Source organism: Luteimonas sp. 8-5 (assembly GCF_029763755.1).
Lineage (GTDB): Bacteria > Pseudomonadota > Gammaproteobacteria > Xanthomonadales > Xanthomonadaceae > Cognatiluteimonas.
In genome coordinates this window covers 1-52,568 of record NZ_JARUVM010000025.1, presented here as the reverse complement: position 1 = coordinate 52,568, position 52,568 = coordinate 1, and the positions used below count along the sequence as shown (strand labels likewise).

At 68.9% G+C, this 52,568-nt stretch carries 46 protein-coding genes; 13 read left to right on the top strand and 33 right to left on the bottom strand.

Annotated elements, in window-relative coordinates:
• From QAA18_RS04565 to ald, 10 genes are all read right to left on the bottom strand, one after another.
• Window positions 1-1,068, bottom strand: a 1,068-nt coding sequence (locus tag QAA18_RS04565; RefSeq protein ID WP_279411376.1) for a c-type cytochrome, incomplete at its 3' end; no start/stop codon positions are given.
• Window positions 1,065-1,709, bottom strand: a complete 645-nt coding sequence (locus tag QAA18_RS04560; protein WP_279411373.1) for a cytochrome c oxidase assembly protein — start codon at window positions 1,707-1,709, stop codon at window positions 1,065-1,067. The genes QAA18_RS04565 and QAA18_RS04560, both read right to left, overlap by 4 nt.
• Window positions 1,706-2,059, bottom strand: coding sequence for a hypothetical protein (locus tag QAA18_RS04555; protein WP_279411370.1), 354 nt, complete (start codon window positions 2,057-2,059; stop codon window positions 1,706-1,708). Before QAA18_RS04555 ends, QAA18_RS04560 begins: the two co-directional genes overlap by 4 nt.
• A complete protein-coding gene (ctaD, locus tag QAA18_RS04550) occupies window positions 2,056-4,542 on the bottom strand; it encodes a cytochrome c oxidase subunit I (protein ID WP_279411368.1) in 2,487 nt (828 codons plus the stop codon). Before ctaD ends, QAA18_RS04555 begins: the two co-directional genes overlap by 4 nt.
• The gene (coxB, locus tag QAA18_RS04545; RefSeq protein WP_279411366.1) at window positions 4,539-5,480 is read right to left on the bottom strand and encodes a cytochrome c oxidase subunit II; all 942 of its coding nucleotides are present in this window, start codon (window positions 5,478-5,480) and stop codon (window positions 4,539-4,541) included. Before coxB ends, ctaD begins: the two co-directional genes overlap by 4 nt.
• Before the next feature lie 50 nt (window positions 5,481-5,530).
• The gene (locus QAA18_RS04540; RefSeq protein ID WP_279411364.1) at window positions 5,531-6,892 is read right to left on the bottom strand and encodes a replication-associated recombination protein A; all 1,362 of its coding nucleotides are present in this window, start codon (window positions 6,890-6,892) and stop codon (window positions 5,531-5,533) included.
• A 33-nt stretch (window positions 6,893-6,925) separates the two neighbouring features.
• Entirely contained in the window at window positions 6,926-7,579 is a 654-nt protein-coding gene (locus QAA18_RS04535) for a hypothetical protein (RefSeq protein WP_279411362.1), read from the bottom strand.
• A gap of 67 nt (window positions 7,580-7,646) precedes the next feature.
• Window positions 7,647-8,267, bottom strand: a complete 621-nt coding sequence (gene lolA / locus QAA18_RS04530; RefSeq protein WP_279411359.1) for an outer membrane lipoprotein chaperone LolA — start codon at window positions 8,265-8,267, stop codon at window positions 7,647-7,649.
• A gap of 85 nt (window positions 8,268-8,352) precedes the next feature.
• Window positions 8,353-10,653 (bottom strand): DNA translocase FtsK, encoded by a 2,301-nt coding sequence (locus tag QAA18_RS04525; RefSeq protein WP_279411356.1) that lies wholly within the window; start codon window positions 10,651-10,653, stop codon window positions 8,353-8,355.
• Between the two features lie 65 nt (window positions 10,654-10,718).
• On the bottom strand, window positions 10,719-11,789 hold the full coding sequence (gene ald / locus QAA18_RS04520; protein WP_279411354.1) for an alanine dehydrogenase: 1,071 nt from the start codon (window positions 11,787-11,789) through the stop codon (window positions 10,719-10,721).
• A 77-nt stretch (window positions 11,790-11,866) separates the two neighbouring features.
• Here ald and trxB point away from each other — a divergent pair, with 77 nt between their 5' ends.
• The 4 genes from trxB to infA all read left to right on the top strand — a co-directional run bounded on the left by trxB (window position 11,867) and on the right by infA (window position 15,346).
• The gene (trxB, locus tag QAA18_RS04515; protein ID WP_279411352.1) at window positions 11,867-12,820 is read left to right on the top strand and encodes a thioredoxin-disulfide reductase; all 954 of its coding nucleotides are present in this window, start codon (window positions 11,867-11,869) and stop codon (window positions 12,818-12,820) included.
• On the top strand, window positions 12,820-13,953 hold the full coding sequence (locus QAA18_RS04510; RefSeq protein WP_279411350.1) for a GNAT family N-acetyltransferase: 1,134 nt from the start codon (window positions 12,820-12,822) through the stop codon (window positions 13,951-13,953). Before trxB ends, QAA18_RS04510 begins: the two co-directional genes overlap by 1 nt.
• A 360-nt stretch (window positions 13,954-14,313) precedes the next feature.
• The gene (gene aat, locus QAA18_RS04505) at window positions 14,314-15,036 is read left to right on the top strand and encodes a leucyl/phenylalanyl-tRNA--protein transferase (protein WP_279411349.1); all 723 of its coding nucleotides are present in this window, start codon (window positions 14,314-14,316) and stop codon (window positions 15,034-15,036) included.
• A 91-nt stretch (window positions 15,037-15,127) separates the two neighbouring features.
• Complete coding sequence (gene infA, locus QAA18_RS04500) at window positions 15,128-15,346, top strand: translation initiation factor IF-1 (protein WP_117202246.1); 219 nt, start codon at window positions 15,128-15,130, stop codon at window positions 15,344-15,346.
• A gap of 48 nt (window positions 15,347-15,394) precedes the next feature.
• Here the strand turns inward: infA and clpA are convergent, their stop codons facing one another.
• On the bottom strand, window positions 15,395-17,671 hold the full coding sequence (gene clpA / locus QAA18_RS04495) for an ATP-dependent Clp protease ATP-binding subunit ClpA (RefSeq protein WP_279411343.1): 2,277 nt from the start codon (window positions 17,669-17,671) through the stop codon (window positions 15,395-15,397).
• An 85-nt stretch (window positions 17,672-17,756) separates the two neighbouring features.
• Window positions 17,757-18,077: an ATP-dependent Clp protease adapter ClpS gene (gene clpS, locus QAA18_RS04490; RefSeq protein WP_279411340.1), complete on the bottom strand. Its 321-nt coding sequence runs from the start codon at window positions 18,075-18,077 to the stop codon at window positions 17,757-17,759.
• A gap of 23 nt (window positions 18,078-18,100) precedes the next feature.
• Here clpS and QAA18_RS04485 point away from each other — a divergent pair, with 23 nt between their 5' ends.
• Genes QAA18_RS04485 through hflD form a run of 3 tightly spaced genes read left to right on the top strand, consistent with a single transcriptional unit; the run spans window position 18,101 to window position 20,303 of the window.
• The gene (locus QAA18_RS04485) at window positions 18,101-18,571 is read left to right on the top strand and encodes an NUDIX hydrolase (protein WP_279411337.1); all 471 of its coding nucleotides are present in this window, start codon (window positions 18,101-18,103) and stop codon (window positions 18,569-18,571) included.
• A complete protein-coding gene (gene mnmA / locus QAA18_RS04480) occupies window positions 18,568-19,698 on the top strand; it encodes a tRNA 2-thiouridine(34) synthase MnmA (protein WP_279411336.1) in 1,131 nt (376 codons plus the stop codon). Before QAA18_RS04485 ends, mnmA begins: the two co-directional genes overlap by 4 nt.
• Window positions 19,695-20,303 (top strand): high frequency lysogenization protein HflD, encoded by a 609-nt coding sequence (gene hflD, locus QAA18_RS04475; RefSeq protein ID WP_279411333.1) that lies wholly within the window; start codon window positions 19,695-19,697, stop codon window positions 20,301-20,303. The genes mnmA and hflD overlap by 4 nt, the downstream gene beginning before the upstream one ends.
• A gap of 1 nt (window position 20,304) precedes the next feature.
• Here hflD and QAA18_RS04470 read toward each other — a convergent pair whose 3' ends face one another.
• On the bottom strand, window positions 20,305-20,721 hold the full coding sequence (locus tag QAA18_RS04470) for a type II toxin-antitoxin system VapC family toxin (protein WP_279411331.1): 417 nt from the start codon (window positions 20,719-20,721) through the stop codon (window positions 20,305-20,307).
• A gap of 12 nt (window positions 20,722-20,733) precedes the next feature.
• The gene (locus QAA18_RS04465) at window positions 20,734-20,979 is read right to left on the bottom strand and encodes an AbrB/MazE/SpoVT family DNA-binding domain-containing protein (RefSeq protein WP_279411329.1); all 246 of its coding nucleotides are present in this window, start codon (window positions 20,977-20,979) and stop codon (window positions 20,734-20,736) included.
• Between the two features lie 98 nt (window positions 20,980-21,077).
• Here QAA18_RS04465 and acnA point away from each other — a divergent pair, with 98 nt between their 5' ends.
• The gene (gene acnA / locus QAA18_RS04460) at window positions 21,078-23,837 is read left to right on the top strand and encodes an aconitate hydratase AcnA (RefSeq protein WP_279411328.1); all 2,760 of its coding nucleotides are present in this window, start codon (window positions 21,078-21,080) and stop codon (window positions 23,835-23,837) included.
• Here the strand turns inward: acnA and QAA18_RS04455 are convergent, their stop codons facing one another.
• Window positions 23,838-24,275: a nuclear transport factor 2 family protein gene (locus QAA18_RS04455; RefSeq protein WP_279411327.1), complete on the bottom strand. Its 438-nt coding sequence runs from the start codon at window positions 24,273-24,275 to the stop codon at window positions 23,838-23,840. It lies immediately after the preceding gene.
• Between the two features lie 62 nt (window positions 24,276-24,337).
• On the opposite strand from QAA18_RS04455, the gene QAA18_RS04450 reads away from it, so the two are divergent.
• Entirely contained in the window at window positions 24,338-26,017 is a 1,680-nt protein-coding gene (locus QAA18_RS04450; RefSeq protein WP_279411325.1) for a long-chain fatty acid--CoA ligase, read from the top strand.
• 13 nt (window positions 26,018-26,030) lie between these two features.
• On the opposite strand, the gene QAA18_RS04445 is transcribed toward QAA18_RS04450, so the two are convergent.
• On the bottom strand, window positions 26,031-26,285 hold the full coding sequence (locus tag QAA18_RS04445; RefSeq protein ID WP_279411324.1) for an acyl carrier protein: 255 nt from the start codon (window positions 26,283-26,285) through the stop codon (window positions 26,031-26,033).
• 112 nt (window positions 26,286-26,397) lie between these two features.
• On the opposite strand from QAA18_RS04445, the gene QAA18_RS04440 reads away from it, so the two are divergent.
• Window positions 26,398-28,491: an ATP-binding protein gene (locus QAA18_RS04440; RefSeq protein WP_279411322.1), complete on the top strand. Its 2,094-nt coding sequence runs from the start codon at window positions 26,398-26,400 to the stop codon at window positions 28,489-28,491.
• Between the two features lie 9 nt (window positions 28,492-28,500).
• On the opposite strand, the gene QAA18_RS04435 is transcribed toward QAA18_RS04440, so the two are convergent.
• From QAA18_RS04435 to QAA18_RS04410, 6 genes are all read right to left on the bottom strand, one after another.
• Window positions 28,501-29,391, bottom strand: a complete 891-nt coding sequence (locus QAA18_RS04435) for a crotonase/enoyl-CoA hydratase family protein (protein ID WP_279411319.1) — start codon at window positions 29,389-29,391, stop codon at window positions 28,501-28,503.
• A 19-nt stretch (window positions 29,392-29,410) separates the two neighbouring features.
• Entirely contained in the window at window positions 29,411-30,658 is a 1,248-nt protein-coding gene (locus QAA18_RS04430) for a beta-ketoacyl-[acyl-carrier-protein] synthase family protein (protein WP_279411317.1), read from the bottom strand.
• A gap of 108 nt (window positions 30,659-30,766) precedes the next feature.
• Window positions 30,767-31,837 carry a two-component system response regulator gene (locus QAA18_RS04425; RefSeq protein WP_279411315.1) on the bottom strand — a complete coding sequence of 357 codons (1,071 nt, stop codon included), beginning with the start codon at window positions 31,835-31,837 and terminating at the stop codon, window positions 30,767-30,769.
• Between the two features lie 89 nt (window positions 31,838-31,926).
• A complete protein-coding gene (lysS, locus tag QAA18_RS04420; protein ID WP_279411314.1) occupies window positions 31,927-33,417 on the bottom strand; it encodes a lysine--tRNA ligase in 1,491 nt (496 codons plus the stop codon).
• A 1-nt stretch (window position 33,418) separates the two neighbouring features.
• A protein-coding gene (prfB, locus tag QAA18_RS04415) for a peptide chain release factor 2 (protein ID WP_279411312.1) occupies window positions 33,419-34,544 on the bottom strand; the annotation gives its coding sequence in 2 pieces (ribosomal slippage) (window positions 33,419-34,468 and window positions 34,470-34,544; 1,125 coding nt in all).
• Window positions 34,545-34,578: 34 nt separating this feature from the next.
• On the bottom strand, window positions 34,579-35,460 hold the full coding sequence (locus tag QAA18_RS04410; RefSeq protein ID WP_279411310.1) for a LytTR family DNA-binding domain-containing protein: 882 nt from the start codon (window positions 35,458-35,460) through the stop codon (window positions 34,579-34,581).
• Between the two features lie 158 nt (window positions 35,461-35,618).
• Here QAA18_RS04410 and QAA18_RS04405 point away from each other — a divergent pair, with 158 nt between their 5' ends.
• Both QAA18_RS04405 and QAA18_RS04400 read left to right on the top strand, forming a co-directional pair.
• Window positions 35,619-36,842 (top strand): acyltransferase family protein, encoded by a 1,224-nt coding sequence (locus QAA18_RS04405; RefSeq protein ID WP_279411309.1) that lies wholly within the window; start codon window positions 35,619-35,621, stop codon window positions 36,840-36,842.
• A complete protein-coding gene (locus QAA18_RS04400) occupies window positions 36,830-37,774 on the top strand; it encodes a phosphatase PAP2 family protein (RefSeq protein ID WP_279411308.1) in 945 nt (314 codons plus the stop codon). Before QAA18_RS04405 ends, QAA18_RS04400 begins: the two co-directional genes overlap by 13 nt.
• Here QAA18_RS04400 and recJ read toward each other — a convergent pair.
• The 11 genes from recJ to hrcA all read right to left on the bottom strand — a co-directional run bounded on the left by recJ (window position 37,771) and on the right by hrcA (window position 51,423).
• Entirely contained in the window at window positions 37,771-39,411 is a 1,641-nt protein-coding gene (recJ, locus tag QAA18_RS04395) for a single-stranded-DNA-specific exonuclease RecJ (protein WP_279411378.1), read from the bottom strand. The genes QAA18_RS04400 and recJ overlap by 4 nt on opposite strands.
• 56 nt (window positions 39,412-39,467) lie before the next feature.
• The gene (locus QAA18_RS04390) at window positions 39,468-40,406 is read right to left on the bottom strand and encodes a phosphoglycerate mutase (RefSeq protein WP_279411306.1); all 939 of its coding nucleotides are present in this window, start codon (window positions 40,404-40,406) and stop codon (window positions 39,468-39,470) included.
• A gap of 13 nt (window positions 40,407-40,419) precedes the next feature.
• On the bottom strand, window positions 40,420-40,884 hold the full coding sequence (greA, locus tag QAA18_RS04385) for a transcription elongation factor GreA (protein ID WP_279411304.1): 465 nt from the start codon (window positions 40,882-40,884) through the stop codon (window positions 40,420-40,422).
• A gap of 21 nt (window positions 40,885-40,905) precedes the next feature.
• On the bottom strand, window positions 40,906-44,148 hold the full coding sequence (carB, locus tag QAA18_RS04380; RefSeq protein WP_279411301.1) for a carbamoyl-phosphate synthase large subunit: 3,243 nt from the start codon (window positions 44,146-44,148) through the stop codon (window positions 40,906-40,908).
• Window positions 44,148-44,576, bottom strand: a complete 429-nt coding sequence (locus QAA18_RS04375) for a four helix bundle protein (protein ID WP_279411299.1) — start codon at window positions 44,574-44,576, stop codon at window positions 44,148-44,150. Before QAA18_RS04375 ends, carB begins: the two co-directional genes overlap by 1 nt.
• The gene (gene carA / locus QAA18_RS04370) at window positions 44,573-45,727 is read right to left on the bottom strand and encodes a glutamine-hydrolyzing carbamoyl-phosphate synthase small subunit (RefSeq protein WP_279411297.1); all 1,155 of its coding nucleotides are present in this window, start codon (window positions 45,725-45,727) and stop codon (window positions 44,573-44,575) included. Before carA ends, QAA18_RS04375 begins: the two co-directional genes overlap by 4 nt.
• Before the next feature lie 94 nt (window positions 45,728-45,821).
• Window positions 45,822-46,532 carry a dihydrodipicolinate reductase C-terminal domain-containing protein gene (locus QAA18_RS04365; protein ID WP_279411296.1) on the bottom strand — a complete coding sequence of 237 codons (711 nt, stop codon included), beginning with the start codon at window positions 46,530-46,532 and terminating at the stop codon, window positions 45,822-45,824.
• Window positions 46,533-46,545: 13 nt separating this feature from the next.
• Window positions 46,546-47,676 carry a molecular chaperone DnaJ gene (gene dnaJ / locus QAA18_RS04360; protein ID WP_279411294.1) on the bottom strand — a complete coding sequence of 377 codons (1,131 nt, stop codon included), beginning with the start codon at window positions 47,674-47,676 and terminating at the stop codon, window positions 46,546-46,548.
• A gap of 76 nt (window positions 47,677-47,752) precedes the next feature.
• Complete coding sequence (gene dnaK, locus QAA18_RS04355; protein WP_279411292.1) at window positions 47,753-49,678, bottom strand: molecular chaperone DnaK; 1,926 nt, start codon at window positions 49,676-49,678, stop codon at window positions 47,753-47,755.
• 85 nt (window positions 49,679-49,763) lie between these two features.
• Window positions 49,764-50,276, bottom strand: coding sequence for a nucleotide exchange factor GrpE (gene grpE, locus QAA18_RS04350; protein ID WP_279411291.1), 513 nt, complete (start codon window positions 50,274-50,276; stop codon window positions 49,764-49,766).
• Window positions 50,277-50,349: 73 nt separating this feature from the next.
• Window positions 50,350-51,423 (bottom strand): heat-inducible transcriptional repressor HrcA, encoded by a 1,074-nt coding sequence (gene hrcA / locus QAA18_RS04345; protein ID WP_279411290.1) that lies wholly within the window; start codon window positions 51,421-51,423, stop codon window positions 50,350-50,352.
• 123 nt (window positions 51,424-51,546) lie between these two features.
• On the opposite strand from hrcA, the gene QAA18_RS04340 reads away from it, so the two are divergent.
• Window positions 51,547-52,568, top strand: a 1,022-nt coding sequence (locus QAA18_RS04340; RefSeq protein WP_279411288.1) for an AAA family ATPase, incomplete at its 3' end; no start/stop codon positions are given.

The following is a 52,568-nucleotide window of genomic DNA, read 5'->3' as shown; positions in this document are numbered from 1 at the left end:
AATGTCGCGATCGCTCAGCCCGGCTGCGGCGCGCTCCATGATCGGCGCATAACGCGTGCCGCCGCGCCCGCCATCGCGGAACAGGCGCAGCTGCAGCGCGAGATAGCCGGCGTACTGGCCGTCCAGCCGTGGATACATCCGGTTGCGCTCGCCAGGACCAGCCCCGGGTCCATGGCAGGCGGCGCAGGCCGGAATCCGGCGCATGCCGTTGCCCCGTTCGGCCAGGCGGCGGCCGCGGGCAACGGCCTCCGCCGCTGCCGGGGCCCGCACCGGGACCGAAGCCGCCTTCGCCGGCTGCTTCGCATAATGTTCCGCCATCGCCCGTCGCTCGTGTTCGTCCAGATCGGCAGCCACCGGCTGCATGATCCCGCTGCGCCGCTTGCCGCTCGCGTAGGCCTCGAGGCTGGCCAACAGGTACGCGCCTTCCTGCCCGGCAAGCCTGGGGAACGCATCGGTGCCCCGCCCGCTGCCGTCGCGCCCGTGGCAACGCGCGCAGTCGCCCAGGACGCTGTCGTCGTCGCCATCCACCCCGTAGGCCAGCTGGCGGAAGCGCTGCGGCGACATGCCCTCGATCTGCTCCAGGAACGCCACCATCGCCCAGACTTCGTCGCCGCGCCCACGCGTGCCCCAAGCCGGCATCGCGGTGTACTTGATGCCGTGGTCGACCACCCAGAACAGTTCCTCCGGCGTCATCCGGCCCAGTTTCTCCGGCAGGAATGGCGGCGTCGGCGTCATCTGCCGAACCACGTGCCGCCGCGGAACCCCGGGGGCGCCGTGGCAATCCATGCAGGCGGTGGCGTAATGCCCTGCCCCCTTCTGCAGCAAGGCAAGATCGTCCAGCGGCGGCGCCCGCAGTTTCATCGCGCGCACTTCGACCGCGCGCGACATGGCCGAGTGCAGCAGCACGCGGGTCACCGGCCAATGGCCTGCGTCGGCTGCCACCGGCGCCATGCCGGCGGCAACGAACATCAGGGCACCGGCAGCGAGCAGCACCACGACCAGCACCGCATGGCGCAACAACAAGCGGAACCGCAGGCGCCGCCGGCGCCTGGAGCGCACGCGTTTCATCCGTGCGCCTCCTGCCGTGGATGCAGCAACCGCTGCAGCAGCACCAGGGCGCCGACCATGTACGACAGGCCACCGATGACAAGCATCAGGACCCCGCCGACATGCTGGTCGTGCAAGGCGTCGGCGGGAGCACCGTGGCCCGCGTGCACGTAGAGCACGCGGCTGGACATCGCCAGCAGCACGCCCAGCAAGGTCATGTGCGTTGCCGTCAGCAACAGCGCCAGCGTGCCGGCGGCAGCGCGCTCGCGCGAAGGCACGCGTCCCTGGCCGAGTGCCGCAAGCCACAACAGCATGCCCGCGCCGAGGAAGCTGGCCTGCTCGAGCACCATCGCCACGGCACTGGTGCGCCCGAGCGTGTGCAAAACCGGCGCGTGCCAGGCCCACACGAGCAGGAACTCGATCACCGAAGCGAACAGCACCCACCACGGTGCCGCCATCCACCCGCGCGGCCAGCGCCGTGCAGGATCGAAACGGGTATCCGCGATCGCGGCCGCCAGCAGCGGCGCCGCCAGCGCGACCACGCCCATGTGCATGGCCATGTGCGCAGCGAACGAATGGCGGGACAGTGCCGGCAGCGGCCCGAACCAGAGCAGCGCCAGCAGCGCGACGCCGGAAATCGCCTGGGCGTGGCGCAGGCTCATCGGCAATCCCCGATGATCGCGATCGCCAGCGCCGAGTACAGCACGGCGACGGCACTCAATCCGCACAGCAGCAGGCTGGCCAGGCCGAGGAACCGGCTGCGGTCGCCCGTACCGGGCCCGTCGTGCGGCACTGCCGCCCTGCCCCGGCGATGCGCGCGCCAGCCGCGCCAGCCGAATCCCGCGATCACTACCAGGGCGACCGCAGTCAGTACCCAGAGCGCGATCCGTGCCTCGCCCAGCGCGGCCACGCGCGACATCTTCGCGCACCACACCGCGGCCAGCACATAGCAGGCCAGGAAATGCAGTGCCCATGTCGCCGGGCCCGCGACCAATGTCCATGGACTCTTCATGCGAGCAACGGGAATCCGGCGATCGCCGCTACCGTCACCAGCAGCGTGATCGCGGTGAAGTGCCAGTACAGCACGACGTTGTGGATGTCGATGTCGTAACGCGCGGTCAGCCGCCCGGCGACACGGCGCGCGATGCAGTACAGCAGCATCAGCACGCCTGCCGCGACGTGCACGATGGTCCAGGCCGACAGCAGCCACACCGTGGCCGGATACACATGCGTGGCCGGATCCATCGCGTGCGTCATCGGGCCGGCGAACAACGCCGCGATCGAGGCCAGCGCCATCAGTACCGCCGCCGCGCCGCATGCGTGGAACGCCGTTGCCTTGTCGCGCCGGTTGCAGGCCCGCGCGGCCAGCGTCGCCAGCCAGGCCCCGAGGCCCGCGGCCAGAGCAATGGACGGCCATGCGACGCCTGGCCCGACGGCCGATGCAGTAGCGAAGTCGTCGTGGATGGTCCAGAAGTACAGGTAGCCGAAGACCAGGCTGGCGAACGCGGTCATGTCGCCGATCATGGTGATGAACATCGCCCACCAGCCGACCGACTTCGGCCCCGAGGCATACAGCGGGAGCACCAGGTCGCGACCGACGTCCTTTTTCGCCTTCTCCGGAATCCTGGCGGTCCCAGTCCACAGCCAGGCGACGATCACGGCGATCGCCAGCAGCCCGCTGATCGCCGCCGGCACGTACAGGTGGAACACCGGGAAGACGAAGGCGCCACCGGTGAACACGGCAGCCCACAGGGTCAGGAAGGTCGGGCCGGGAACGCGCAGGCACTGTTCCGGTTGCGCGTCGGATACCGAGGTCACCAGGGTTTCACGCTCCAGTTCCGGCGCGTCGCCCAGGTAGTAGCGGCCCGCCTCCGTGTCGGTGGCCAGGCCCGGCTGGTCCCAGAGCGGATAGCGCGACTGCACGATGGGAATCGAACGCAGGTTCCAGGGCGGCGGCGGCAGTTCGCCCAGCCATTCCAGGGTGCCGCCCCGCCACGGATCGCGCCCGTCGTTGCCGCGCCGCCTGGCCGTGCGCAGCGCATCGAACAGGAGCAATGCGAAGGAGGCGGCAAGCACGAGCGCGCCGATCGTCGACACCAGGTTCGGCAGGTCCAGCCCCTGCCCTGCGTGGTAGGTGTAGACCCGGCGCGGCATGCCCATCAGCCCGCTCAGGTGCATCGGCAGGAAGGCGATGTTGAAGCCGGCGAACATCAGCCAGAAAACCCACTTGCCGAGTGCATCGGAAAGCTTCCGGCCGAACACCAGCGGGAAGTAGTAGTAGGTGCCGGCCACCACCGGGAACACCATCCCGCCGATCAGCACATAGTGCAGGTGCGCGACCACGAAATGGGTGTCGTGCGCCTGGAAGTCGAACGGCGCCAGCGCCACCATCACGCCGGTCAGGCCGCCGAGGACGAAGATCACCAGCGCACCGAGCACGAACAGCATCGGCACCGAACGCGCCAGGCGGCCGGCCAGTACCGTCGCCAGCAGTGCGAAGATCTGGATGCCGGTGGGCAGTGCGACGGCCTGCGAGGCCGCCGAGAAGAACGCCAGCGAGATGTTGGGCATGCCCGTGGTGAACATGTGGTGTACCCACAGACCGAAGCTGAGGAACCCGGTACCGACGGCCGCAAGCACGATCCAGCTGTAACCGACGACCGGGCGCCGGGCGAAGGTCGGCACGATCATCGCCACGAGCGCAATCGCCGGCAGGAAGATGATGTAGACCTCCGGGTGGCCGAAGATCCAGAACAGGTGCTGCCACAGCAGCGGATCGCCGCCGCGCGCCGGGTCGAAGAACGGCCACCCGGCCATGCGCTGCAGCTCGAACATCAGGTCGCCGGCGATCAGCGGCGGGAACGCGAAAAGGATCATCGCGCCGACCACCAGGATGTACCACGCATACAGCGGCATCAGGTGGATGCGCATGCCCGGCGGGCGCATCTTCAACACGCCCACGATCAGTTCCACCGCCGCGGCGATCGAGGCGATCTCGATGAAGCTGAGTCCCAGCAGCCACACGTCGGGGCCGTAACCGCCTTCGAACTCGGTGCTCAGCGGCGGATACATGAACCAGCCGCTGCGCGGCGCCGCGTCGAACAGGATCGAGCCGGCCACGAACACGCCGCCAATGAGGAAGCACCAGAAGCCGAACGCCGACAGCCGCGGAAACGGCAGGTCGCGCGCCCCCAGTAACGACGGCAGCACCAGGATCGCGAAGGCCTCGAAGATCGGCACCGCGAACAGGAACATCATCACCGAGCCATGCAGCGTGAACAGCTGGCTGTAGGTGTCCGCATCCACCAGGTCGTTGTCGGGCACGGCCAACTGCAACCGGATGAGCACCCCGAGCAACCCGGCGAACAGGAAGAACCCGATCGCCGTGGCCGTGTACCAGCGCCCGACCACGGTGTTGTTGACCGAAGACCAGTAACGCCAGCCTTGTGGCGTCTTCCAGGCGGTGCGCAGGCGGTCGAGCGCGGAATCGTTCATTGCAGCGACTCCAGCCATGCGGCGATGGCGCGCACGTCCTGCGCCGGCAACATGTCGAACGCGGGCATCAGTGCCTCTGGCTTGGCGTGGTGCGGCGCGTTGATCCAGCGTCGCAGGGATTCCCCGTCGTTGGGCAAGGTGCCGGCCGCCAGTTCCAGGCGCGAACCGAGATGGGTGAGGTCCGGTCCCACCTCGCCAACGGCTGCAGTACCGCGGACAGTGTGGCAGCCGCCGCAGCCGTTGCCGAGGAAAGCCGCCCTGCCCCGCTGCGCCAGCGCGCCTGGCGGCTCCGCCGCTGGCGCGGCCTGGGCTTGCAGCCATCGGTCGAAGTCGCCGCGCGGCATCGCCACGGCCAGGAAACGCATGTGCGCGTGCGAGGCGCCGCAGAACTCCGCGCAGACGCCGCGGAACACGCCTGCGCGTTCGGCGCGCAGGACCAGGTGCGTGTCGCGCCCCGGGATCATGTCGACCTTGCCGGCCAGCGCGGGGATCCACAGCGAGTGGATCACGTCGGGACTGGACAGCGTCAGCACGACCGCTTCGCCCACCGGCAGCCGCAACTCGTTGGCGCTCGGGACCACGCCGCCATCCGGCGACTCATAGGCGACGCGCCACCACCACTGCTCGCCGGAGACCCGGACGCGCAATGCATCGGGCGGCACCTCGGCGCGCAGCGGCGGCATCAGCAGCAAGCCGTATGTCAGCAAGGCGCCCAGGACGACGGTCGGCACCATTGCGCCGCCGACAATGATCAGCCAGCGCGCCTTGCGTTCGGCTGCTGGTGCCCGCCGCCTCATCGCATGCCAGGCGATGAGGCAGACCACGGCCCACGCCAGTACCGCGCCGATCGCCATGATCCAGAACAGGTGCAGGATCGTGCCGGCCTCGGCGCCACCGGGAACAAGCGCCGACAGCGCGGGTTCGGAAGGATCTCCCACAGGCTCCTCGTCGCACGGGTGCGCGAACGCCAGCCTGCAGGGGTCCCGCGTTAGGGCTCGTGAAGGCCGCGTGCTTCCCTGCGCGCCTTGCGCAACGCGTCGAGCTTGTCCTTGAGCTTGATCTCGAGGCCGCGTTCCACCGGCTCGTAGTACACGCGTTCGCCCATCGCGTCCGGGAACCCGGTCTGGCCCAGGGCGACGCCGCCTTCGGCGTCGTGGTCGTACTGGTAGCCCTTGCCGTGGCCGAGCTGTTTCATCAGTTTCGTCGGCGCATTGCGGATGTGCATCGGTACCGGTTGCGAGCCGTGCTGCTCGACATCGCGACGGGCGGCGTTGAACGCGGCATAGGCTGCGTTGGACTTCGCGGTGCTGGCCAGGTAGATCACCACCTGGGCCAGGGCCAGGTCGCCTTCCGGACTGCCCAGGCGTTCGTAGGCGTCCCAGGCGTCGATCGCCATCGGCAGTGCGCGCGGGTCGGCCAGGCCGATGTCCTCCACTGCCATGCGGGTCAGGCGCCGCGCCATGTAGGCGGGATCGGCGCCGCCGTCGAGCATGCGCGCGAACCAGTACAGCGCGGCGTCGGGATTGGAGCTGCGCACGGACTTGTGCATCGCCGAGATCTGGTCGTAGAACTGGTCGCCGCCCTTGTCGAAGCGACGGGTGCGGTCGGCCAGCACCTGGGCGAGCGTGGCGTCGGTGACGGTGCCGCCCTCCTCCACCACCTCGGCGGCGATCTCCAGCAGCGTGAGTGCCCGGCGCACGTCGCCGTCGGCGGCCTGGGCGATCAGTTGCAGCTGTTCGTCGCCCACATGAAGGTCGCGGTCGCCGAGTCCGCGCTCCGCATCGGCCAGGGCCTGGCGCAGCGCCACGGTGATGTCCTCGACCGACAGCGCTTCCATCACGTGCACGCGGCAGCGCGACAGCAGCGCCGAGTTCAATTCGAAGGAGGGGTTCTCGGTGGTCGCGCCGACGAACAGGATGCTGCCGCGCTCGATGTGCGGCAGGAACGCGTCCTGCTGCGCCTTGTTGAAGCGGTGGACCTCGTCCACGAACAGCACGGTGCGCCGCCCCTGGTCGAAGCGGGCGCCGGCTTCGGCCAGCACCTGGCGGACCTCGGGAAGTCCCGACAGGACTGCCGAGATCGCGCGGAACTCCGCGTCCGCGTACTGCGCCAGAAGCAGCGCAAGCGTGGTCTTGCCGCAACCCGGCGGGCCCCACAGGATCATCGAATGCACGCGGCCGGACTCGATCGCGCGGCGCAGGGCCGAACCCGGCGCGAGCAACCGCCGCTGCCCGACCATCTCGTCGAGGCTGCGCGGGCGCATGCGCTCCGCCAGGGGTTTGAGCGCGGCGTTGTCCGCGGCGAGGAGGTCGTCGTTGCCGATCGTCGGTGGGGCGCTACGTCGTGGCATGCGCCAAAGATACCCGTTGCGCCCGCCGGCGGGTCAGCCGCCGTTGTCCTGTCCGTCGTAGCCCAGTTCGTAATCCAGGCGCAGCCACTGGCCGTTGCGGGGGTCGTACAGCGCCCGCACCGTGGCCTGCGTGCTGCCTTCGGCGCCGAAGTGCGCACTGCCGTCGGCCACCAGCGCCATCAGGTCGCCGGCGCTGCGCGACTCCACGTCCGCCAGTTCGATGCTGGCCGGCTGGCTGGCGAACTCGGCGCGCAGGCGACGCGTGGCCTCGGCTTTCAGTTCAGCCGCCAGTTTCGCGTCGACTTCGAAGGCGATGTCCCGGGGCGCCTGCATCTGCAGGGCGGTGGTCGTCGCACGCCCCGTTTCCAGGTCGTACAGGGCCACGGCATCGAAGTCGATCCAGTCGCCGGCATCGTCCAGCAGGATGCGGCCGCGTGCATGGACCTCGCGTTGCGCTGGGCCGGCGGGATCGATGTCCAGGCCGGCCAGGCGGATGCGCACGTCGCGCTGCGGAAAGCCTTCGCGGATCGCGGTGCGTAGTGCAGCCGACAGCTGCGTGCGGTCCGGTGCGACCTCGACTGCCGGCCGGTCGATGCGCACGGTATCCGCACCTTGCGCCTGCACGTAATCCTGCCCCGGCAACAATCCGGTGGCGACCAATGCGGCGATGGCGAGGAACTGGCGCATGGCGACAATCTGCCGCGCAAGCCGTGCAGGGTCCGTGAGTCGCGCTCGCGGAATCCTGCAGGTTTCGTCACCCCTCGATCACGTCCAGGCCCGGAGGCGGATCGAAGCTGAACGTGGACTTGGTGAACGCGGGATTGCGGTTCCATTGGCCGAAGTCGATCACGCTCTTCTGCCCGAGTGCGTCGGTGAACTGCATCTTCTCCAGGCCGTGGGCGCCGAAGCCCAGGCGCGCGGATTCGAACGCCGCGCCTTCGCCGTTGCGCGGCTTCAGGCTCAGCCACTCGAGGCCGTCGGCCTTTCCGGCTTCGGCGACGATGTAGTCGCTGTCCAGGCGCTCGGGATCGATCAGCGCCGCGAGCGGGCTACCCTGTTCGGCCGCTCCTTGTGCCCGGCGCGTGGCCTGTTCGAGGTCCGGGTCGTACACCCAGACATGCTTTCCGTCGGCAACGATCAGCTGCGTGTAGGGCTTGCGGTACTCCCAGCGGAACAGGCGCGGCGCCGACAGGGCGACCTCGCCGCTGGAGGACTCGCGCAGCTTGCCGTTCGGGTCGAAGACCTGCTGGGTGAACGGGGCTTGCAGACCCTTGACGTCCCTGGTGAACGCGGCCAGGTCGTCGCGCGCGCCGGCGAAGGCGGTCGAGGCGAACATGGCGCCGATGGCGATGGCAGCTCGTGCGATACGTTTCATGTCCCGAAGTCTGCCGGTGGAAACCTGAACCGGGCATTGCAGTAGCGGCGGAAGATGCGCCGGGGCATCGCGGCTTCCGCCGCTCCTACGACGCCGGCGGTGGTGGCGCCAGCACGGTGCGGTCGCCGTTGTGCTCGGGCGGCGACACCACTCCCGCGGCCTCCATGGCCTCGACCAGGCGCGCGGCGCGGTTGTATCCGATCTTCAGCCGCCGTTGCACGCCGGAGATCGAGGCGCGCCGGGTCTCGGTGACGATGCGCACGGCCTCGTCGTACAGCGGGTCCGATTCGTCCCCCGCCCCGCCGCCGCTCTCGGGCAGCCCGGTCGCGCCGACCACGGTCCCGTCGCCCAGCGACTGCACTTCCTCGAGCACGCCTTCCATGTACTGCGGGCCGTCGCTGCTCTGCTTCAGGTGCTCGACCACGCGATGCACCTCGTCGTCGCTGACGAAGGCGCCGTGGATGCGCTCGGGCATCGCCGTGCCCGGCGGCAGGTACAGCATGTCGCCGTGGCCCAGCAGGGTTTCGGCGCCGCTCTGGTCGAGGATGGTGCGCGAGTCGATCTTGCTCGAGACCTGGAACGCGATGCGCGTCGGGATGTTCGCCTTGATCAGCCCGGTGATGACGTCGACCGACGGCCGCTGCGTCGCCAGGATCAGGTGGATGCCGGCGGCGCGCGACTTCTGCGCCAGGCGCGCGATGAGCTCCTCGACCTTCTTGCCGACGATCATCATCATGTCGGCGAACTCGTCGATGATGATGACGATGAACGGCAGCGTCTCCAGCGGACGCGGCGCCTCGTTCAATTCGGCGTTGGGCTTGAACAGCGGATCCATCAGCGGCTGGCCGCTGTCGATGGCGTCCTTGACCTTCTTGTTGAAGCCGCCCAGGTTGCGCACGCCCACCGAGGACATCAGCTTGTAGCGCCGCTCCATCTCGGCCACGCACCAGCGCAGGCCATTGGCGGCCTCCTTCATGTCGGTGACCACGGGCGCGAGCAGGTGCGGGATCCCCTGGTAGACGCTGAGCTCCAGCATCTTCGGGTCGATCATCAACATCCGCACGTCCTGCGGGCTGGCCTTGTACAGCAGCGACAGCACCATCGCGTTGACCGCCACCGACTTGCCCGAGCCGGTGGTACCGGCGACCAGCAGGTGCGGCATGCGCGCCAGGTCGGCCACCGTCGGCCGGCCGGCGATGTCCTTGCCCAGCGCCAGGGTCAGCGGGCTGGGCGACTTGTCGTACTCGCGGGACCTCAACAGCTCGCTGAGGAAGATCATCTCGCGGTGCGAGTTGGGGATCTCCAGGCCGATCACCGACTTGCCCGGGATCACGTCCACCACGCGCACCGACTTCACCGACAGGCCGCGCGCGATGTCCTTGTCCAGCGAGGAGATCTGGCTGACCTTGACCCCCGGCGCCGGCTCGATCTCGAAGCGCGTGATCACCGGTCCCGGGTACGCACCGACCACCTGCGCGTCGATGCGGAAATCCTTGAGCTTGAACTCGATCTGCCGCGACAGCGTTTCCAGGGTCTGCTCGTCGTAGCCCTTGGCCTGCGGCTTGGGGTCGTCGAGCATCGCCAGCGGCGGAATGCCCGAGCCGTCGCCGACATGGAACAGCGGGATCTGCTGTTCGCGCTTGGCCCGGTCGCTCTTCTCGACCACGGTCGGGGCCGGCGGCTCGATCTTCACTGGGGCGCGTTTCGCCCGCAGTTCGGTGTCGTAGCGCCGCACCTCCTCGCGTTCCTCGCGCAGCTCGCGGGTCTGCTGCCACTTGTCCGCCTCGCGGCTGGACACCCGCGCCAGCTTCGCCACCAGGTCCGGGATGGCCAGGGTCCACTTGCCGATGCGGTCCATCACCGCCAGCCATGACAGGCCGGTGGCCAGGGTGACCGAGACCAGGAGCAACGCGAGCAGGAAAAGGTTGCTGCCCATCGGGCCGAAGCCGCGGTACAGCGAGGGGCCGACCAGCTGCCCGAGGATGCCGCCGGCACCGCCGGAAAAGTCCTCCACCGCCCCGATGCGCAGCTCGAGCAGGCCCGCAGCCGACACCAGGAAACCGATGATGCCGACCAGGCGCAGGGCCGGGCCGAGGTCGGCGTCGCCATCGCCGTCGGTGTCCATGCCAGACAGCGCGATCCAGGCGATCAACCCGAGCACGAACGGCAGCAGGAAGGCGACGAAACCGGTGAGGTACAGCAGGACATCGGCCAGCCAGGCGCCGACGCGGCCGCCGACGTTGTGCAGTGGCGCGGTGACGCTGCCCGAGTGCGACCAGGCCGGATCGGTCGGCGAATAGGTGACCAGGCTGGCCAGCAGGTACAGCAGCAGCGGTGCGACCAGGATCAGCGCGATGTCGCGCCACAACCGCTGGCGACGCGTCATGGGCGCGCCACGCCTGGCCTCCGCCGCGGCGGAGGCCGGTTTCCTGCGGTTGGCCGTTGCCGACGTCAGAGCTTCATGTCCATCAGGGCCGGGTGCACGAGCTTGCCGCCTTCGACGTTGATGCCGCGCACCAGCGCGTCGTTGTCGCGCCAGGCCGAGCCGGAGGCCAGCTTGTTCACCCACGGCAGGATGGCCGCGCAGATCGCCTGCGAGGACGTCTGCGGCACCGCGCCGGGCATGTTGGTCACGCAGAAGTGGGTCACGCCCTCTTCCACGTAGGTCGGTTCCTTCCAGGTGGTCGGGCGCGACGTTTCGAAGCAGCCGCCCTGGTCGATGGCGATGTCGACGACCACGCTGCCGTCCTCCATGCCGCGCAGCATCTCGCGGGTCAGCACCTTGGGCGCCTTGGCGCCGGTGACCAGCACCGCGCCGACGACCAGGTCGGCGGCGGCCACCTTGCTGGCAACCACGTCGTGGTACGGGTACAGCGCAGTGACGTTGTTGCCCAGGCGCATCATCTCGTCCATGCGGTCCTGGCGCATCTCGAACACGGTGACGTTGGCGCCGGCGGCGGCGGCCAGCGCGGCGGAAGCGCCACCGGCCTTGCCCGCACCGAACACCACCACGTTGCCGCGCTCGGTCGACGGCAGGCCACCGAGCAGCTTGCCCTTGCCGCCCATCGGCTGGTGCAGCAGGTGGGTGCCGACCTGGACGCCGATCTTGCCGGCGATCACCGACATCGGCGCCAGCAGCGGCAGGTCGCCGTTGGGCAGCTCGACGGTCTCGAACGCGACGCCGGTCAGGCCGATGTCGAGCAGCTTGCGGGTCAGCTCCGGTTCGGCCGCCAGGTGCAGGTAGCAGAACAGCAGGTGGTCGCGACGCAGGTGCTGCAGGTCGCCGGCGATCGGCTCCTTGACCTTGACGATCATTTCGCCCTTCTCGTACAGCGACGCCGCGTCCGGCGCGATCTTCACCCCGAGGCGCGTGTATTGCTCGTCCGAAAAACCGCTCTTGATGCCGGCGCCCTGCTCCAGCCACACCTCGTGGCCACGCTTGACCAGGTCACCCGCCGCGGCGGGAACGAGCGCAACGCGCCCTTCGAGGGTCTTGGTTTCCTTGGGGACGCCGATACGCATGTCTTTCTTGGGCCTCGGATTCGGGGGAGGATTAAGGGGATAATGGCCGGACGATTATACCCACGGCCCCCTCTTACATGACTGCATCCAAGCACTGCCGACTTCTCATCCTGGGTTCCGGCCCCGCCGGCTGGACCGCCGCCGTCTACGCGGCCCGCGCCAACCTCAAGCCCGTCGTCGTGACCGGCCTGCAAATGGGCGGCCAGCTCATGACTACCACCGAAGTCGACAACTGGCCGGGCGATGCGCACGGACTCATGGGGCCGGACCTGATGGCACGGATGCAGGCCCACGCCGAGCGCTTCGACACCGAGGTCGTGTTCGACCACATCCATACCGCCGACCTGTCGCAGCGGCCTTTCCGCCTGACCGGCGACAACGGCACCTACACCGCCGACGCCCTGGTCATCGCCACCGGCGCCACCGCCAAGTACCTGGGCCTGGAGTCGGAGGAGAAATTCAAGGGCCGCGGCGTTTCCGCCTGCGCCACCTGCGACGGCTTCTTCTACAAGGACCAGGACGTGGCCGTGGTCGGCGGCGGCAACACCGCGGTCGAGGAAGCGCTGTACCTGTCCAACATCGCGCGCAAGGTCTACCTGGTCCACCGCCGCGACACCCTGCGCGCGGAAAAGATCATGCAGGACAAGCTGCAGGCGAAGATCGACACGGGCAAGATCGTGCCGGTCTGGCACCACGTGGTCGACGAGGTGCTGGGCAACGATGCCGGCGTCACCGGGTTGCGCCTGAAGTCCGTGCAGGACGGCAGCACCCGCGAGATCGACGTGCACGGTTTCTTCGTCGCCATCGGCCATACCCCGAACACCTCCCTGTTCGAGGGCCAGCTGGCGATGAACAACGGCTACCTGGAGATCCGTTCCGGCCTGGCCGGCGGCGCCACCGAAACCTCGGTCAAGGGCGTTTTCGCTGCCGGCGACGTGGCCGACCAGGTCTACCGCCAGGCGATCACCTCGGCCGGCTTCGGCTGCATGGCCGCGCTGGACGCGGAGCGCTTCCTCGACAAGAACGACTGATGGCGACGGCGCGCATCCACGGCGCGCTGTCCGACATCCCCGCCGCGCAATGGGATGCCTTGCACGACGGCAGCAACCCGTTCGTCGCCCATGCCTTCCTCGCCGGCATGGAAGCCCATGGCGTGGTCGCGGCACACCATGGGTGGGAGCCGCGACACCTTGCCCTGTGGGAAGGCAATGATCTGGTCGCCGCAGCCCCGGCCTACCTGAAGCACAACTCGCACGGCGAATTCGTGTTCGACCATGCCTGGGCGCACGCCTACGCCCGGCATGGCCGCGACTACTTCCCGAAATGGCTGTGCGCCGTGCCCTACAGCCCCGTCAGCGGGCCGCGCCTGCTGGCCCGCGACGAGGCGAGCCGGCAGGTCCTGGCCGAAGCCTTCCGCGCGATCGCGGCCGAGGCCGCGCTTTCGTCCGTGCACGTCAATTTCCATCCGGCTGCCGAAGCGCCTGCCTTCGGCGCGGACTGGATCGCGCGCACCGACGTGCAGTACCACTGGCACGACCGCGACGGCTGGCGCGACTTCGACGCCTTCCTCGCGGCGATGGACCACAAGCACCGCAAGAACATCCGCCAGGAGCGCGCGAAGGTGGCGCGCGCCGGGATCCGCTTCCGCGTGGTCCACGGCGACGAAGCCAGCGCCGAAGACCTTGCCGCGATGCACGACTTCTACCTGCAGACCTTCGCCTGGCACGGCAACCGCCCGACCCTGACGCTGGAGTTCCTGCAGCACCTGGCCGCAGCCATGCCGCGGCAACTGGTGCTGTTCCTGGCCATGCGCGACGACGCGCCCGTGGCCGGCGCCCTGTGCCTGCGCGGCGGCGACACGCTGTTCGGCCGCTACTGGGGCACGTTGCTGGCCGATCCGGTGTCCGGGCTGCACTTCGAAACCTGTTATTACCAGGGCATCGAATACTGCCTGCGCGAAGGCCTCACCCGATTCGAACCCGGCGCCCAAGGCGAGCACAAGCTGGCCCGCGGCTTCCTGCCCGCCTTCGTGCACAGCCGGCACTGGATCGCCGATCCGGCGTTCGCGGCGGCGCTGGCGCCGTGGTGCGCGCAGGAACGCGAAGCCGTCCACCGTTACGCCGCCACCCTCGCCACCCACTCCCCCTTCCGCCCCGCCTCCTAGGAGCGCGCCTCGCGCGCGTACCTCGCGTGCTTACGCGGGAAAGGCGGTCCGCTTTGGCGAATGTCCCCCGGCCGGGCCTGCGGCCCGGCCTCCTCCTTGATTTCGCCAAAGCGCACCACCTTTCCCGCGACGCCCGGAGCACCGTCGCGGCCGAAGCATCGATCCACCCGCTTGGCTCAGCGTCGTGGAATGGGTTTGCCCAAGACGGGACCGTCGGAGACATGGATGTCGACGACGAGGCCCCATGGACGGGTTCACGCCGTGTCCCGGCTTGGGCAAGGCCATTCCGCGGCGCCCCGCACGTGAGCGGGCGGTTCGCGTTTTTGCTTCGCGCGCGAGGCGCGCTCCTACAATGGCGGGATGGGGCTGGAACTGACGGTGCTCGGTGACGGCGGATTTCCGGATCCGGAGCGGGCGTTGCGCGAACCAGACGGCCTGCTCGCCGTCGGCGGCGACCTCTCGCCCGCCCGCCTGCTCGACGCCTACGCCCACGGCATCTTCCCCTGGTACTCGGACGGCCAACCGATCCTGTGGTGGTCGCCCGACCCGCGCATGGTGTTCCGGACCGACGGCGTGCACCTGTCGCGGCGTTTCCGCCGCAGCCTGCGCGCGCTGCCCTGGACGGTGCATGCGGACACTGCGTTCGACGCGGTGATCGCGGCCTGTGCCGCGCCGCGTCCCGGGCAGGACGGCACCTGGATCACGGCGGAGATGCAGGCGGCCTACCGCAGGCTGCACTACCTCGGCCATGCGCACTCGATCGAGGTTCGCGACGGCCCGGATCTCGTGGGCGGCCTGTACGGCGTGGCCGTGGGCAGGATGTTCTTCGCCGAAAGCATGTTCAGCGCGCGCTCCGGCGGATCGAAGCTGGCGCTGGCCGCGCTCGCCGCGCACCTGCACGCGCTCGGCTGGCCGCTGTTCGATGCCCAGGTCGAGAACCGGCACCTGCGCTCGCTGGGTGCGGAGTCCTGGCCGCGGCCGCGCTTCCTGTCGGAAGTGGCGCGGCTGGTGGCCCTGCCCGGCGCTACCGGGTCTTGGACGCAGGCCTTCGGCAACGTGCCTGCCGCGGCCCTGGCAGGTTGACGGTTCACCCGGGATTTTGCGCAGCTACCTGCCCGCGTGGCAGAATGGCGGACTTTCGGGCCCTGGAACGGGGCCCTGCAACAGGAAGCACATGGCGAAAGACGACGTCATCGAATTCGAAGGCACGGTCTCCGAAACCCTCCCGAACACCATGTTCCGGGTGAAGCTGGAGAACGGCCACGAAATCATTGCCCATATTTCGGGCCGGATGCGCAAGAACTACATCCGGATCCTCACCGGCGACAAGGTCAAGGTGGAGATGACTCCGTACGACCTGACCAAGGGCCGGATCACCTATCGCATGAAATAATTGCGGTAACTTATTGATAAAAAAGGCGGCCAATGGCCGCCTTTTTCGTTACACCGTCGCCGGCAACAGCTTTTCCGGCTCCGGCCTGGCCTCCACGGTCAGCTCGCCGTCGACAACGTCGATGCTCACCCGGCCGCCGCCGACCAGCTTGCCGAACAGCAGTTCGTCGGCCAGCGGGCGCTTGATCCTGTCCTGGATGACCCGCGCCATCGGCCGCGCGCCCATCAGCGGGTCGAAGCCGTGCTGGGCCATCCACTCGCGCGCCGCCGGGGTCGCCGACAGGGCCACGTCCTTTTCGTGCAACTGGGCTTCCAGCTCGATCAGGAACTTGTCCACCACGCGCAGGATGTGCTCCATGCCCAGCGGCTGGAACTGCACCACCGCGTCCAGGCGGTTGCGGAATTCCGGGCTGAAGCTGCGCCGGATCACTTCCATGGCGTCGGTGCTGTGGTCCTGCTGCGTGAAGCCGATCGAGCGCCGCGCGGCCTGGGCCGCACCGGCATTGGTGGTCATCACCACGATCACGTTCTTGAAGTTGGCCTCGCGCCCGTTGGTGTCGGTGAGCACGCCGCGGTCCATGACCTGCAACAGGATGTTGAAGATGTCCGGGTGCGCCTTCTCCACCTCGTCGAGCAGCAGCACGCAGTGCGGCGTCTTGACGATCTTCTCGGTCAGCAGGCCGCCCTGGTCGAAGCCGACGTAACCCGGGGGCGCGCCGATCAGGCGCGACACCGAATGCGGCTCCATGTACTCGGACATGTCGAAGCGCACCAGTTCGATGCCCAGCTGCAGCGCGAGCTGGCGGGTGACCTCGGTCTTGCCCACGCCGGTGGGGCCGGCGAACAGGAAGTTGCCGATCGGCTTGTCCGGGTTGCCCAGCCCCGAGCGCGCGAGCTTGATCGCGCTGGTCAGGGTCTCGATCGCCGGATCCTGGCCGAAGATCACCATCTTCAGGTTGCGCTCCAGGTGCGCGAGCACGTCCTTGTCGGAGGCACTGACCTGCTTGGCCGGGATCCGCGCCATGCGCGCGACGATCGCCTCGATCTCCTCGACGTCGATCAGCTGCTTGCGCGCATCCTCGGGCAGCAGCCGCTGCCGGGCACCGGCCTCGTCGATCACGTCGATGGCCTTGTCGGGCAGCAACCGGTCGCCGATGTGCTTGACCGACAGGTCCACCGCCGCGCGGATCGCGTCATCGGCGTAGCTCACGCCGTGATGCGCCTCGTAGCGCGCCTTCAGGCCCTGCAGGATCTCCACCGCCTCGCCCACCGTCGGTTCGACGATGTCGATCTTCTGGAAGCGCCGCGCCAGCGCGCGGTCCTTCTCGAAGATGCCGCGGTATTCCTGGAACGTGGTCGAACCGATGCAGCGCAGCTCGCCCGAGGCCAGGATCGGCTTGATCAGGTTGGAGGCGTCCATGGTGCCGCCCGACGCCGAGCCCGCGCCGATGATGGTGTGGATCTCGTCGATGAACAGGATCGCGCCAGGCACCTTCTTCAGCGCGGCGAGCACGCCCTTCAGGCGCTTCTCGAAATCGCCGCGGTACTTGGTGCCCGCCACCAGCGCGCCCAGGTCGAGCGCGTAGATCACCGCGTCGGCCAGCACCTCCGGCACCTGGCCGTCGACGATGCGCTTGGCCAGGCCCTCGGCCAGCGCGGTCTTGCCGACGCCGGCTTCGCCGACGTACAGCGGATTGTTCTTGCGCCGGCGGCACAGGACCTGGATGGTGCGTTCGACTTCCTCGCCGCGCCCCACCAGCGGATCGATCTTTCCTTCGCGCGCCAGCGCGTTGAGGTCGGCGGCGAATTCGGCCAGCGCATCGCCCTTGGCCTCGCCGCCCTCGCCCGCTTCGGCGCGTGCGCCGTCCTCGTGCTGCTGCGGCTCTTCGCCGCCGTGCTTGGCGATGCCGTGCGACAGGTAGTTGACCGCATCCAGCCGGGTCACGTCCTGCTGGTTGAGGAAATACACCGCGTGCGAATCCTTCTCGCCGAAAATCGCCACCAGCACGTTCGCGCCGGTGACTTCCTTCTTGCCGGAGGACTGCACGTGGTAGACGGCCCGCTGCAGCACGCGCTGGAAACCCAGCGTCGGCTGCGTGTCGCGGCCGTCCTCGATGTCGAGCTTGACCACCGACTTCTCGATGGCCTGCTCCAGGTCCGCGCGCAGGCGCGGGAAATCGGCGCCGGAGGCCTTGAGCACGGCTTCGGCGGACGGGTTGTCGAGCAGCGAAAGCAGCAGGTGCTCGACCGTCATGTACTCGTGGCGCGCCTCGCGGGCGCGCTTGTAGCACTGGCCGATGCTGTACTCGAGGTCCTTGCTGAACATGGGAGACTAGCCTCCTGGAATGCGTGGACCGTGGCCGGCCCCTGTTCCTGATGTGGGGTGCCGGCCGAGGCGACTCAAGCCCCTTCTACGCCTTCTCCATGGTGCAGAGCAATGGATGCTGGTTGAGCCTGGAGTATTCGTTCACCTGGGCCACCTTGGATTCGGCCACTTCGCGGGTGAAGACGCCGCAGACGCCGCGGCCCCGGGTGTGGACGTGGAGCATGACCTGGGTGGCCTTTTCGATGTTCATGCCGAAAAAGCGCGCAAGCACGTCGACCACGAAATCCATGGGTGTGTAATCGTCGTTCAGCAACAGTACGGAATACAGCGGCGGGCGAGCCACTTCCGGCTTGCTGGTCTCCACCACGACCCCGTGGTCGCGCTCGTTGCCCGGTTTGTTTGCCATGGTCCGATTATAGAATGGCGGCCATGAGCTATCGCGAGGGACGCTTCTGGCAACCGGACGTGACCGTGGCCACCGTGGTGGTGCGGGACGGGCGCCTGTTGTGCGTCGAGGAGCACGCCGGCAACGGCGGGGGGCTGGTCATAAACCAGCCGGCCGGGCACCTGGAGCCCGACGAGAGCCTGCCCGACGCCGCCCTGCGCGAAACCCTGGAGGAAACCGGCTGGGACGTGCGCCTGACTGCCTTCATCGGCGCCTACCAGTGGAAGGCCCCGGAGACTTCACGCCACTACCTGCGCTTCGCCTTCCTTGCGGACGTCATCGGCCACCATCCCGAACGCCCCCTGGACACCGGCATCGAGCGCGCGCTGTGGATGACGCCTGCCGAACTGCTGGACGCGCGCGAGCGCCATCGCAGCCCGCTGGTCTGGCAGGTGGTCGCAGATGCCCTCGCCGGGCGCAGGCAGCCGCTGTCGGTGCTGCAGCAGGTGCCATGAGCACACCGGGCACCATCGTCGGCATGTCCGGCGGCGTGGATTCGTCGGTGGCCGCCTTGCTGCTGCAGCGCAAGGGCGAAGACATCGCCGGCATGTTCATGGACAACTGGGCCGACGACGGCAGCGGCCAGTGCCGCTCGGCGGACGACCGCCGCGACGCGGTCGCCGTCTGCGGACGCCTCGGCATCCCCCTGCACTTCCGCGATTTCTCGCGCGAATACTGGAACGGCGTGTTCGAGCACTTCATCGCCGAGTACGCCGCCGGCCGCACGCCGAACCCGGACGTGCTTTGCAACCGCGAGATCAAGTTCCGGCATTTCCTCGACGCCGCGCGCGCGCTGGGTGCCGGGGCGATCGCCACCGGCCACTACGCGCGGGTCGAACGCGACGGGGCCTCGTGGCGCCTGCTGCGCGCGGTCGACCGCGACAAGGACCAGAGCTACTTCCTGCATCTGCTTGGCCAGGAGCAGCTGGCGGCGACGCGCTTCCCGCTCGGTGGACTGCGCAAGGAGCAGGTGCGCGCGCTGGCCGCCGAAGCGGGCCTGCCGACGGCGGCCAAGAAGGACTCCACCGGCATCTGTTTCATCGGCGAGCGCGATTTCCGCGAGTTCCTCTCGCAGTACATCCCGGCGCGCAGCGGCGAGATCCGCGATCCGCAAGGCCGGGTGCTGGGCGAACACCCCGGCGTGTTCCACTTCACCCTGGGCCAGCGCGGCGGCCTCCAGCTCGGCGGCGTGCGCGGGCGCGAGCAGGCGCCCTGGTACGTGGTCGGCAAGGACGTGGCGCGCAACGTGCTGTTCGTCGACCAGGGCCACGACAGCCCGTGGCTGCAGTCCACCACGCTGCGCAGTGAAGCGGCGCACTGGATCGGCGGTGCCGCCCCCGCGCGCCGTTTCGAATGCAGCGCGCAGGTGCGCTACCGCCAGGCCGGGGAACCCTGCGAGGTCGAGGTACGCGACGACGGCACCCTGCAAGTGCGTTTCGCCCGCGCCCAGCGTGCCGTGACGCCGGGCCAGTCGGTCGTGCTGTACAGCGGCGACACCTGCCTGGGCGGCGCGGTGATCGCCTCCACCAACGCCCCCCACCCGCATTCCGAAGTACGCACCGCACAGGACCAGGCCGCATGAGCGACACCTCGATGGACAACCGCATGCTGGCGCTCGCCGGCGTTGCCCAGGCGCTGGCCCAGGTGCGGCGTATCGCCGACACCGGGCAGGCCGACGCCGCGGTGCTGGCGACCGCCCTGGACAGCGTGTTCCGGGTGGACGCGGCCTCGGCCGAAGCGGTCTATGGCGACGCGTCCGCGCTGCGTCCGGGACTGCTGTTGTTGCGCAGCTACTTCCGCAACGAGTCCGAAGATGCGTTGCTGCCCCGGCTGGGCCTGGCGGTGCTGCAGCTCGAGCGCCGCTTTGTCCGCGACGAGACCGCCGACCGCGTGCACCGGCGCATCCTCACCCTGGCGCCGCAGGCCGCACGCGAAGGCAGCACCCATCCGGACGTGCTCGCCGCCCTGGGAGCCCTCTACGCCGATACGGTCAGCAAGCTGCGCCCGCGGGTGATGGTCCAGGGCAATCCGCATTACCTCGGCCAGGCCGGCGTGGTCGCGGAAATCCGCGCGGTGCTGCTGGCCGCGTTGCGCTCGGCGGTGCTGTGGCGCCAGCTCGGCGGCAGCCTGTGGGACTTCATGCTGCGTCGCCGGCAGATGCTCGAGGCGATCCAGCGCAACCTGTAGCTCAGCCGGCGGGAACCGCCGGCACGATCAGCTTCAGTCCCTTGAAGTAGTCGCGGTAGAAGCCGGGGTCGCGGGTGATCAGGCCGTTGCACTGCATCAGTGCGTGCGCACCGACCAGGAAGTCGGCCGAGACCCGTTCGCTGCGCTTGCCCCCGCGCGAGCGGTAGCGCTTGTTCATGTGGCCGGCGCGCATCGCAGCCGATTCGGTCATCGGCTCGAAGCGGATCCCGACCGAGGACAGGATGTCCATCAGGTCCTCGCTGGTATCGAGCATCGCCTGGACCTCGGCCACCACCGCGGCACACACCACCACTTCGTCGCGGGCCAGGGCCTCGCCGACGCAGGTCTCCGACGCCTCGGCATGGCGGGCGTCGCCGATCAGGATGTCGAACAGGATCGGAGTGTCGACGGCGATCATGCTGGCCCCGCCCTATTCCAGCGGATCGCCGGGCGCGCGGCCGCGGATCGCGCGCATGGCCTCGTCGGTGCTGGCATGGCCCTCGGCCAGGCGGAAGCGCCCGCGCACCTTGCGCAGTGCCTCGCTGACGTCCTTGCGCAGGATGATGCGTCCGCCTTCCAGCTCGACCTTGAGGGTCGTACCCTTGGTCAGGCCCAGGGCGTCGCGTACGGCCTTGGGCAGGGTGATCTGGCCGCGTTCGGCAACCGTGGCTTCCATCGGACTGGCTCCGGTCGGTCTGGGTATGCACGGAACATACATACTTTTTTTGTCATATTCAATCTGGCATACTAGCGGCCTGCCAAAGGAGCCTCCCCATGACCGATTCCTTCGCCACCCGCGCCCGCCTGGACGTCAACGGCAAGTCCTACACCTATTCCAGCCTGCCCAAGCTCGGCGAGCGTTTCGACCTGGCGAAGCTCCCCTACTCGATGAAGATCCTGCTGGAGAACCTGCTGCGCCACGAAGACGGCGTGACGGTGCTGCCGGCGCACATCGAGGCGGTGGCGAACTGGGATCCCAAGGCCGAGCCGGACACCGAGATTGCGTTCATGCCCGCGCGCGTGCTGCTGCAGGACTTCACCGGCGTGCCCTGCGTGGTCGACCTGGCGGCGATGCGCGACGCGGTGGCCAAGCTCGGCGGCAAGCCCAGCCAGATCAATCCGCAGATCCCGTCGGAACTGGTCATCGACCACTCGGTCCAGGTCGACGTGTTCGGCCGCGCCGACGCCCTGGACCTCAACGGCCAGATCGAATTCCAGCGCAACCAGGAACGCTACAGCTTCCTGCGCTGGGGCCAGAAGGCATTCGAGGACTTCAAGGTAGTGCCGCCCAACACCGGCATCGTCCACCAGGTGAACCTGGAGCACCTCGCGCGCGTGGTCATGGAGCGCGAGGTCGACGGCGAACTGGTGGCGTTCCCGGACACCGTGTTCGGCACCGACTCGCACACCACCATGATCAACGGTATCGGCGTGCTGGGCTGGGGCGTGGGCGGCATCGAGGCCGAAGCCGCGATGCTCGGCCAGCCCTCGTCCATGCTGATTCCGCAGGTCGTCGGCTTCAAGCTCACCGGCAAGCTGCCCGAAGGGGCCACCGGCACCGACCTGGTGCTTACCGTCACCCAGATGCTGCGAGCGCTGGGCGTGGTCGGCAAGTTCGTCGAGTTCTACGGCGACGGCCTGCAGCACCTGCCGCTGGCCGACCGCGCCACGATTTCCAACATGGCGCCCGAATACGGCGCGACCTGCGGCATCTTCCCGGTCGACGCCGAGGCCGTGCGCTACATGCGCCTGTCCGGCCGCAGCCAGGAGCAGATTGCCCTGGTCGAGGCCTATGCCAAGGCCCAGGGCCTGTGGCACACCGCCGATTCCGCGCCGGCGCACTACAGCGCCACGCTGGAGCTCGACCTGGCCGACGTCAAGCCCTCGCTGGCCGGCCCCAAGCGCCCGCAGGACCGCGTGCTGCTGGAGAAGCTCGGCGACAACTTCCGCACCAACGTCGAAAGCCTGGTGGCCAACCGCAAGCCGGCGGTGTGCGAGGTCAAGCGCATGGACGAGGAAGGCGGTTCACAGCCGCAGGCCGAACGCCTCGCCGCCAAGCCGTGCGCGAAGATCCGCATCAACGACCAGGACCACGAGCTCACCGACGGTTCGGTGGTCATTGCCGCCATCACCTCCTGCACCAATACCTCCAACCCCGCGGTGATGCTCGGCGCCGGCCTGCTGGCGCGCAACGCCGTGGCCAAGGGCCTGAAGGCCGCGCCGTGGGTCAAGACTTCGCTCGGCCCGGGCTCGCTGGTGGTCACCGACTACCTGCGCAAGGCCGGTGTCCTTGACGATCTGGAGAAGCTCGGCTTCTTCCTCGTCGGCTACGGCTGCACCACCTGCATCGGCAACTCCGGCCCGCTGCCGCAGGCCGTGTCGCAGGGCATCGCCGAACAGGACCTCGCCGTCGCCTCGGTGCTCTCGGGCAACCGCAACTTCGAAGGCCGCGTGCACCCCGAGGTCAAGATGAACTACCTGGCGTCGCCGCCGCTGGTGGTCGCCTTCGCCATCGCCGGCACCGTCGACATCGACCTGACCCGCGAGCCGCTGGGCAAGGACCGCGACGGCAACGACGTCTACCTGCGCGATATCTGGCCGACCAACAAGGAAATCGGCGACACCATCGCCGCGACCGTCGGCCCGGAGATGTTCGCGCAGAACTACGCCGACGTGTTCAAGGGCGACAGCCGCTGGGCGCAGATCCAGTCGCCCGATGGCGAGAGCTACGCCTGGGACGAGAATTCCACGTACATCAAGAACCCGCCCTACTTCGACGGCATGACCATGGAGGTCGGTTCGATCGACGACCTCCACGGCGCGCGCGTGCTCGGCCTGTTCGGCGACTCGATCACCACCGACCACATCTCGCCGGCCGGCAACATCAAGAAGGATTCGCCGGCGGGCCGCTTCCTCCAGTCGCGCGGCGTGCAGCCGGCGGACTTCAACAGCTATGGCTCGCGCCGCGGCAACGACGACGTGATGGTGCGCGGCACCTTCGCCAACATCCGCATCAAGAACCTGATGCTGGGCGGCGAGGAAGGCGGCAACACCCTCTTCCACGGCACCGGCGCCGACAACGGCAGCAAGATGTCCATCTACGACGCGGCCATGCAGTACAAGGCACAGGGCACGCCGCTGGTGGTGTTCGCGGGCAAGGAATACGGCACCGGTTCGTCGCGCGACTGGGCGGCCAAGGGCACCATCCTGCTCGGCGTCAAGGCCGTCGTGGCCGAAAGCTTCGAGCGCATCCACCGCTCCAACCTGGTCGGCATGGGCGTGCTGCCGCTGCAGTTCAAGGACGGCGAAAACGCCGTGGGCCTGGGCCTGGACGGCAGCGAGTCGATCGACATCGTGGGCCTGGACGATGGCGCTTCGAAGACGGCCACGGTGGTGGCGCGCAAGGCCGACGGTCGCGAGATCCGCTTCGAAGTCAAGGTGCTGCTGCTCACGCCCAAGGAGATCGAGTATTTCCGCAACGGTGGCATCCTGCACTACGTGCTGCGCCAGCTGGCCGCGAAGAAGGCCGCCTGACTACAGCCGCGGGTCCCAGGTGGCGCTCACCAAGCGCCACTCGCCGCCTTCCAGGCGCCAGCCGGTCTCCACCGAATGCAGGCGCGCACGGTCCGGCAGGAAACCGCCCGAACCACCGGTGAGGGCGGCGTCGAAACGAACGCTGGCGCGGTCGTCGCTGATGGTCAGGTCGAGCGGTCCGACGATGGCCACGCCGATGTCGCGGTGCCGCATGAACGTCACCTGGGCGAGCCTGGCCGCCCCGCTGCGATCCATGCCGCCCGGGCCGATGAAGTCGTCGGCCAGCAGCCCGCGCACCTGCGAGACATCGCGCGCCTCGATTGCGGCCTGCATGGCCGCGACGGCTTCGCGCAATTGCTGTTCCGGGGGCGTTCGTGCGCACGCCGCCAGCAGGGCGCACACGACCAGGAACACGACGCGCTGGTATTGGATCCGCATTCTTGCCAGCCCCCGGGGCCTATGCTCCAATCATGACAATACCGTACCGTAGGGGGATGGCGATGAATTCCGATCGGCCCTGGCTGGCCCAGTACGCGCCCGGCGTCCCCGCCGAAATCAATCCCGACGAGTACGCGTCGATCGTGGCGGTGCTCGACAGCGCGATCTCCAGTTTCCGCGACCGTCCGGCCTTCAGCAGTTTCGGCAAGGTCCTCACCTACGCCGACATCGATCGCCTCAGTTCCCAGCTCGCCGCCTACCTGCTCGGCGAACTCGAACTCAAGCGCGGCGACCGCGTCGCGATCATGATGCCCAACTGCCTGCAGTATCCGATCTCCACGTTCGGCATCCTGCGCGCGGGCCTCACCGTGGTGAACGTCAATCCGCTGTACACGCCGCGCGAACTCAAGCACCAGCTGGTCGATTCCGGCGCCAGCGCCATCATCGTGCTGGACAACTTCGGCCACACCGTGCAGGAAGTGATCGCCCAGACGCAGGTCCGCCAGGTCATCACCACCGGGCTGGGCGACCTGGTCGGCGGCGCCAAGGGCGCGATCATGAACTTCGTGCTCAAGCACGTGAAGAAGATGGTGCCGCGCTACGAACTGCCCGGGGCGATACGATTCCGCGAGGCCCTGGGCCTGGGCCAGATGCAGGAGCCACCGCAGGTCACCATCGACTCCGGCGACATCGCGTTCCTGCAGTACACCGGCGGCACTACCGGCACGGCCAAGGGCGCGATGCTCACCCATCGCAACCTGGTGGCCAACATGGAACAGGCGGCAGCCTGGGTCGGCGGCAACCTCAAGCCCGGCGAGGAAGTGATCATCACCGCGCTGCCGCTGTACCACATCTTCTCGCTGACGGCGAACGGACTGGTCTTCACCAAGTTCGGCGGCCTCAACCACCTGATCACGAACCCGCGCGACATGAAGGGCTTCGTCAAGGAGCTCAAGGGCACCAAGTTCACCGCCATCACCGGCGTCAACACGCTGTTCAACGGCCTGCTCAACACGCCGGGGTTCGACGAGGTCGACTTCTCCTCCCTGCGCATGACCCTGGGCGGTGGCATGGCCGTGCAGCGGGCGGTCGCCGACCGCTGGAAGAAGGTCACCGGCTGCACCCTGGTCGAGGCCTACGGCCTGACCGAGACCTCGCCGGCGGCGTGCATCAATCCGATGGACCTGCCCGCCTACAACGGCTCCATCGGCTTGCCGGTGCCGTCCACCGACGCCTGCGTAAAGGACGAGGACGGCAGCATCCTGCCGGTCGGCGAGATCGGCGAGCTGTGCATCAAGGGCCCGCAGGTGATGAAGGGCTACTGGAACCGTCCGGAGGAAACGGCCGCCGCGATCGACGCCGACGGCTGGCTGCACACCGGTGACATGGCGCGGATGGACGAGAAGGGCTACTTCTACATCGTCGACCGCAAGAAGGACATGATCCTGGTCTCGGGCTTCAACGTGTACCCGAACGAGATCGAGGACGTGCTGGCCGGCATGCCCGGCGTCCTCGAGGTCGCCGCGGTCGGCGTGCCCGACGAGAAGTCCGGCGAGACGGTCAAGGTCGTCATCGTGCGCAAGGACCCCAACCTCACGGCCGAGGACGTGAAGGCCTTTGCGCGCGAGCAGCTCACCGGGTACAAGCGCCCGCACATCGTCGAGTTCCGCAACGAACTGCCCAAGACCAACGTCGGCAAGATCCTGCGCCGCGAGCTCCGCGAGGACGCCGCCGGCGGCTAGCGCCTAGCGCGCGTCACCCCTGCCGGGGCTGGGCCATGTTCTGTTCGACCAGGGCCACGATCGTGTCCAGGTCAGGGTTTCGCGGCAGGTCCATGGTGGCGAACGTGAACCCCAGCTCGGTCTCGACGTCGAGCATCATGTCCACCAGCAGTAGCGAGTCGATGCCGATTTCGGCCTGGGTGGTGGCCCCCGTCAGGCCCGCCGGGTCGACCCCGAAACGCTCGTGGATCAATGCCTTGAGGCGTTCGAGGATCTGCTGTCGTTCCATCCGCTGCTCCATGGTGGGGATGCCGGCCCTCGTTGCGGGCGCCGGATCCGGGTACCCTGCCGCCATCGGCACGGGATGACCGATTATCGTACCGGAAGCGGAGCCTGGACAATTGGATGCCCTGCCTCACCTCGAACTCGTCAGGAGCGTGCGCGCGCAGGCAGCGCTGCGCCTGAAGTTCGGGCTGTTCGTGGTGGTGGTGATGCTGGCCGCGATCGGCTACTGGGGTTCGGCGCGTCCGGAGAACCAGCCGTGGGAGATCGGCGGCTTCTGCGCCGCCTACCTGTTCTACAACCTCACCGCGTATTACATCGCGCACAACGACAGGCTGGTTCCGCCCGGGGTGATGGTCGCGGCGACCGCGGTGCTCGATCCGGTGATGCTGTCGGCGTGGCTGTTCATCGGCGGCGAGTCGTCGGTGCTGTTCATCGGCTTCTACCTGTTCACCATCCTGGGCTACGGGTTCCGGATCGGGCGGACGGCCATGCAGCTGTGCCAGGCCATGTCGATCGCCGGCTTCGGCATGGTCTCGGCAACCTCGCCCGCCTGGCAGGACAAACCGCTGTTCGAGATCTCGCACCTGGTGCTGCTGGTGGTCGTGCCGCTGTATGCCAACGTGCTGATCCAGAAGCTGAAGGTCGCGCGCGAAATGGCCGAGCGCGCCAGCCAGGCCAAGTCGCAGCTGCTGGCCAACGTCAGCCATGAGTTGCGCACGCCGCTGACGGGCATCGTCTCCACCGCGTCGCTCATCGGCGAGCAGTCGCCGGACGGCGACAGCGTCGAGCGCGCGCACGCGATCGTCGACCTGGCGCTGGCGCTGGACGCCGAGATCAAGCAGTTGCTGGACCTGTCGCGGATCGAGGCCGGACGCGAAGAGGGCCAGAAGGTCGCCTTCGAACTCGGACAGGTCGGCGAGCACCTGTCGCGCACCCTCGGGCCGGTCGCGGCGGCCAAGGGCATCGCGCTGGAACTGGACCTGGATCCGGCGATCCCCGCTCCCCTCCTCGGCGACGCCCACGCGCTCGGCAGCGTGCTGATGAACCTGGTCGGCAACGCGGTGAAGTTCACCGACACCGGTTCCGTCACCCTGGGCGCCAGCCTGCTGGAGGAAGGCGACGACGACTGCGCCATCCGCTTCCAGGTCCGCGATACCGGCATCGGCATTCCCGCGGACATGCAGCAGCGGATCTTCGAACCGTTCTTCCAGGTCGAATCCGGCTCGGTGCGCAAGTACGGCGGCACCGGCCTGGGCACTTCGATCGCGCTCGCGCACGTCCGGCGCATGGGCGGCGAGCTGCGGCTGGAAAGCACCGTGGGCAAGGGCAGCCGGTTCTGGTTCGACCTGCGCCTGCCCCGCACGCGCAAGGCGGCCCCGGCAGCGGCCGCTCCGGCAGCGCGCGTCGTCCGCGGCAAGCACGTCCTGGTCGCCGACGACAACGCCACCAACCTGACCCTGCTCCGCGAGATGCTCGAGCGCGATAACCATGAAGTCGTCGCGGTCGCATCGGGCCAGGAAGCCCTGGAAGCGCTGGCGACCACGGACTTCGAGCTGCTGCTGCTCGACTTCAACATGCACGACCTGGACGGGGCCAGCGTGTACGAGACCTACCGGTTCGGCCGCCTCCACATCGCGCCCACCTTCTTCGTCACCGCCGACACGTCGGCGGTGACCACGGCCCAGCTCGAGGCCCTGGGCGCCGCGGGCATCCTGCACAAGCCGGTGACCTTCGACAAGCTGCGCAACGCCATCGCCAGCCAGTTCCCGGAAAGCGCCGTCGCAGCCCCCGCCCCGCCGACGCCGCGGCCCACCCCGCACCTGCGCCCGGTTCCTGTCGAATACCTGGACCCCGAGGCGATCGAGACCCTGCGCGAGGTGCGCGACACCCCGGAATTCCTGTGCCGGATGATCGCCGAGGGCGTCCAGGACATCGAACGCATCGACGAGGCACTGGGCGCCGCCCTGCTCGCCTGCGACCTGACCGGCGTGCACCGGCAGGCGCACGCCATGCGCGGCGTCAGCCTCAGTATCGGAGCCGCCAGGCTCGCCGCCCTGGCCGACCGCCTGATGACCATCGGCCAGCGCGAGCTCGACGCCGGCTCGCGCGAGCGCCACGCCGACCTGCGCCGCACGACCGACCTGAGCCTGGCCGCGCTGGACGCATTGCGCCAGTCGCTGCTGGCGCAGGACGCCGCAAGCACCGGTTGAGTGACTGCCTTACGCGGCGACCTGGCGGGCCGCCGGCGCCGTCGCTTCGCGCTCCTGCATCATGATCAGCATGTCCATGGTGCGCAGTTCATCGGCACTCAGGCACATCGCGGTCTCGACCCAGTCCTCGACGATGCGCACGCCTTCGGCGTGGTCCAGGGCGGTATGGCGGCAACGGCTCTGCTGCACCTTGAGCCTGGCCTTCAGGCGCGACGAATGGTTGGCGATGAAGCGTTCGACCGCCAACTCGCCTTCGCCCGTGGCGCAGACCTCGTCGACCAGGCCCATGTCGTAGAGCTCGGTCGCGGAATAGATCTTCTTGTTGGTCATCATCCGCTCGGCCTGGCGCGCGCCGATGCGGGTCGACAACAGGCCCATCGCGCCGGTGCAGGGGAACAGCCCGAACATGATTTCCGGGAAGCCGAAGCTGCTGTGCTCCTCGGCGATCAGGTAGTCGGTGCTCAGCGCCATCTCGAAACCGCCGCCCAGGGCGCGTCCCTGGATCAGCGCGATCGAGGTGGTCGTGTCCTTCAGGCGCCCGCTCCAGGACTCGAGCAGGTCCAGGCACCGCATCGAGTAGTCGCGCAGCGCGGCCGCGTCGCGGCGCTGGATGCAATCCCGGAAGAAGCGCAGGTCGCCGCCCATGCTGAAGTAGGCCGGGTCGGCGGACTGGACCACGGCGTAGTTCAGCGGCGTCGCCGCGCGACGGTCCTGCAACTCGTCCACCAGGCCACGGAACTCCTGCACAAGGGCTGGAGTGAAGTTCTGCAGTCCGGTCGCGCCGTCCCTGGCGAGGGTGATCCAGAGGGCATCGGCACGAAGGCGCCGGATCTGGGTGGAGATGCGCGATGCTGTGCGCGGGGAATTGACGTTGGGGTGCTGCAGGACGATCGCGTTCATGGCGAGGACTCCGGTGTGGCTAGTCAGGGACTGGCGGGGTGGGATTGCGTGAAACCACGAGTGCGACGTTGGTGCCGCCGAACCCGCAGGAGAACGAAAGGGCGTGATCGACCGCGCGTCCGGTCAGCGGACGCGGCCCGACATGGTTGAGTTCGCAACGCGGATCCACCTCGTCGAGGTGGGCGCTTGCCGGAAGCAGCGACTGCTGCATCGCCACCACAGTGACCAGCAGTTCCAGCGCGCTGGTCGCGCCGATCAAGTGGCCATGCACCGATTTGGTCGAGGACACCGCTGCACTGTTCTGCCCGGTGCCGAAGACCTCGCGCAGGGACGTGGCTTCGATGATATCGCCACCTCCGGTCGCGGTAGCGTGCGCGTTGACGTACCCGATGTCCGCGGGGGACAGGCCGGCATCGTCCAGGGCCGCGCGCAGCGCCCGCACCTGGCCTTCCGCCGCCGGCATGCCGATATGGTGGGCGTCGCTGGAGACGCCGTAGCCGGTCAGGTAGGCATGGCAATGGGCGCCACGGGCCCTGGCATGCCGGGCCGACTCGAGCACCAGGAAGGCCGCGCCCTCCCCCAGCACCAGGCCGGAGCGGTTGGCCGCGAACGGCTTGCAGGTGCGGCCCACGTCCTCGGGGTCGGGGGCGGCCATCGCCCGGGTGCCCTGGAAGACGCCCATCAGGCTGCCCACCACCGGCGCCTCGGCACCGCCGGCGATGGCGATGTCGATATGGCCGTCGGCGATCGCCCGCGCGGCGTCGCCGATGGACACGCCCGACGATCCGCATGCGGTGCAATTGGAAATCACCGGGCCCAGCACCTGCTGGCGGATCGCTACCTGCGCGGCGCCCGCATTGCCCATGATCGCCATGGCCGCGTAGGGACGTGCCGCCTGCTTCTCTTCCAGCAGCATCTGCTGGTACCAGGCCTGCGCCGCCGAGACGCCGCCATTGACGTTGCCGTAGTAGATGCCGGCCCGCTGCCCGAACTGTGCGAATGAGTCGAGGCCCGCATCGGCCGCGGCCTGGCGCGCCGCCAGCACCGCCATCTGCTGGCAGCGATCGAGGAAGGGAAGCTCGATCTTGGTGAACCCCTCCTCGAAGGAGGCGTCGATCGCGCCCACGGCAAAGCCCTGCCGCAGCGGCGGCGCGTGCACCAGGCGGATCCCCGAGCGTGCTTCACGCAGCGAGTCGGCAACGGCCGCGACGTCGAGGCCGATCGGGGAAACGACTCCCAGGCCGGTGATGGCAACGAGGTCTCGCATCAAACCCCCAGGGCGACTGCGGTGCCCCCTTCCGCCCAGCCGCATCCCTTGGTGGCACCCTGCGGCGCTTATTGGGTGGCGTGCGCAGGCACCTTGAACGCCTTCACATTAGCATCGTTTCGCCCCGGCAGGCACCGAGGTCCGTGCGCAAACCTCCCGCACGCGGGCTTCTTCCCGCACCAGCGCGTCCACGCAAAGCGGGTCGAACAGCACCCCGCGCTGCTCCACCAGGTAGGCCAGCGCCTCCTCGATGCTCCATGCCGGCTTGTACGGGCGGGGTGAAATCAGGGCGTCGAACACGTCGGCCACGGTCACGATGCGGGCCACCAGCGGGATGGCATCGCCGGCCAGGCCGTCGGGGTAGCCGCTGCCGTCGTAATGCTCGTGGTGGTGCAGCGCGATCAGCGCGCTGGTCTGGATGAAGCGGTTGTGGCTGTCGGCCAGCAGCTCGTGGCCGATGCGCGGATGCCGGCGCATCTGCTCCTGCTCGGCCGGTTCCAGCGGACCGGGCTTGAGCAGGATCGCGTCGGGGATCGCGATCTTGCCGATGTCGTGCAGCGGTGCGGACAGCTCGATGGTGCGCACCTCGTCCTCGGGCAGGCCCAGCGCTTCGGCGAGCAGGCCGGCGATGCGCGCCATGCGTTCGAGGTAGGCGCTGGTGCCCGCGTCGCGGTACTCGATCGCGCGCGCCAGGCGCGACAGCGTCTCGCGCTCGCGCTCCTCGATCTCGTGCATGCTCGACAGCAACCGTTGCTCCAGCGACAACGCGCGCTGCTTCACAGATTCGCTCTGCTGGCGCAGCTGCAGGAGGTTGCGGCAGCGCGCGCGCAATTCTCGCGGCCGGATCGGCTTGACCAGGAAGTCGATCACGCCCGCGTCCAGTGCCGCCTGCCTTACTGGTTCGTCGCCCACCACCGTGACCAGCACGATCGGAACGTCGCGGTGCGCCAGCGGCGTGCGGAAGCGGCGCGCGAATTCCAGCCCGTCCAGGCCGGGCATGCGGTAGTCGAGCAGCAGCAGGTCCGGGCGGTTGTGGCCGCACCAGTCCAGCGCCTCGAGCGGATCGCCGAAGTCGTGGACTTCGAGTTCCGGCCCGATGTCCTCGAGGATGTGGCGGAGCATCGTCCGCGCGGATGTCTGGTCGTCGACAATGACGATGTTCAAGGCGTCGTTCCCCATGGAGATGCCCGTCGTCCCTGCCTGGCCCCTGCCGACATACTGGCGGCCGCTGCCAGCCGCGGCAAGCCCCCGTCATCGGCCATCCCCGCTCAGGCGCCCTGCTCGGGGCGCATGTAGGGAAACAGCAGGACGTCGCGGATCGAGGCCGACCCGGTCACCAGCATCACCAGCCGGTCGATGCCCACGCCGAGGCCGCCGGTGGGCGGCAAGCCGACTTCGAGGGCGCGGATGTAGTCGGCGTCGTAGTGCATGGCTTCGTCGTCGCCGCCGGCCTTGGCTTCGACCTGGGCGCGGAAGCGCGCGGCCTGGTCCTCCGGGTCGTTGAGCTCGGAGAAGCCGTTCGCCATTTCCTTTCCGCCGATGAACAGCTCGAAGCGGTCGGTGATGCCCGGCTCGGTATCGGACTCGCGCGCCAGCGGCGAGACCTCGACCGGATAGTGGGTGATGAAGGTCGGCTGGACTAGCCCGCCCTCGACCGTCTTCTCGAAGATCTCGAGCAGCAGCTTGCCCCAGCCGTAGCCCGGCTTGACGTGCACGCCGAGGCGCGCGCAGTGGCGCGCCAGCGCTTCGCGGTCGCGGCAGTCGGCAATGGTGATCTCCGGGTTGAGCTCGCGCACCGCCTCTTCCAGCTTCCAGCGCCGGAAGCGCGGCCCCAGGTCGATCTGCTGCCCGTCCCACTGCATCTGCGCCGTGCCGGCCACCTCGACCGCGACGTCGCGGACCATCGCTTCGGTCAGGTCCATGATGTGTTCGTACGTGGCGTAGGCCTCGTACAGCTCGAGCATCGTGAACTCGGGATTGTGGCGGGTGCTGACGCCTTCGTTGCGGAAGTTGCGGTTGATCTCGTACACGCGCTCGAAGCCGCCGACCACCAGGCGCTTGAGGTAGAGCTCGGGCGCCACGCGCAGGAACAGGTCCAGGTCGAGCGCATGGTGGTGGGTAGTGAACGGCCGTGCCGTGGCGCCGCCGGCCAGGTAATGCATCATCGGCGTCTCGACTTCGAGGAAGCGGCGCGCGTCCAGCCAGCGGCGGATCGAGGCGATGATGCGCGAGCGCTTGACGAACACGTCGCGCGCTTCCGGGGTCACGATCAGGTCGACGTAGCGCTGGCGATAGCGCTGCTCGACGTCGCTCAGGCCGTGCCACTTGTCCGGCAGCGGGCGCAGCGACTTCACCAGCAGGCGCAGCGACTCGGCCTTGACCGAAAGCTCGCCGGTCTTCGTGCGCATGAGCGTGCCTTCGACGGCGACGATGTCGCCCACGTCCCAGCCCTTGAACGCCTCGTACGTGTCGCCGAGCGCATCCTTCTGGAGGAACAGCTGGATCCGGCCGCTCACGTCCTGCAGCTGCGCGAACGCCGCCTTGCCCATCACCCGCTTGGCCAGCAGGCGCCCGCCCAGGGCGACCCTGCGATCACCGAACGCTTCGACGCCGTCGTACTCGGCCTGCAGGTCGCCGGCATAGTCGGCGCGGCGGAAGTCGTTGGGGAACGCGATGCCCTGCGCCCGCAGCTCCGCGAGCTTGGCCCGGCGCTCGGCGATCAGGTGGTTCCCGGACTGCTGGTTGTCGTCTTCGGTCATGTCACGCGTCCACTCGCTTGGCGCCTGCTTCCAGGCCGGACTTCAGGCTGGCCTCGACGAACTCGTCGAGGTCGCCGTCCAGCACGTTCTGCGTGTCGGAGCGCTCGATGCCGGTGCGCAGGTCCTTGATCCGGCTCTGGTCGAGCACGTAGTTGCGGATCTGGCTGCCCCAACCGATGTCGGACTTGGTCGCCTCGACCGCGTCGCGCTCGGCATTGCGCTTCTGCATCTCCAGCTCGTAGAGCTTGGCCGCCAGCATCTTCATCGCGCGGTCGCGGTTGGCGTGCTGGCTGCGTTCGGTCTGGCACGCAACCACTATCCCGGTCGGCACGTGGGTGATGCGCACCGCCGACTCGGTCTTGTTGACGTGCTGGCCGCCGGCGCCGGAGGAACGGTAGACGTCGGTCTTCAGGTCGGCAGGATTGATCTCGATGTCGATCCTGTCGTCCACTTCGGGCGACACGAACACCGAGGTGAAGCTGGTGTGGCGGCGGTTGTCCGAATCGAACGGCGACTTGCGCACCAGCCGGTGCACGCCGGTCTCGGTCTTGAGCCAGCCGTAGGCGTAGTCGCCCTCGACCCGGAACGTGGCCGACTTGACCCCGGCGACGTCGCCGCCGCTGACTTCCAGCAATTCGGTCTTCCAGCCGCGCGACTCGCACCAGCGCAGGTACATGCGCAGCAGCATCTCCGCCCAGTCCTGGGCCTCGGTGCCGCCGGCGCCGGCCTGGATGTCGACGAACGCCGGGTTGGCGTCCATCTGCCCGGAGAACATGCGCTGGAACTCGAGCTGGTCGACCCCGCGCGCGTAGCGCTCGACATCATCGGTGATGGCGGTGGCGGTCTCCTGGTCGTCCTCGGCCTCGACCAGTTCCAGCAACTCGTCGGCGCCGGCCAGGCCCTCGGACAGCGTGCGGATGCCATTGACGGTCTTGTCCAGCAGGGAACGCTCCCTGCCCAGTGCCTGGGCCCGTTCGGCGTCGTTCCAGACGTCGGGGCTTTCCAGTTCGCGGTTGACTTCCTCGAGACGCTCTACCTTGGCGTCGTAGTCAAAGATACCCCCTCAGCGCATCCAGCCGGCCACGGAGGTCGGCGATGCGCTGGCGGACGGGATTGAGTTCGATCATCGGCCGGGAAATGTTTGGCGAAAGGCCGACGATTCTAGCAGGCCGCCCGCCCGCGCAAGGCGTCCCGCTGGCGCCGGCTGCATGGCAGCACGCTGCCGTCCTTCATGTGCACGCGGGCGTCGCCCGTGTCCAGCGGCTCGATCGACGCGACCTGGTCCAGGTTGACGATGTGGCTGCGGTGGATGCGGGCGAAACGCGCCGGATCGAGCTGCGCCTCGATCGCCGCCATCGTGCTGCGCAGCGGGTAGTCGTGGCCGCGCACCCGGAGGTTGACGTAGTTGCCGGACGCCTGCATCCACTCGATGTCGGCGGCGGCCACCAGGAACTCGCGACCCAGCTTGCGCACCAGGAACCGTTCGGGCCGCTCCGGCGCGGACGCCGCCGGCAGGTCGTCGGGCAGGTCCAGCAGCCGCGCTTCGCCCTGCAACCGGCGCCAGAACCAGCGATAGACATGGGACGCCAGCACGACCAGGGCGAAAGTGCGGACATCCTTCAGGTATTCGTAGCCGAACATGCGCGGCAGGCTGTCCGGTCCGTAGTGGTCGCCCAGGGCCAGGTAGCCTGCCTTGCGCATCAGCACCATGCCGGCCACGTGCAGCATCGAGAAGGCGATGCTGGCCAGCAGGTAGCCCGGCAGGCGCCGGCGCCAGGTGTCGGCATGCAGCGGCCAGCGTTCGCACAGCGCGATCATCGCCGGGGCCAGCAGCAACCACATGACCGCGCTGCTGGCCTCCCACAGCACCGGCTTCCAGGGTTCCAGCTCCTGCCCCGCCCGCTGGATGTCGAGCCAGGTGACCACGGAGTTGAACGCGGCCGGGACCAGGAAGGCCACTGCCCAAAGCGCCAGTTCGATCGGGGTGCGCAGGCGCAGGAAGCGGCGCCAGGGTTCGGCCACCGTGGTGGGGACTGTCGGCATCGCCCCATTCTAGGGCGCGTGGCGGCCGCGGCCACATCCCGTTCGTCCCCGGATCCCGCCATTGGTCACCCGATCCCGCACCGCGGCACTTCGCGCTCGCCCCGGAACGCGCGATCGGCCAGCGTGACCGCATCCCCGGCCCCGCGAGAAGCGAACCCATGGAACAACGCCGCCACGATATCGACGCCCTGCGCGTGCTCGCCTTCGGCCTGCTGATCCTCTACCACGTGGGCATGGCCTACGTGGCCGACTGGGAGTTCCACATCAAGAGCGCCTACCTGGCCGAGTGGCTGCAGTGGCCGATGATCATGCTCAACCGCTGGCGGATGCCCTTGCTGTTCGCGATTTCCGGCATGGCCATCGGCTTGTTCATGCACGGCGGGCGCAAGCCCGGCCGGATGCTGGTCGCGCGCACCTGGCGCCTGATGTTGCCGCTGGCATTCGGCATGCTCTTCGTCGTCCCGGTCCAGGCCTGGTGCGAGGCCGTGGCCAATGGCGCCTGGCACTCCGGCTTCGGCAGTTTCCTGTGGCGCTACCTGCAGTTGCGGCCGTGGCCGGAGGGCGGCTGGACGGGCGCGGAGTACGGCCTCACCTGGAACCACCTGTGGTACCTGGCCTATTTGTGGGCTTACACCTGCGTGCTGGTGGCGCTGCTGCCGCTGCTGGAGCGCCTGGGCGTGCGCCGCGCCGGCGCCTGGCTGCCTGCACGCAAGGGCTCCTGGCTGGTGCTGCTGCCCGCGATGTACTTCTTCGCCCTGCTCGCCTGGCTGGCGCCGCTGTTCCCGAAAACGGGTGCCCTGCTCGACGACTGGTACCAGCACGCCGAATTCCTGCCGTTGTTCCTGGCTGGCTACCTGGTGGCGCGCAATGCGGCGGCCTGGGCCGAAGTCGTCCGGTTGCGCCGCCATACCCTGGCGATTGCGGTGCTGGCGATCTCGATCGAGCTCCTGCTGCGCGCCGCCGGCCGCTACCTGCCGGACGACCAGGTCCCGGCACTGATCGCCGGGCTGGCCTGGCACCACATCGAGCTGGCGGCACGCGCGCTCTACATGTGGTCGGCACTGCTGGCGATCTTCGGCTGGGCGCGCATCCTGCTCGACCGCCCCTTCGGCTGGCTGCCCTACGCGACCGAGGCGGTGTATCCGTGGTACGTGCTGCACCAGAGCCTGATCGTGCCGCTGGTGTTCGCGCTGGCGCCGCTGCGGCTGGGCCCGGTGCTCGAGCCGGCCCTGGTCCTGGCCGGCACCGTGGGCGGATGCGTGCTGCTGCACGAACTCGTCATCCGCCGGATTGCATGGTTGCGTCCCTTGTTCGGGCTGAAAAGGCACAATCCGCCCATCGCCAACCCGCGCAGCGCCATGGAGGCCGCTTGTTCCAGGTAGACCCGAACCTCTTGTTGCAGTCCTTCGCCTCGCCCTTCCTCACCTGGCTGATGCTCGGCGTCAGCGAGCTCGGCCATACCTGGTTCTACGTGGTCCTGATCGTCGTGCTGGGCTTCGGCGTGCGCCTGCGGCCGACGCTGGGGATGATGCTGGCGCTGCTGCTTGCGGGTGTCGCGACGCATGCGGCCAAGTCCGGGTTCGAGCTGCCGCGCCCCAGCGATGTCGATGCGCGGGTGCTGTACAAGCTCGAAGCACCCCGCGCCCTGGTCGCCGACGGCGCTGCGCCTTCGTTCCTGGCCCTGCCCACGCCGGAAGCGCGCGCGGCCCTGCGTGCCACCGCGGACCCCGACTACGGCTTCATCAGCGGGCACACCTCTGCTGCCACGGCCATGTGCGTCGCGGTGCTGCTGTTCTTCGGCCTGCGCCGGCGTGCGGCCTGGATCGCGTTGCTGGCCTGGCCGTTGCTGATGGGCCTCTCGCGCATGTACCTGGGCCGGCATTTCCTCGCAGACGTCACCGGAGGGCTGGTGGTGGGCGTCGCGGCGGCTTGGCTCGCGTACTGGCTATTGCCGAAGCGATGGGGGCTGCTTGCTGCCGGAGTCGGATTGCTGTGCGTACTGGCACCGTTCACGCCACTGCTGCATCCGGCCGGCCTCGGGCAATTGGCCGGCCTGGCGATCGTGCTGGGCGTGCTGGCCAGGCGCGGATATCCACCGGATGACGGGCGCGCCTGGCAACGTGCGGCCCGGGTGGCGCTGCTGTGCGCGTTCTACCTGGCCATCGATGCCATCACAGGCCGGCTTGGCGAAGCGGCGGGATGGAGCGAGGCGAGTCCGGCATGGGTTCCGGTCGTGGCGGTCGCGACCGCGACGATGTTCCTCGGCGCGATTGCGGCGTCGCGCCGCCTGGGGCTGTATCGCGCGACTGGCTAGGCCGGTTCGCGGTGGACGACGACCAGCTGGACGGCGTCGCCGCCGCGATAGCCGTCCGGCTCCAGGCGGAAGGCAATGCGCACCCGGCCCTGCGCCGGTTCACCGGCGCCGCCGAAATGGATCGCGTCGAGTTGCCGGCCGTGGGCGGCCAGCGACAGCTTCAGGTGGCGCTCGCCGATGACTCGGGTGCGCAGCACTTCGAACTCACCGTCGAACAGGGGTTCGGGATAGGCCTGGCCCCAGGGCCCGCCGTCGCGCAGGAAACGTGCGTGGCGGATGTCGAACTCGTCGGCTTGCAGTTCGCCATCGGTCAGCACTTCGGCGTGCAACAGGGCCGGATCGAGCAGGCGCGCCGCCTGTTCCTGCAGTGCTTCGCGGAAACGCGGCAGCGCCGCTTCGGCCAGGCTCAACCCCGCGGCCATCGCATGCCCGCCGTAGCGGCCGAGCAAACCGGGATGCGCGGCATCGACCGCGGCCAGCAGGTCGCGCACGTGGAAGCCTGGAATGGAACGCGCCGATCCACGCAGGTCGCCGCTGCCCGGCTCTACCGGCGCGAACGCCAGCACGGGCCGATGCAGGCGTTCCTTCAGCTTCGAGGCCACCAGCCCGACCACGCCGGCGTGCCAACCGGGATCGAACAGGCACGGCACCGCCGGCATCTCGCCATCGAGCGCCAGCGTCGACACCGCCCGCTCCGCCTCGGCCACCATCTGCGACTGCACGCCCTGGCGCTCGGCGTTGATCGCATGCAGGGCGGCGGCGAGCGTACGCGCATGGCCCGGGTCCTCGCACAGCAGGCATTCGATGCCCACGCCCATGTCGTCCAGGCGGCCGGCGGCATTGATGCGCGGCGCCAGCGCATAGCCGATGTCGGTGGCGGTCAGCGTCGCCTCGTCGCGACCCGCCACTTCGATCAGGGCGCGCAGTCCCGCGCATCCCCTTCTCGCGCGCAGGCGCCGCAGGCCGGCGGCCACCAGCGCACGGTTGTTGGCATCCAGCGGCACCAGGTCGGCGACGGTGCCAACGGCAACCAGGTCCAGCAGGACGGACAGATCGGGTCGTCGAGCCGGATCGTCGGCGAACAGTCGCGCGCGCAGGGCCAGCAGCAGGTAGAACATGACCCCGACGCCAGCCAGCGCCTTGCTGGGGAACATGTCGCCGGGCCGGTTGGGATCGACGATCGCGTCGGCCGGCGGCAGTTGCGGGCCGGCGAGATGGTGGTCGGTCACCAGCACTTGCCAACCGCGCTCCTTTGCCGCGGCGATGCCGGCATGGCAGGCGATGCCGTGGTCGACGGTGACCAGCAGCTCCGGTTGCAACGCGACGAGGTCCTCCACCAGCCCGGGCGACAGGCCGTAGCCGTGCACCTGGCGGTTGGGTACCGCATGCGAGACGTGGCTGGCGCCCAGCAGGCGCAGCCCGCGCACGCCGGTGGCGCAGGCGGTGGCACCGTCGCAGTCGAAATCGCCGACCACCACGATATGCCGGTCTTCGGCGGTGGCCGCCGCCAGCAGGTCGACCGCGGCGTCGAGGCCGAGCAGTCCGTCGGGCGGCAACAGGCCGCCGAGTTTCGGTTGCGCATCCACGAGGCCGCGCGCACCGCGCGCCGCATGCAGGCGGCGCAGCAATGGCGGCATGTCGCCCCAGTCGCTGCCGTCGAAGTCGGCCTGCGCTCGCCGACGCAACGACCGCCTCACGACGGTTTGCGCCAGAAGCGCCAGCGTTGCGATCGCGACAGCAGGTAGGCGCTGCCGTCGGCGAAATCCAGGTCCAGCCGGTCGATGTCGCGGCGCATGAGCGCGGCATGCGCCGGTTGCAGCCAGTCCGCGTCCAGGGTGGCCAGGTCGCGCATGTCGCGCAGGTCCCACAGGCCGTCCATTCCGGATTCGAAACGCGACGGCAACGCGCGCGCAGGCACGCCCGCGTTGGTCGCCAGCGACAGCACCAGTGCGTCGGCGGAGCCGACCTGCGCGTGCGCGGTGGCGACCCGGTCCGGCAGCCTGCCGCCGCCCCAGAACCAGAGCGAATTGACCGGCGGCTTGCCGGCCGACGCGCGCCGTTCGTTCCACGGGTGGTTGTGCAATACCACCTGCGCTTCGTTGAGCAGCACCCGCCATCGACGCATGCCGGCGTCGGCGGCATCGCCGGCCTCGGCGAATATTTCGACCATGTCCGCCCCCAATGTCTGTTCCGGATCGGGGAACGACGGCAGGCGCACGCCTTCCGGCAGGCGCAGGTACCAGCGCGACGGATCGGGGGCATCGATCGGGAAGCCGGCGTCACCGAACAGGGTGCGCAACGCGGGGAGCAAGGCGTCGACATCCTCTTGCGTGAGCTGCATGCCTTCGCCGCAGGCGAACATCCGCGCGCCGTTGATGTCCGGGCGAATCCACGCCGGATCCGCGCGCAGCCATTGCGCGGAGGCGGCATCGCTTGCATCGCGGCTGCGGGTCAGCGCCGCGGCCGGCCAACCGCGCGGCAACAGGTCGAAATGGCGCAGCAGTTGCGCACGCTCGCCCTCGCCGCCATCGGGCGCGGCATCGGCACGGCCCAGCGCACGCGCCAGCCAGTGCGGCAACGGCTGTGCGCCCAGTCGCCTGCGCGCGGGCAGCAGCAGGATCGCCGTGGCCATCCGCGAGGCGCCGTCAGCCTTCGTAGCTGACCGAGACGATGTCGAATTCGCGGCGTCCGGCCGGCGCGTCGATGGTGACGGTGTCGCCCTCGAGCTTGCCGATCAGGGCACGGGCCACGGGCGACGAGATCGCGATCAGGCCTTGCTTGATGTCGGCTTCAAGGTCGCCGACGATCTGGTAGGTGGTTTCCTTGTCGGTCTCGGTATCGGCCAGCACCACCGTCGCCCCGAACACGACCTTCGATCCGGCGTTGAGCTTGGACACGTCGATCAGCTGGGCGTGCGAAAGCTCCGCCTCCAGCTGCTTGATCCTGCCCTCGATGAAACCCTGCTGCTCGCGCGCGGCGTGGTACTCCGCGTTCTCCTTGAGATCGCCGTGCGCGCGCGCCTCGGCGATCGCCTGGATCACGGCCGGCCGCTTCACCGACTTGAGTTCTTCCAGTTCGGCGCGCAGGCGTTGCGCGCCCCTGGTGGTCATTGGTGCCTGCATTGGTGTTCCTCAGCTGCCGACTTCGGCATGCAATTCCTGCAACGACCATACCGGGCCGCTGTCGCGGAAGTCCAGAGAGTGCAGCAGCGCCTTGGCGCCGGCCACGGTGGTCGAGTACGTCACCCTGGCCTGCAGCGCCTCGCGCCGGATCGAGAACGAGTCCGAGATCGCCTGGCGGCCTTCGGTCGTGTTCACGATGTAGGCGATTTCGCCATTCTTGATCAGGTCGACGATGTGCGGCCGGCCCTCGATCACCTTGTTCACGACCTCGCATTCCAGGCCGTTGTCGCGCAGGAACGCGGCGGTGCCGCGGGTGGCCACCAGGGTGCTGCCGCGGCGGATCAGGTCCTGGGCCACGGCCAGCACCTTCTGCTTGTCCGGGTCGCGCACCGAGATGAACACCTTCCCGGCCGACGGCGCGCGGATGCCCGCGGCTTCCTCGGCACGCGCGAACGCCGCGCCGAAGCTGCGCCCCACGCCCATCACCTCGCCGGTGGAGCGCATCTCCGGCCCCAGGATCGGATCGACTCCCTGGAACTTGGCGAACGGGAAGATCGCTTCCTTGACGCTGAAGTATTCCGGTACGACCTCGGCGGTGGCGCCCTGCTCGGCCAGGGTCATCCCGGCCATGCAGCGCGCGGCGATGCGCGCCAGCGGCACGCCGGTGGCCTTGGACACGAACGGCACCGTGCGCGAGGCGCGCGGGTTCACTTCGAGCAGGTAGATCGTCGACTCGCCGTCGCCATCGTGCTGGACCGCGAACTGCGTGTTCATCAGCCCGACCACGTCGAGCGCACGCGCCAGGGCCACGACCTGCTCGCGCAGGCGGTCCTGCACCGACATCGGCAGCGAGTACGGCGGCAGCGAACACGACGAGTCGCCCGAGTGCACGCCCGCTTCTTCGATGTGCTCCATGACGCCACCGATCAGGACGTTGCCGTCCTTGTCGGCGATGACGTCCACGTCGACTTCGACCGCGTGGTCGAGGAAGCGGTCCAGCAATACCGGCGAGTCGTCCGACACCTTGACCGCATCGCGGATGTAGCGCGACAGGTCGGCATCCGAATGAACGACCTCCATTGCACGGCCGCCGAGCACGTAGCTCGGACGCACCACCAGCGGGTAGCCGATCTCGCGGGCCAGCGCCAGGGCCTCGTCCGGGTTGCGCGCGGTACGGTTGGGCGGCTGCTTCAGGCCCAGGCGCTCGACCAGCTGCTGGAAGCGCTCGCGGTCCTCGGCCAGGTCGATCGATTCGGGCGAGGTGCCGATCACCGGCACGCCGTTGGCTTCCAGCGCACGCGCGAGCTTCAGCGGGGTCTGCCCGCCGTACTGCACGATCACGCCGACCGGCTTCTCGAGCTCCACGATCTCGAGCACGTCCTCCAGGGTCAGCGATTCGAAGTACAGGCGGTCGGAGGTGTCGTAGTCGGTGGACACGGTCTCCGGGTTGCAATTGACCATGATGGTTTCATAGCCGTCCTCGCGCAGGGCGAGCGCGGCGTGCACGCAGCAGTAGTCGAACTCGATGCCCTGGCCGATGCGGTTCGGGCCGCCACCCAGGACCATGATCTTGCGCCGGTCGGTGGGGTGCGCCTCGCACTCGTCCTCGTAGGTCGAGTACATGTAGGCGGTGGTCGTCGCGAACTCGGCCGCGCAGGAATCCACGCGCTTGTACACCGGGCGCACGCCGAAGGCCTTGCGCAGCGCGCGCACGGCGGACTCGCCGGTGCCGACCAGGCGCGCCAGGCGCGCGTCGGAGAAGCCCTTGCGCTTGAGCGCGCGCAGCCGGCGTGCGTCCAGCGCATCGATGCCGGCGGCGGCGACTTCGCTCTCCAGGGCCACCAGCTCCTCGATCTGGTCGAGGAACCAGGGATCGACGAAGGACAGCGCATGCACGTCCTCGACCGACATGCCGGCGCGGAACGCATCGGCCAGGTAGAAGATCCGCTCCGGCCCGGCTTCCTTGACCTCGCGTCGCAGCGTGGCCATTCCGCCCTCGTCGACCAGGTCCAGGCCGGTCGGGTCGAGCCCGGACTTGCCGATCTCCAGCCCGCGCAGCGCCTTCTGCAACGACTCCTGGAAAGTGCGGCCGATGGCCATCACTTCGCCCACGGACTTCATCTGCGTGGTCAGCCGCGCGTCCGCGGCCGGGAACTTCTCGAACGCGAAGCGCGGGATCTTGGTGACGACGTAGTCGATGCTGGGTTCGAACGACGCCGGGGTCAGGCCGCCGGTGATCTCGTTCTTCAACTCGTCCAGCGTGTAGCCGACGGCGAGCTTGGCGGCGACCTTGGCGATCGGGAAGCCGGTGGCCTTGGAGGCGAGCGCCGAGGAACGCGACACGCGCGGGTTCATCTCGATCACCACCACCCGCCCGGTCTGCGCGTTGACGCCGAACTGGACGTTGGAACCGCCGGTGTCGACGCCGATCTTGCGCAGCACCGCGATCGATGCGTCGCGCAGGCGCTGGTATTCCTTGTCGGTGAGCGTCTGCGCAGGGGCGACCGTGATCGAGTCGCCGGTGTGCACGCCCATCGGGTCCAGGTTCTCGATCGAGCACACGATGATGCAGTTGTCCGCGGTGTCGCGAACGACCTCCATCTCGAATTCCTTCCAGCCGAGCACGGATTCCTCGACCAGGATCTCGTGCACGGGCGACAGCTCGAGGCCGCGCTTCGCGATCTCCTCGAACTCCTCCTTGTTGTAGGCGATGCCGCCGCCGGTGCCGCCCAGGGTGAACGACGGGCGGATGATGGTCGGGTAGCCGACCCGGGCCTGGATCTCCACCGCCTGTTCGAACGAACGCGCCACCTCGGCCTTCGGGCATTCCAGACCGATCTCGCCCATGGCCACGCGGAACAGCTCGCGGTCCTCGGCCATGCGGATCGCGTCGCGCGAGGCGCCGATCAGTTCCACGCCGTGGCGCTCGAGCACGCCGTTGTCGGCCAGGTCCAGCGCGCAGTTGAGCGCGGTCTGGCCGCCCATCGTCGGCAGCAGCGCGTCGGGCTTCTCCTTGGCGATTATCTTCTCGACCGACTGCCAATTGATCGGCTCGATGTAGACCGCGTCGGCCATCGCCGGGTCGGTCATGATCGTGGCCGGGTTGCTGTTGACCAGCACCACCCGGTAGCCCTCGTCGCGCAGCGCCTTGCACGCCTGCGCGCCGGAGTAGTCGAACTCGCAGGCCTGGCCGATCACGATCGGGCCGGCGCCGATGATCAGGACGGTCTTGATGTCGGTGCGCTTGGGCATCAGGCGTAGTCCTCGAGAGGTTCGGAAATACGGGACCGGGGACCGGGGACCGGGGACCGGGATTCGAGTCGCGCGTGGAGCGACTGGTGAAGCCGATACAACATGCGCCCGACGGCCTCGCTTGTCTCCAGGATCGGAGCGACCGCATCCTCGCTCGCGAGGCCGAGATCGGACGCCAGCTGCAGTTGGGTTTGAAGCTCGGCTACCGAGCCACAGCTGATTGCCACGAACCGCGCGTAATCGCGGGTTGAGCGGCGACCATTGCCTTCAGCGATGTTGGAAGGGATCGAAACCGCAGCGCGTTGAAGCTGGGACGCCAGGCCATACCGCTCTTCGCGCGGGAACCTCGCAGTCAGCTCGTAAACCCGCCTGGTCAACTCCATCGAAAGCTGCCAAACGTCCAACTCGCGGAAATGGCTCGCGCTCATGCAACCCTCCCGGTCCCCGGTCCCGGGTCCCCGGTCCCCATCGAGGCAATGAATCGATCGACAAGGTACGCGACGTCGTGCGGCCCCGGGCTCGCTTCCGGGTGGCCCTGGACCGAGAACGCCGGCGCGTCGGTGAGCGCGATGCCCTGGTTGGATCCGTCGAACAGCGAACGGTGGGTGACGCGCACGTTCGCCGGCAGGGTCGACTCGTCGACGGCGAAGCCGTGGTTCTGGCTGGTGATCAGCACACGCCCGGTCTCCGTGTCGATGACCGGGTGGTTCGCGCCGTGGTGCCCGAACTTCATCTTCACCGTGTCGGCGCCGACCGCCAGGCCCAGCAGCTGGTGGCCGAGGCAGATGCCGTACAGCGGCAGCTTGCGCGCGATGAACTCGCGGGTCGCGGCGATGGCGTAGTCGCAGGGCTGCGGATCGCCCGGGCCGTTGGACAGGAACACGCCATCGGGGTTGAGCGCGAACACCTCCGATGCCGGCGTCTGCGCCGGGACCACGGTGAGGTCGCAGCCCCGCTCGGCCAGCATGCGCAGGATGTTGGTCTTGACCCCGAAGTCGTAGGCGACGACATGGAAACGGCCGCCGCCGCTGGCGAATGCGTTGCGGTCCAGGTCGAGCCGGCCCTCGTTCCAGCGGTACGGCTCGCGCACGCTCACTTCCCTGGCCAGGTCCATGCCCTTGAGTCCGGGGAACTTGCGGGCGGCCTCGATCGCCGCGTCGACGTCGATGGCATCGCCCGCGACCAGCGCCCCGTTCTGCGAACCGCGGTCGCGCAACAGGCGGGTGAGCTTGCGGGTGTCGATGCCGCTGATCGCGACCACGCCGCGTTCGCGCAGCCAGTCAGGCAGAGCGACCTGGTTGCGCCAGCTCGAGGGGCGGCGCGGCACGTCGCGCACGATCAGGCCGGCTGCCCACGCCTGCCGCGACTCGTCGTCGGCGGCGTTGCAGCCGGTGTTGCCGATGTGCGGATAGGTCAACGTCACCATCTGCCGCGCATACGAGGGATCGGTGACGATCTCCTGGTAGCCGGTCATGGCGGTGTTGAACACCACCTCGCCGACGGAAAGGCCGGGCGCGCCGACGGATTCGCCCTCGAACACGGTGCCGTCTTCGAGCGCAAGGATTGCGGGCTGGGTCACGGGATTCGCCTACGTGGGGTTGCAAAAAACCGCCGGCACGGTGCGGAACCGTCCGGAGGCGAGTGGTATCAGGCGAGCGGGAATGATACCGGTTCTACAGCAGGTCCGCCAGCCGGTATTGGCCCGGATCGCGCCCGGCCAGGCGTGAAGCCGCATGCAGCGCGCCACGGGCGAAGATGTCGCGGTTGCCGGCGCGATGCGCCAGCTCCAGCCGCTCGCCGGCGCCGGTGAACTGCACCATGTGCTCGCCGACGATGTCGCCGGCGCGCAGGGAGGCGTAGCGCGGCTCCGCACCGCCCTGCCCGGCCGCGGCGCCCAGCGTGAGCGCGGTCCCGGAAGGCGCATCCACCTTGCGCGCGTGGTGCGCTTCGACGATGTCGCAATCCCAGCCCGGCAGCGCACGCGCGGCGCGCTCCACCAGGTCGGACAGCACGGCCACGCCGAGACTGAAGTTCGAGGCCTGGATCAAGGGAATCGACCTGGCCGCCTCGTCCAGCGCGGCACGCTGCGTTGGCTCCAGGCCGGTCGTGCCGGACACCAGCGCCGCCTTGCGGCCGACGCACAACGCCAGGATCGGGTCGAACGCTACAGGCAGGCTGAAGTCGATCGCGACGTCGAAGGCGGGCGCGCCCTGCAGTTCGCTGGCGGCGAACTGCGGCACCCCGTCGACCACGCGCTGCGCGGGGCGCCGCGAGACCGCCGCCACGACGGTGAACCGCGAAGGCTCCTCCGCGCACAGGCGCAGCAACGCCTGGCCCATGCGGCCGGAAGCACCGTGAACCAGCAGGCGGAGGGGAGCGTCCATGCCCCGCAGGCTATCAGGAGACCATGCGGTCCCAGAAGCCCTTGACGCCATCGAGGAAGGTGCTGGCCCTGGGCGAATGGCGGCGCGCGCCCTCGCCGACGAAGGTCGCCTCGAACTTCTCCAGCAGCTCGCGCTGCTCGGTGCTGAGGTTGACCGGGGTCTCGACCACCGCCTTGCAATACAGGTCGCCCGGCGCGCGGCTGCGCACCGACTTGACGCCCTTGTCGCGCAGGCGGAACAGCTTGCCGGTCTGGGTCTCGGCGGGAATGCGCAGTTCCACCTCGCCGTCCAGCGTCGGCACGCGGATGACGTCGCCCAGCGCCGCCTGCGAGATGCGGATGGGCACCTCGCAATGGAGGTCGTCGCCGTCGCGCACGAAGATCTCGTGCGGCCTGACCCGCACCTCGACATAGAGGTCGCCCGGCGGCGTCCCCGCCGGGCCGGCCTCGCCCTCGCCGGCAAGACGGATGCGGTCGCCGCTGTCGACGCCTGCCGGGATCTTCACCGACAGCGTCTTCTCCTGCTCCACCCGGCCATTGCCGTGGCACGACGCACAGGGATTGGCGATCACCTGCCCGCGTCCGCCGCAGTGCGGGCACGGCTGCTGCATGGTGAAGATGCCGCGCTGCATGCGCACCTGCCCGCGTCCGTGGCATGTGCCGCAGGTCTCGACCTTGCCGTCGGCCGAACCCGAGCCGTTGCAGGGCGCACACGGCGCCAGGCTCGGCACCTCGATGCGCTTCTCGACGCCCGCCACGGCCTCTTCCAGGTCCAGTTCCATGACGTAGCCGATGTCGGCGCCTCGGCGCGGCCCGCGCCCGGCACCGCCGCCACCGAAAATGTTGCCGAAGATGTCCCCGAAGATGTCGCCCATGTCGGCGAAGCCCGGCCCCGGGCCGCCGCCACCGCCCATGCCGTGCTCGAAAGCAGCGTGGCCGTGCGCGTCGTACATGCGGCGCTTGCCGGCATCCGACAGCACCTCGTACGCCTCCTTGCACTCCTTGAACGCCTCCACCGCGGCGGCGTCGCCCGGGTTGCGGTCCGGGTGGTGCTTCATCGCGCAGCGCCGGTAGGCCTTTTTCAGCTCGTCGTCCGAGGCGCTGCGGGAGACGCCGAGGACTTCGTAGTAGTCACGCTTGCTCATGCATTCTCTGCCTGCTCGGACAGGTCGAAGGAGCGGGATCTACCCGCCCCTCCGGTCCCCGAATCCCCTTCCGGGCTCACGACTTCTGGTCGTCGTCCTTCACTTCGGTGAATTCCGCATCGACGACGTCTTCGGGGCTCGCCTGGCCGCCTTCGCCGGCAGAGCCTTCGGCACCACCCTGCGCGGCGGCCGCGACCGCGGCGAACAGCGCCTGGCCCGCTTCCTCCAACGCCTTGGACTTGGCCTCGATCTGGGCCTTGTCGTCGCCCTTCATCGCCGTCTCGACGTCGGCGATCGCAGCCTCGGCGCGGCCGATGATGTCCCCGCCGACCTTGTCGCCATTGTCCTTGATCGCGCTGCGGGTGGCGTGGATCAGGCCGTCGGCCTGGTTGCGCGCCTGCACCAGCTCGTGGAACTTGCGGTCCTCCTCGCGGTTGGCCTCCGCGTCCTGGACCATGCGCTGGATTTCTTCGTCGCTCAGGCCCGAACCGGCCTTGATCTCGACCTTCTGCTCCTTGCCGGTCTTCTTGTCCTTGGCCGACACGTGCAGGATGCCGTTGGCGTCGATGTCGAACGACACCTCCACCTGCGGCATGCCGCGCGGCGCCGGCTCGATGCCGGTGAGGTCGAACCTGGCCAGCGACTTGTTGTAGCGGGCCTGCTCGCGCTCGCCCTGCAGCACGTGCACGGTGACCGCGGACTGGTTGTCCTCGGCGGTGCTGAAGGTCTGCGAGGCCTTGGTCGGAATGGTGGTGTTCTTCTCGATGATCTTGGTGAACACGCCGCCCAGGGTCTCGATGCCCAGGCTCAGCGGGGTCACGTCGAGCAGCAGCACGTCCTTGACGTCGCCGGCGAGCACGCCGCCCTGGATCGCGGCGCCGATGGCCACGGCCTCGTCCGGGTTCACGTCCTTGCGCGGCTCCTTGCCGAAGAACTCGCCCACCGCCTGCTGCACGCGCGGCATGCGGGTCTGGCCGCCGACCAGGATCACGTCGCTGATGTCGCTGGCGCGCAGGCCGGCGTCGTTGAGCGCGACGCGGCACGGCTCGATGGTCTTCTTCACCAGGTCGTCGACCAGCGCCTCGAGCTTGGCCCGGGTCAGCTTGATGTTCAGGTGCTTCGGACCCGAGGCGTCCGCGGTGACGTACGGCAGGTTGACCTCGGTCTGCTGCGAGCTGGACAGCTCGATCTTGGCGCGCTCGGCCGCGTCCTTCAGGCGCTGCAGGGCCAGCGGATCCTTGCGCAGGTCGATGCCCTGGTCCTTGTTGAACTCGTCGACCAGGTAGTCGATGACGCGCTTGTCGAAGTCCTCGCCGCCGAGGAAGGTGTCGCCGTTGGTGGACAGCACTTCGACCTGCATCTCGCCGTCGACCGAGGCGATCTCGATGATCGACACGTCGAAGGTACCGCCGCCGAGGTCGTAGACCGCGACCTTGCGGTCGCCGCCCTTCTTGTCCATGCCGTAGGCCAGCGCGGCCGCGGTGGGCTCGTTGATGATGCGCTTGACGTCGAGGCCGGCGATGCGGCCGGCGTCCTTGGTCGCCTGGCGCTGGGAGTCGTTGAAGTAGGCCGGGACGGTGATCACCGCCTCGGTGACGGTCTCGCCGAGGAAGGCCTCGGCGGTCTTCTTCATCTTCTCCAGCACCTTGGCCGAGACTTCCTGCGGCGCCAGCTTCTTGCCGTCGGCCAGCGCCACCCAGGCGTCGCCGTTCTCGTGCTGGGCGATCGCGTACGGGACCAGGCCCAGGTCCTTCTGCACCTCGGCATCGGTGAACTTGCGGCCGATCAGGCGCTTCACCGCGTGGAAGGTGTTCTTGGGATTGGTGACCGCCTGGCGCTTGGCCGAGGCGCCGACCAGGACTTCGCCGTCCTTGGTCCAGGCCACGACGGACGGCGTGGTCCGGTCGCCTTCGCTGTTCTCGATGACCCGCGCCTTGCCGCCATCCATGACCGCGACGCACGAATTGGTCGTGCCGAGGTCGATGCCGATGATCTTGCCCATGGTGTTGCTCCCTCTCGAAATCGTTGTCTGGTGGCGCCGGGCGCCGATGTAATGGAATTGGGGGTCGATGCGTTCAGTTCAAGAGCTATTCCGCCACCACGACCAGGGCCGGGCGCAGCAGGCGTTCGTTCAGCACGTAACCCTTCTGGAACAGGGTCGCGACGTGGCCGGCGGGGACGCCGGGCGCGGCGGCCATGCTCATGGCCTGGTGCCGCTCGGGATCGAAGCCGTCGCCGGGCACCGGCGCGATCTCCTGCAGGCCGTTGGCCTCGGCGATCCGGTGCAGCTGGCGCAGGGTCAGCTCCAGGCCGGCGCGCAGGGGGTCGCCTTCGGCAGCCGCCGCCAGCCCGGCTTCCATGCTGTCGAACAGCGGCAGCAGGTCGGCGAGCAGGCGCTCGTTGGCGAAGCGGCGCGCGGCCTCGAGTTCGCGGGCCATGCGCTTGCGCTGGTTGTCCAGGTCGGCGCGCTCGCGCAGCGACTCGCCGCGCAGCTGCTCGATCTCGGCCCGCAGCGCCTCCACCTCGGCGGCCAGCGGGTGCGTGTCTTCGGCCAGGCCTTCCTGCTCGGTGCCGGCATCGACATCGGGTTTGTTGGTCATGCTGCTGCTTCCTTCGCGGCCAGGCCGCACCGCAGGCTGGTATGGGGCCTGGCAGGCGCGGTTCAAGCCTTGCTCAGGATTTCAGGGCGGCACCCAGCACTTCGGCAGCGGCCTGGACCACGGGAATCACGCGGTCGTAAGCCATCCTCGACGGTCCGATCACGCCCAGCACGCCGAGCGTGCGGTCGCCGGAGACATAGGGCGCGGTCACCAGGGACATGCCCTCCAGCGGGGCCAGGCCGGTCTCCTCGCCTATGAAGATGCGCACGCCCGGCGCCTGCACGGTCCGCTCGAGCAGCTGCAGGATCTCGCGCTTGCGGGCGAAGGCCTCGAACAGTTCGCGCAGGCGCTCGAGGTCGGACAGCTCCTGCACGCCCATCAGCCGCGTCTGCCCGGCCAGGACCATACCTTCGCTGAGCATGCCCTCGCCCAGCGCGCCGTCGGCATCGCCGCCCAGCGCCTGCTCGGCCAGCTCCACGCTGTGGGCCAGCAGGCTCTCCATCTCGTTGCGGGCCGCGCGCAGGTCGCGCAGCAGGGTCGCCCGGATCTCGGCAACCGGCCGGCCGGCGAAATGCCGGTTCAGGTAGTTGGAGACGCGCTCCAGCTCGCCTGCGTCGTAGGGGCGCCGCGTCTGGATGATGCGGTTCTGCACGTCGTTGTCGGCGAACACCAGGATCGCCAGCACCCGTCCTGCGTCCAGCGGCACGAAGTCGATGTGGCGGAAGGCGAACTGCTCGCGCCGCGGCACGCTGACCACGCCGACGAAATGGCTCATCGCCGACAGCAGCTCCGATGCACTGCCAAGCAACGCCTGGGTCCCGGTACCTGCCGGCAGTTCCTCGCGCAGCCGCGCCATTTCGCCCTCGGGCAGCGGCCGCAACTGCAGCAGGGAGTCGACGAACACGCGGTAGCCCTGCGCCGTCGGCACCCGTCCGGCTGAAGTGTGCGGCGAGGCCAGCAGCCCGATCTCCTCCAGGTCGGCCAGGATGTTGCGGATCGTGGCCGGGCTCACCGCCAGGCCGGAATGCCGGGCCAGGGTCTGCGAACCCACCGGCTCGCCGTCGCGGATATGGCGCGAGATCAGTGTCCGCAGCAGTTGGCGCGCGCGCGGATCCAGTTCCTTGGCGGTGGCGGTCGTGCGGGGCATGCAGCGGATATAAGGCCCCCGGCGCCGGGGCGCAAGCGCGGCGGGCCGCGTCCCGGAAGGAGACGGACGGTCGCAAGCGGCGCCGGCGCAGCGTTTGCGACGCCGACCGCTTACGCTATTGGTATGCTGACCCGCCTCACGATCAGGGACTTCGCCGTCGTCGCTGCCGCCGAACTCGAGTTCGGGCCCGGCCTGACCGTCATTTCCGGTGAAACCGGCGCCGGCAAGTCGTTGCTGGTCGATGCCCTGGGTTTCCTGTCCGGGCTGCGCGCCGACAGCGGCATGGTCCGCCATGGCGCGGACCGGGCCGAACTGGCCGCCGAATTCGACCTGGGCGACGCGCCCGCGGCGCTGGAATGGCTGCGCGAGGCCGAGTTCGACGACGGCGACGAATGCCAGTTGCGCCGCACGCTGCGCGCGGACGGCGGTTCGCGCGCCTGGATCAACGGGCGTCCGGCGACCCTGGCCCAGCTCGGCGCCCTGGCTGCGACCCTGGTCGAGATCCACGGCCAGCACGAGCACCAGGCCCTGCTCTCCCGGGCCAGCCAGCTCGACCTGCTAGATGCCTTCGGCAGCCTGCAACCGCAACTGCAGGCCGTGCGTGACGCAGCACGGGCCTGGAGCACCCTGCAGAGCGAGCGCGACGAACTGTCGCGCAAGGGCGACGTGAGCGAGCGCATCGCCTGGCTCGAGCACCAACTGGGCGAACTCCAGCGCGAATCGCTGGAGCCGGCGGCGATTGTCGAATTGACCGGTTCGCACCGGCGCCAGGCCCATGCCGCGGCCCTGATCGCCGCGTGCGAGAACGCCGCGGCCCGGCTGGGCGGCGACGAAGCCGGTTCGCCGGCACGGATGCTGCAGCAGGTGCGCGCCGAACTCGCCCGCCAGGCCGAGCACGAGCCGCGACTGGAGGAGGTCGACGCCATGCTCGATTCTGCCGCCATCCAGCTCGACGAGGCGCTGGCACTGCTCGACACGGTGCGTTCGGACCTGGACATCGACCCGGCCACGTTCGAGGAGCTGGACCGCCGCCTGGCGCGGCTGCACGACCTGTCGCGCAAGCACCGCGTCGCGCCTGAAGGGCTGGCCGCGCAGCGCGACGCGCTGTCCGGCGAACTGGAAGCCCTGCGCGGCGCCGGTACCCG

Excerpts from the sequence above, each read along its gene's own strand:
- QAA18_RS04560 (WP_279411373.1), bottom strand. The coding sequence starts at position 1,709 with ATGAGCCTGCGCCACGCCCAGGCGATTTCCGGCGTCGCGCTGCTGGCG.
- QAA18_RS04555 (WP_279411370.1), bottom strand. The coding sequence starts at position 2,059 with ATGAAGAGTCCATGGACATTGGTCGCGGGCCCGGCGACATGGGCACTG.
- ctaD (WP_279411368.1), bottom strand. The coding sequence starts at position 4,542 with ATGAACGATTCCGCGCTCGACCGCCTGCGCACCGCCTGGAAGACGCCA.
- QAA18_RS04540 (WP_279411364.1), bottom strand. The coding sequence starts at position 6,892 with ATGCCACGACGTAGCGCCCCACCGACGATCGGCAACGACGACCTCCTC.
- QAA18_RS04535 (WP_279411362.1), bottom strand. The coding sequence starts at position 7,579 with ATGCGCCAGTTCCTCGCCATCGCCGCATTGGTCGCCACCGGATTGTTG.
- lolA (WP_279411359.1), bottom strand. The coding sequence starts at position 8,267 with ATGAAACGTATCGCACGAGCTGCCATCGCCATCGGCGCCATGTTCGCC.
- QAA18_RS04525 (WP_279411356.1), bottom strand. The coding sequence starts at position 10,653 with ATGACGCGTCGCCAGCGGTTGTGGCGCGACATCGCGCTGATCCTGGTC.
- ald (WP_279411354.1), bottom strand. The coding sequence starts at position 11,789 with ATGCGTATCGGCGTCCCCAAGGAAACCAAGACCCTCGAAGGGCGCGTT.
- trxB (WP_279411352.1), top strand. The coding sequence starts at position 11,867 with ATGACTGCATCCAAGCACTGCCGACTTCTCATCCTGGGTTCCGGCCCC.
- QAA18_RS04510 (WP_279411350.1), top strand. The coding sequence starts at position 12,820 with ATGGCGACGGCGCGCATCCACGGCGCGCTGTCCGACATCCCCGCCGCG.
- aat (WP_279411349.1), top strand. The coding sequence starts at position 14,314 with ATGGGGCTGGAACTGACGGTGCTCGGTGACGGCGGATTTCCGGATCCG.
- infA (WP_117202246.1), top strand. The coding sequence starts at position 15,128 with ATGGCGAAAGACGACGTCATCGAATTCGAAGGCACGGTCTCCGAAACC.
- clpA (WP_279411343.1), bottom strand. The coding sequence starts at position 17,671 with ATGTTCAGCAAGGACCTCGAGTACAGCATCGGCCAGTGCTACAAGCGC.
- clpS (WP_279411340.1), bottom strand. The coding sequence starts at position 18,077 with ATGGCAAACAAACCGGGCAACGAGCGCGACCACGGGGTCGTGGTGGAG.
- QAA18_RS04485 (WP_279411337.1), top strand. The coding sequence starts at position 18,101 with ATGAGCTATCGCGAGGGACGCTTCTGGCAACCGGACGTGACCGTGGCC.
- mnmA (WP_279411336.1), top strand. The coding sequence starts at position 18,568 with ATGAGCACACCGGGCACCATCGTCGGCATGTCCGGCGGCGTGGATTCG.
- hflD (WP_279411333.1), top strand. The coding sequence starts at position 19,695 with ATGAGCGACACCTCGATGGACAACCGCATGCTGGCGCTCGCCGGCGTT.
- QAA18_RS04470 (WP_279411331.1), bottom strand. The coding sequence starts at position 20,721 with ATGATCGCCGTCGACACTCCGATCCTGTTCGACATCCTGATCGGCGAC.
- QAA18_RS04465 (WP_279411329.1), bottom strand. The coding sequence starts at position 20,979 with ATGGAAGCCACGGTTGCCGAACGCGGCCAGATCACCCTGCCCAAGGCC.
- acnA (WP_279411328.1), top strand. The coding sequence starts at position 21,078 with ATGACCGATTCCTTCGCCACCCGCGCCCGCCTGGACGTCAACGGCAAG.
- QAA18_RS04455 (WP_279411327.1), bottom strand. The coding sequence starts at position 24,275 with ATGCGGATCCAATACCAGCGCGTCGTGTTCCTGGTCGTGTGCGCCCTG.
- QAA18_RS04450 (WP_279411325.1), top strand. The coding sequence starts at position 24,338 with ATGAATTCCGATCGGCCCTGGCTGGCCCAGTACGCGCCCGGCGTCCCC.
- QAA18_RS04445 (WP_279411324.1), bottom strand. The coding sequence starts at position 26,285 with ATGGAACGACAGCAGATCCTCGAACGCCTCAAGGCATTGATCCACGAG.
- QAA18_RS04435 (WP_279411319.1), bottom strand. The coding sequence starts at position 29,391 with ATGAACGCGATCGTCCTGCAGCACCCCAACGTCAATTCCCCGCGCACA.
- QAA18_RS04430 (WP_279411317.1), bottom strand. The coding sequence starts at position 30,658 with ATGCGAGACCTCGTTGCCATCACCGGCCTGGGAGTCGTTTCCCCGATC.
- QAA18_RS04425 (WP_279411315.1), bottom strand. The coding sequence starts at position 31,837 with ATGGGGAACGACGCCTTGAACATCGTCATTGTCGACGACCAGACATCC.
- lysS (WP_279411314.1), bottom strand. The coding sequence starts at position 33,417 with ATGACCGAAGACGACAACCAGCAGTCCGGGAACCACCTGATCGCCGAG.
- QAA18_RS04410 (WP_279411310.1), bottom strand. The coding sequence starts at position 35,460 with ATGCCGACAGTCCCCACCACGGTGGCCGAACCCTGGCGCCGCTTCCTG.
- QAA18_RS04405 (WP_279411309.1), top strand. The coding sequence starts at position 35,619 with ATGGAACAACGCCGCCACGATATCGACGCCCTGCGCGTGCTCGCCTTC.
- recJ (WP_279411378.1), bottom strand. The coding sequence starts at position 39,411 with ATGCCGCCATTGCTGCGCCGCCTGCATGCGGCGCGCGGTGCGCGCGGC.
- QAA18_RS04390 (WP_279411306.1), bottom strand. The coding sequence starts at position 40,406 with ATGGCCACGGCGATCCTGCTGCTGCCCGCGCGCAGGCGACTGGGCGCA.
- greA (WP_279411304.1), bottom strand. The coding sequence starts at position 40,884 with ATGACCACCAGGGGCGCGCAACGCCTGCGCGCCGAACTGGAAGAACTC.
- carB (WP_279411301.1), bottom strand. The coding sequence starts at position 44,148 with ATGCCCAAGCGCACCGACATCAAGACCGTCCTGATCATCGGCGCCGGC.
- QAA18_RS04375 (WP_279411299.1), bottom strand. The coding sequence starts at position 44,576 with ATGAGCGCGAGCCATTTCCGCGAGTTGGACGTTTGGCAGCTTTCGATG.
- QAA18_RS04365 (WP_279411296.1), bottom strand. The coding sequence starts at position 46,532 with ATGGACGCTCCCCTCCGCCTGCTGGTTCACGGTGCTTCCGGCCGCATG.
- dnaJ (WP_279411294.1), bottom strand. The coding sequence starts at position 47,676 with ATGAGCAAGCGTGACTACTACGAAGTCCTCGGCGTCTCCCGCAGCGCC.
- dnaK (WP_279411292.1), bottom strand. The coding sequence starts at position 49,678 with ATGGGCAAGATCATCGGCATCGACCTCGGCACGACCAATTCGTGCGTC.
- grpE (WP_279411291.1), bottom strand. The coding sequence starts at position 50,276 with ATGACCAACAAACCCGATGTCGATGCCGGCACCGAGCAGGAAGGCCTG.
- hrcA (WP_279411290.1), bottom strand. The coding sequence starts at position 51,423 with ATGCCCCGCACGACCGCCACCGCCAAGGAACTGGATCCGCGCGCGCGC.